Raw genomic sequence first — 56,937 nt, forward strand, 5'->3', positions numbered from 1 at the left:
GGGCCGGGCGAGGGCGACCTGCGCGACGTGATCTACGGCGGCGCCGGGAACGACCGGATCGACGGCGGCTACGGCAACGACCAGCTTCACGGCGGGACCGGGGCCGACACGATCGACGGCGGCTTCGGCGCCGATACGGTGATCGGCAACGAGGGCGCGGACGTTCTGACCGGCGGCGCCTTTGGCGACCTGCTGGTGGGCGGCGACGGCTTCGACTTCCTCAACGGCGGCTTCGGCTCGGACAGGCTCGTCGGGGGCGCAGGCCCCGACCGCTTCTATCACCTCGGGGTGGCGGGCCACGGCAACGACTGGATCCAGGACTATTCGGGCGCGGAGGGCGACCGCCTGGTCTGGGGCGGCGGGCAGGCCGGGGCGGCGCGGTTCCAGGTGAACTATGCGGCGACGCCGGGGGCCGGGGCTGCCAGCACGCAGGAGGCCTTCGTCATCGACAAGGCGACGGGGCAGGTCCTATGGGCGCTGGTCGACGGCGCGGAAGAAGATCACATCAGGCTGCAGATCGGCGAGACCGTCTTCGACATCGCCTGAGCCGCCGCCCGGATTTTCGGGCCGAAAGGCGAAACTCCGCGGGGCCTGCTGCGTATCTTACCCAGAGGTTAACCCCGCGGAGGAGACAGCAAGATGGCGCATCTTGGAACGAGCTATTCGTCCTACACGACATTCCTGAACCAGGCCGACGGCTACTGGGCGGTCGATTTGGCGGCCCTGAACAGCTCCGGCGTGACCGGCAACGCGATCCTGGCCACCAATACCGAGAACGACGGCACGCGCTATCTGAACGTGTCGATCTTCGCCGAGGGGCTGACCCCCGACCAGACCCATGCCCAGCACGTGCATGGCCTCTTCGACGATAACGGCGATCCGGTCGATTCCGTGACGCCCGGCCTGGCGCAGGACAGCGACGGCGACGGCATCGTCGAGGTGCTGGAAGGCGTGCCGAGCTACGGCGACGTGCTGCTGCCGCTGGTCAGCCCCGAGGGCGGCGAGATGCCGATGACCGATTTCAACGGCCAGCTCTCCTTCATCCAGTCCTACGACCTAGGCGACGATTCGAACTTCTTCAGCCCGGTGACCGGCGCCGATTACACCGGCGATGACATCCTGCCGCTGGCGCTGCGCGAGATCGTGCTGCACGGCATGGAGGTGCCCGGCAACATCGGCATCGACGGGCCCGGCATAGACGAGGTCGACGGCAACCAGGAGGGCTATGTCGGCATCCTGCCCGCCGCCGCGGGCGAGATCGAGCAGATCGACCGTGCCCAGGCCCTCGACATGCTCGAGGACCAGATCGCCGGGGCCAGCGACAGCTTCGTCTTCGGCGCGGGCGACGATACCTTCGACGCGGGGGCCGGCAACGACACCCTGCGCGGCGGCGCCGGCAATGACACCCTCTCGGGCGGCGGCGACGGCGACCGGCTGTTCGGCGACAATGGCAACGACGTCTTGTCTGGCGGGGAGGGCAACGACCTCGTCGTCGGCGGCGCCGGCGACGACCGCCTCATGGGCGATGCCGGGGCCGACCAGCTGATCGGCCAGTCCGGCAACGACCAGCTCTCGGGCGGGGCGCTGGCCGACATGCTGCTGGGCGGCGATGGCGACGACTTCCTCAACGGCGGCTTCGGCTTCGACCGGATGACCGGCGGCGACGGGGCGGACCGCTTCTTCCACGCCGGCGTGGCCGGGCACGGCACCGACTGGGTGCAGGACTTCGACGACGAAGACGCGGACCTGCTGGTCTGGGGCGGCGGCACGGCCACCCAGGACCGCTTCCAGGTGAACTACGCCCAGACTGAGGGCGCGGGCGACGATACCGCCGAGGCCTTCGTCATTGACAGCAGCAGCGGGCAGATCCTTTGGGCTCTGGTCGACGGCGCGGACGAGGCGATCCGGGTGCAGGCCGGCGGCCAGGTCTTCGAGATCGCCTGACGGGTTCCGGCTCCGGGGTTGGGCCCAGGTTCCCGCAGGGCCGGACATGAGACCCCCGCCGGTTTTCCGGCGGGGGTCTTTTTTCGGGCCGGCCTTGCCCTCAGCGGCGGCCGCAGAGACGCGGGTGCACCCAGTCCCAGCCGTCGTTGAAGGCGCCTCCGCGGGCGAAGTTGGCGTTGCGGTCGCTGCTGTCCCAGAGCCAGCCGATCCGCCCGTAGGAGACCCAGCCCTCGGGGCAGGTATCGCCCCGGGTGACGGTAAACTGCACTGCCTGCCGTTCCTGCTCGAGCAGGCGCTCGAGGCGCGAGACCCGGTCGCGCAGCGCGGCGAGTTCCTGCCCGGCATCGGGCCCCAGTTGCAGCGCCCGCTCCAGCGCGCTGCCCGCCTGGCGGGCACAGTCGTCCGCGCTGGCGCAGCGCGAGGCCTGCGCCGTGGCCGAGACGGCCGGAAGTGCCGCGATGACGGCCGTCAGGATCAGTTTACGCATCGTTTCCTCCCAAGGGGGCATACTGCCCTACGACAGGCCAACGCGTCCCGAGGCTGCGCGGGTTCCCGCTGCCGAGGGGTCCCCGTTCCGGTGTTTTCACCAAAACGCGATCCTCGCGCGGATGATACCGCTTTTCGGAAACGATCCTTTCACAGTCCCGCCTCATTCGGCTTTTAGCGCCTTGGTAAATTCGTCCCTTCCCGCACAGGGCTGCCCGCATGACAGTCGACATCACCAGACCCACCGACAACGATACCCTGAGCGCCCAGGAGCTGGCGCTCTACAATCTGCTGATGGACTACCGCGCCAAGCTCGGCCTTGCAGCGATCCCGCTGTCGCAGGGGCTGACCGTCACCGCTGGCCGCCATGCCGTCGATACCTACGAGAACATCTGGCAGACCGGCGTGACACTGCCCAAGGAGGCCACGCTGCACAGCTGGTCGGACGGCTACTACTACGAGGACAACCGCAACCCTGAGGTGATGTGGGACGCGCCGCAGCGGCTGAACACCTCCTATACCGATACCGGCTACGAGATCTCGGCCGCGGGCTTCACCTCCCTCGCCGCGGCGCTGGAGGGCTGGAAGGGCTCGCCCGGCCATAACGCGGTGATCGCCAACCTGAACGAATGGTCCGGCTACGACTGGTCCGCGATCGGCGTGGGGATCGAGTACAACAACACCGGCGGCCCCTACGGCGGGCGCATCTTCCATGTCTGGTTCGGCGATGCGCCCGATCCGGGCGGCGCGCCGAAGATCCGCGGCACCGCCGCGGCGGAGGTCTTCGACGGTACGGCCTGGGGCGACGACATCTGCGGCGGGGCCGGCAATGACGTGCTGCGCGGCTTCGGCGGCACCGACATCCTGCGCGGCGGCGACGGTGCCGACACGATCTCGGGCGGGGACGGCAACGACGTGATCTATGGCGGCGCCACGGTGGCCGACCTGCGGGACGTGATCTACGGCGGCGACGGGGACGACCGGATCGACGGCGGCTACGGCAACGACCTGCTCTACGGCGGGGCCGGCGCCGATGTCATCGCCGGCGGCTTCGGCGCCGACACGGTGGTAGGGAACGAGGGCGCCGACGTGCTGACCGGCGGCGCCCTCGGCGACATGCTGGTGGGCGGCGACGGCTTCGATTTCCTGAACGGCGGCTTCGGCTCGGACAGGCTGAACGGCGGCGCAGGGCCGGACCGCTTCTTCCACCTCGGCGTCTTTGATCACGGCAGCGACTGGGTGCAGGACTATTCCAGCGCCGAAGGGGACCGCCTCGTCTGGGGCCGGGGAGAGGCCGCCGGTGCGGCGCGCTTCCAGGTGAACTACGCCGATACCCCCCGCGCCGGCGCGGCCGGGGTCTCGGAAGCCTTCGTCATCGACAAGGCGACGGGGCAGATCCTCTGGGCGCTGGTCGACGGCGCGGACGAGACGATCCGGGTGCAGGTTGGCACAGACGTCTTCGAGATCGCCTGAGGAGGCGGGACCCGCCGGGCTCAGATCCCCTTGGCCAGTGCGTCGAAGGCGCGCAGCTCGGCGATCAGCGCGCCTAGGCGGTCCACCTCGATCATGTTCGGCCCGTCCGAGGGGGCGTTGTCCGGATCCTGGTGCGTCTCGATGAAGAGGCCGGCCACGCCGACGGCGCAGGCCGCCCGCGCCAGGACCGGCGCGAACTCGCGCTGCCCGCCAGAGCTGCTGCCCTGCCCGCCGGGGATCTGCACCGAATGGGTGGCATCGAAGATCACCGGCCGCCCGGTGCGGGCCATGATCGGCAGCCCGCGGAAATCGGTCACCAGCGCGTTGTAGCCGAAGGAGGTGCCGCGCTCGCAGAGCAGGATCCGCTCGTTGCCTGTCGAGGCGATCTTGTCCGCCACATTGCCCATGTCCCAGGGCGCGAGGAACTGCCCCTTCTTGACGTTGATCGCGGCACCGGTGCGGCCGGCGGCCAGCAGCAGGTCGGTCTGGCGGCAGAGGAAGGCGGGGATCTGCAGCACTTCGCAGACCTCGGCGGCCGGGGCGCAATGGGCGGGCTCGTGCACGTCCGTCAGCACCGGCACGCCGAACTCGTCGCGGATCCGGCCCAGGATCTCGAGGCCCTTCTCCATGCCCAGCCCGCGCTCGGTCCCGATCGAGGAGCGGTTGGCCTTGTCGTAGCTGGCCTTGAAGATCCAGCGCGTGCCGGTAGGGGCGCAGGCCTCGGCGATGCGGGTCGCCATCATCCGCGCGTGATCGAGGCTCTCGAGCTGGCAGGGCCCGGTGATCAGGGCGAAGGGGGCGTCGCCGCCGAACTCGATATCGCCGATGGTGACGGGTGCGGTCTGGGTCATGCCTGTTCCTTCAGCGCGGCTTCGATACGGGGGATGTCCTGCGGGTTGTTCAGCTCCCAGAAGACGCGGCCCTGCGCCTCGACCGGGGTGCAGCGGATCGTCTGCCCGTTCTCGAGGAAGCGCAGCTGCTCGAGACCCTCTGCCGTCTCGAGCGGGCCCGGCTCCCAGCCGCCGTAGGCGGCAAGCGCCGCGGGGCGGTAGGCATAGACGCCGACATGGTGAAAGACCGGCAGCGGATCGGGCAGGCGGCCGGGATCGAGATAGGGCACGACTTCCTTGGAAAAGTAGAGCGCGTCTCGGTTGCGGTCCAGCACGGCGGTGGTGCCGCCGACGCGGCCGGCCTGCCGGTCCTCCACGAACATCGCGTAGCTCTTCGCGTCGCAGCGCAGCACCGGGGTGGCCATCCCCACGCCCGGATCCGCCGCCATCTCGGCGATCAGCGCTTCGACGAACCAGGGCGGGGTGAGGGGGGCGTCGCCCTGCAGGTTGACCACCACATCGGCCTCGATCCCGGCGCTGACCATGGCCTCGGCTACCCGCTCGGTGCCGTTCCGGCAGGCCTGCGAGGTCATCACCACCTCGGCGCCGAAGCCCTCTGCCGCCTGCCGGATCCGGTCATCGTCGGTGGCGACGAGGATCTTGGCTACGCCCGGCACCGCCTGCGCCGCCTCCCAGCTGAGGCGGATCAGGCTCTTGCGGCTGCCGTCCGGCAGGGTCAGCTCGGCCAGCGGCTTGCCCGGATAGCGGGTCGAGGCGTGGCGGGCGGGGATCACGATGACGCTGCGCATGGCGGCTCTCCTTAGGACGGTCAGGCAACGCCGGCGCGCAGCAGGTCGTGGATATGCAGAAGGCCCAGAGGACGCCGGTCCTCGCCCACCACCAGAAGCGCCGCGATCTTGCGCGCGTTCAGTAGCGCCAGCGCCTCGGCGGCCAGCATCTCGGGCGGCACGGTGACGGGATCGCGGGTGGCGATCTGCCCGGCGCGGCGGTCCATCAGGTCGGCCATGTTGCGGCGCAGGTCGCCGTCGGTGACGATGCCCGAAAGCCGCCCCTCGGCGTCCAGCACCGCCGCGACGCCGAAGCCCTTGGAGGTCATCTCGATCAGCGTCTCGCTCATCGGGGTCTCCTCGGAGACCAGAGGCAGCGCCGCGCCCGCATGCATGAAGCGGTCGGCCCGCGCCATCTGCGCGCCCAGCTTGCCGCCCGGATGCAGGACGCGGAAATTCTCGGTCCGGAAACCGCGCGCCTCCATCAGTGCCACCGCCAGCGCATCGCCGAGCGCCAGCATCATCGTGGTGGTGGTGGTCGGCGCGAGGCCGATGACGCAGGCCTCCGGCGCCTCGGGCAGCAGGAGCAGCCGGTCGGCCGCCGTGGCCAGGGTGCTGCGCGGCCGCCCCGAGATCGCGACAAGCGGGATCGAGAAACGGCGCGAATAGGCGAGGATATCGCCCAGCTCCGCCGTCTCGCCGGAATTGGACAGCAGCAGGCACAGATCGGTGCCGCCGATCATCCCCAGATCGCCGTGGCTCGCCTCGGACGGATGCACGAAGAGCGCCGGCGTGCCGGTCGAGGCCAGGGTGGCGGCGATCTTGCGCGCGACATGGCCGGACTTGCCGATGCCCGAGACGATGACCCGCCCGCCGGCACGGGTCACGCCCAGCACCTGCAGGACGGTGGCGTCGAAGCCCTCGGGCGGCGATGCGGCCAGGGCCGAGAGGGCCTGCGCCTCGATCCCCAGAACGCGGCGCGCCGAGGCCAGGGCCGCGGCACGAAGCACGGTCTCGTCCTGGGCGCCGGGCCCAGCCTGGTCGGAACCTGTCTGGTCGGAACCTGTCTGGGGGGTAGGCTGGGTCAGGGCCGGTTCTCCTGGCGGGTGCGGGCGCTTCTAGCGCAAGCCTCCCCGCCGCACCAGATCGCCGCGACAGATCGCCCCGCGCGAGAGGGGGGCGGTGCCCGCTGTTGCCGCACCGCGGCAAGAGCACTACACAAGAGGCAATGCCAGTTTGAGGACATCTGTAATGAAGATCGCTGTTGCCGGTATCGGCTATGTCGGCCTGTCCAACGCCGTACTGCTGTCGCAGAACCACGAGGTGGTGGCGATGGATCTCTCTGCCGAGCGGGTCGATCTCGTGAATGCCCGGAAAAGTCCGATCGGCGATCCCGAAATCGAGGAATACCTCGCCACGCGGGAGCTGAACCTGCGCGCCACCACCGATGCCGCGGAGGCCTTCACCGGCGCCGATTACGTCATCGTCTCGACGCCGACGAACTACGATCCGGTCAACAACTACTTCGACACCTCCTCGGTCGAGGCGGTGGCCGCCGAGGCGGCGCGCTACGCCCCCGATGCGACGGTGGTGGTCAAGTCGACGGTGCCGGTGGGCTTCGTCGCCGATCTGCGCACGCGCAGCGGCCGCGACAACGTGATCTTCAGCCCCGAGTTCCTGCGCGAGGGGCGCGCGCTCTACGACAACCTGCACCCCTCGCGCATCGTGGTGGGCGAGCGGAGCGAGAGGGCCCGCATCTTCGCCGATCTGCTGCTCGAGGGGGCGATCGAGACGGAGGTGCAGGTCCTCTTCACCGATCCGACCGAGGCCGAAGCGGTCAAGCTGTTCTCGAACACCTACCTCGCGATGCGAGTTGCCTATTTCAACGAGCTCGACAGCTACGCCATGAGCCTGGGGCTGAACACGCAGCAGATCATCGAAGGGGTCGGCCTCGATCCGCGGATCGGGGCGCATTACTCCAACCCCTCCTTCGGCTACGGCGGCTACTGCCTGCCCAAGGACACCAAGCAGCTGCTGGCGAACTACCAGATGGTGCCGCAGAACCTGATCCGCGCCATCGTTGATGCCAACCGCACGCGCAAGGATTTCATCGCCGAGCGGATCATCGAGATGAAGCCCGAGCGGGTGGGCATCTTCCGCCTGACGATGAAGGCGGGCTCGGACAACTGGCGGCAAAGCTCGATCCAGGGGATCATGAAGCGGCTCAAGGCCAAGGGCATCGAGGTGCTGGTCTACGAGCCGGCCCTGCCCGAGGATACCTTCTTCGGCTCCGAGGTGCTGCGCGACCTCGAGGACTTCAAGGCCCGCGCCTCGGTCATCGTCGCCAACCGCCGCGCGCCGGAGCTGGACGATGTCGCGGAGAAGATCTTCACCCGCGACCTCTTCGGCAACGACTGACGCGACGGGGAGAGGCGGCCTAGCGCCGCCTCTTCTCGACCCAGGCCAGAAAGGCGCGGTCCGGGGCGCCCAGGCGCGGGCGCCCGGTCTCGGCCCACCAGGCCTTCCATTCCGCCTCGAGCGCATAGACATCCGCCCCTGGCGCCAGGGCGCGCGCCGCCTCCAGCGTCTCGGGCGAAAGATGCGGCGCCTCGGGCGGGACCTTTGCGCGGCGCGGGGCGACGCGCAGCAGATCGCCCCCCAGCTCCTCGATGCGGTAGTCGGGCAGCTGGTCGGCCTCGATGATGGTGCGCAGCATGGCCCGGAACACCCGCCGGGGCGAGGTCGAGCCGGCCTTCTTCTGCAGCACCTCAAGCGAGATGCGCCATTCGGGCTGGCGGCCGCAGTGCTTGCGCGCCAGCTCGTAGATCCGCCGCTCGAGCGGGCGGCGCAGCCGGAAGTAGTCGCGGCTGAGGGTCAGCACGGATTTCGACAGCACCGCCCGGAACAGCCAGTCCGAGAGGGTGACCGAGACCGAGATCATCCGCCCGCCGCGGCTGCGACGCACGATCTCCCAGCTTTCGATCAGGCCGAAGCCGCTGGTGGTCTCGGTCTCGCCGGTGGCGATGTTGGTGGTGATGCGGGTGCCGGCCAGCCGCTCGAAGCTTTCGCGCAGGCGGCGGTAGGCATCGCCGCTGGTCTCGCGGTTGGTGGCGATCAGCAGGTCGTGCACCTTCAGGCGCAGCGTGCGCGCCACCTCGCGCCCCGCGTTCAGCGCCGCCATCAGCTGGCTGACGCAGAAGATCAGGATGTCCTTGTCGTGGATCGTCGCCCGCCCCTTGACCGAAGGGGTGACCTCGACCTCGGCATCGTTGTGGCGGTAGCGCAGGACCTGGCGGTCGGGCCGGGTCGAGAGCGAGAAGATCGGATGCTCCATCGACGCCAGATCGTCCTTCGGCATCGCGTCGAAGACGTCGCATAGAAACAGATCACCCACGGGGTGACGCTGTGGAAGACCCAAGTCGCCCATCGCCTGCCGATCCTCATGCGCCGAGTCGTTGCCCGGCCAACTGCTCGCGTGCGGGTGCGATCCCGCAACGTGGTTTCATTGACGCCAGCCTAGGAAACCCAGCCCCTCCCGTCCAGCAGGAGATCGGGGGTTCGGAATCGCGTCCTCGGGGGTTCGGAGTCGGAGAAACGTGGTATCGGAATCGCAAGGTCTCGGCAAAATCCTCGCAAGCCCTTGGGTCTGAACGTTTATCCCGGAAAGCCTGGGCGCCGTAACTATGAACTAACTGATTATAACGATGGATTTTCTGCTTCACCCTCGAACCGGACGCCTCGAACCTCTGCCAAGCCGGCTAAAAAGGGCTTTGAAAGAGCGGTTTCCAAGGCGGACGGGGACCGCATGATCGTCATCAACAGTCATGTTCTATATTTCATCGCATGTGTATTCCTATGTTGAACAAAGGGTCTGAATCTGCGCATGATGCTGGCATGATCTCCACCGCCCCGGCACCGGACCTCTCCGGCACAGAAGACCTCGACAGGCTCGGGACGCGCTGCGCCCAAAGCGCCATGACCCTGACCCGGGAGGCGGAGGCCACCCCGCCGCGGCAGCTGCGCGATTTCGGTATCCCCGAGATCACCGCCCGGCTGATCCCCATGGCCCCCGGCCACCTGCGCCGGGTGCTGCGCGAGACGCCCGGCCTGCCGCAGGGCCGCAACGAGGGCGGCGCCCGCTGGTTCACCCTCGAGGAAGTGGACGAGATCCGCGCCCATCTGGAGCGCAGCGGCACCCCCGGCCGCTACCGGCCCTGGCGCCCGGTGGGGGCGGCACCGAAGATCATCGCACTGGTCAATCCCGCCCGCGGCAGCGGCCGCACCACCCTGGCGCTGCACCTGGCCATGGCCGCCGCGCTCGACGGCTACCGCGTGCGCGCCATCGACCTCGATCCCGGCGCCGGCCTGACCGCGGCGCTCGGCGATCCCGGCCCGGCCGGGGAGGGCGCGCAGGACACCGCCCTCGCGCTGTTCGCGCGGCAGGCGGCCCTGCATCTGCGCGGGCAGAACCAGGCCCGGCTCGACCGCGGTGATGCGCCGGTGCCGATGGACGCGGTGCTGGGCGCGGCGCTGGAGACCGCGCCCGCGGCGCTGGCCCGGCCGACGCATTGGCCGGGGATCGCCCTGGTCCCGGCGCGGCCCGAGCTGGCGCTGGCCGATCTGCACATCCCGCAGTGGCGCACGCAGATCCGCGGCTGGCGCCCTTGGGAGGCGCTCTCGCGCGAGCTGGCCCGCCCGCCGCAGGACGGCGAGGCGGCGCCCGATCTGGTGATCCTCGACACGCCGCCCTCGCTCGGTCCGCTGGCGCTGGCGGCAGCGGCGGCGGCGGATGTCCTGCTGGTCCCGCTCGAGGGCGATGCCGCCGGGACCGCCCGCGCGGGGCAAGCCTTCGGCATGCTGCACAGCGCCTTCGCCGCCATCGAGGAGGAGGAGGCCGCCGCCGCCCGCGCGCTCGGCACGCAGCGGGTCAGCTTCGCCTGGGACGCGCTGCGCGCGGTGATCACGCGCTACGACCCCATTGCCCAGGGCCGCGCGGCGGGGGCGATCCAGGCCGGGCTGGGCCCCGCCCTCGCCGCCGCCCGGATCGAGGCGGCGCCGATCCTGGCGCAGGAAAGCGCGGTCTACGAGGCGGTGCCCCGGCCCGGCCGGCGCGGCGGCGACAGGCAGGGGCTGGCCCGGGCCCGCGCCAGCTTCGATGCCGCCTATGCCGAGATCCGCGACCTGCTGCAGGAGGGGTGGCGGCGCGGCGCCGAGGCGCGCTGAGGGCGCCGGCGTGAACCTTTCGTATACCATGATCGCCTAAGCCGGGGGGGCATGCCCCCAGCCCGGAGATCGCCCTTGCCCCGCCGCGCCCTCATCACCGGGATCACCGGACAGGACGGATCCTACCTTGCCGAGCTTCTGCTGGAAAAGGGCTACGAGGTGCATGGCATCAAGCGCCGCGCCTCGTCGTTCAACACCACGCGCATCGATCACCTCTACAGCGATCCGCATGAGGGCGCGCCCTGCGATCCGCGGCTGGTGCTGCATTACGGCGATCTGACCGACGCCTCTTCGCTGGTGCGCATCCTCGCCGAGGTGCGCCCGGATGAGATCTACAACCTCGCCGCCCAGTCCCATGTCGCCGTCAGCTTCGAGGCGCCGGAATATACCGCCGAGGTCGGCGCCCTTGGCCCGCTGCGCCTGCTCGAGGCGATCCGCTTCCTCGGGCTGGAGAAGACCGCGCGCTTCTACCAGGCCTCCACCTCGGAGCTTTACGGCGCCGTGGCCGAGACCCCGCAGAGCGAGACGACGCCCTTCCGCCCGCGCAGCCCCTATGCCATCGCCAAGCTGCATGCCTACTGGACCTGCGCCACCTACCGCGAGGCCTATGGTCTCTTTGCCTGCAACGGGATCCTCTTCAACCACGAGAGCCCGCGCCGGGGCGAGACCTTCGCCACGCGCAAGATCACCCGCGGCCTCGCCCGCGTCGCCCTGGGGCTGGAGCCCTGCCTCTGGCTCGGCAATCTCGAGGCCCGGCGCGACTGGGGCCATGCGCGGGACTACGTGCGCGCGCAATGGCTGATGCTGCAGCAGGACCGCCCCGCCGATTACGTCATCGCCACCGGCGTGCAGCATTCCCTGCGAGAGTTCCTGTGCTGGGCCGCCGAGGAGCTGGGCTTTTCGCTGCGCTTCGAGGGGGAGGGCCCGGCAGAGCTGGCCCGCGTCGCCGCCCTGACCCCCGGCGCCCCGCCCGATATCGCCGCCCGCCTCGCGCCAGGGGATGTCGTGATGCGGATCGATTCGCGCTACTGCCGCCCCGCCGAGGTCGAGACATTGCTGGGCGATGCCGCGCGCGCCCGGGCCGAGCTGGGCTGGCGGCCCGAGGTCACCGCCCGCCAGCTCTGCGCCGAGATGGTGGAGGCCGATCTCGCCCTCGCGCGAGAGGAAGCGCGGACGAGGGCCCCGGCGCCGCGGCTGCGGGCGCGGGCGGCGGGCTGAGCCATGCGGCTGTTCCTCGCCGGGCATCTCGGCATGGTCGGCGCCGCCCTGCTGCGGCAGCTGCAGCAGCGGCCGGACCTCACGCTGCTGCTGCGCGACCGCGCCGCGCTCGACCTGACCGACCGGGGGGCGGTGCGCGCCTTCTTCGCCGAGGCGCGGCCCGAGGCGGTGATCCTGGCCGCTGCCAGGGTCGGCGGCATCGGCGCCAATGCCGCCGCCCCGGCCGATTTCCTGGCCCAGAACCTCGCCATCGCGCTCAATGTGATCGAGGCGGCGCATGAGGCGGGGGTGCAGCGCCTGCTGAACCTCGGCTCCTCCTGCATCTACCCGCGGCAGGCGGCGCAGCCGATCGCCGAGGAGGCGCTGCTGACCGGCCCGCTCGAGCCGACGAACGAGGGCTATGCCATCGCCAAGATCGCCGCGCTCAGGCTCTGCGACGCCCATGCCCGGCAGCACGGGCGCGACTACCGATCCGTCATGCCCTGCAACCTCTACGGGTCCGGCGACGATTTCGATTCCGAGACCGCCCATGTGCTGCCGGCGCTGATCGCGCGGGTGCAGGCGGCGAAGGAGGCGGGCGCGGCAAGCCTCTCGCTCTGGGGCACGGGCACGCCCCGGCGCGAGTTCCTACATGTCGACGATCTGGCCGAGGCGGCGCTTCTGGCGATGGAGCTGCCGCATCCCGCCTGGCGCGCGGCGCTGGGGCCGGATCTCAATCACCTCAACATCGGCAGCGGCAGCGACATCGCGATCCGCGATCTTGCCGCGCTGGTGGCGGAGGTGACGGGCTACGAAGGCGCGATCACCCTCGATCCCTCCCGCCCCGACGGCACACCGCGCAAGCTGATGGATGTCTCGCGTCTTGCCGCGCTCGGCTGGCGCCCGCGGATCGGGCTGCGCGCAGGGATCGCCCGGACCCATGCCTGGTACATGGCGCAGCGCGAGAGCGCGCCCGATCTGGCCTGACGCCGCCCGGCCCTGTAGCAAGGGGGCCAGGTAGGCGGAGAAAGACGATGCGCGTATTGGTCACCGGCGGCGCCGGCTACATCGGCAGCCACACCCTGGTCGAGCTTCTGGGGCAGGGTCACGACGCGCTGGTGGTCGACGATTTCTCGAACGGCTCGTCCGTCGCGCTGGAGCGGGTGCGCGGCCTCACGAATGGCGGGTTGGAGGTTGAGCAGGCCGATATTCGCGATGCGCCGCGGATGGAGGCTATCCTGCGCGCGGCCCGGCCCGAGGCGGTGATCCATTTCGCCGGCCTCAAGGCGGTGGGCGAAAGCGCGACCCGCCCGGTCGACTACTACGAGGTCAACGTCGCTGGTACGCTGTCGCTCTTGCGCGCGATGGAAGCCGCGGGGACGCAGCGGATCATCTTTTCCTCCTCCGCTACGGTCTACGGAGAGCCGGAATTCCTGCCCTATACCGAGGATCACCCGCTGCGCCCGATGTCGGTCTATGGCCAGACCAAACTCATGGCCGAGCAGGTGCTGACCGCCTGGGCCGCCGCGCGCGAGGGGGCCAGCGTCATGCTGCTGCGCTACTTCAATCCCGTCGGCGCCCATGCCTCGGGCCGGATCGGAGAGGACCCGCAAGGGCTGCCGAACAACCTGATGCCCTACCTCGCGCAGGTCGCCACCGGGCGGCAGGAGCGCCTGCGCATCTTCGGCGACGACTACCCCACGCCCGACGGCACCGGGGTGCGCGACTACATCCATGTGACCGACCTCGCGCGCGCCCATGTCGCGGCCCTGACCCGGGCGGCAGGGGTGACGGGCTGCGAGACCTACAACATCGGCACGGGCCGGGGCTATTCGGTCTACGAGATGCTTGCTGCCTTCTCGCGCGCGGCGGGACGCGATCTGCCCTATCAGGTGCTGCCGCGCCGGCCCGGCGACATCGCCGAGATGCGGGCCGACTGCTCCCTAGCCGCCGAGCGCCTTGGCTGGCGCGCCGAGCATGGTATCGACGCCATGGCCCGCAGCCTCTGGGCCTGGCAATCGGCAAACCCGCGGGGCTACGCGGGCTGAGTGCAGGCGGGGGGCGAGGCCCCGGATGCCCCTTGAGCAGCCCCTTCGGGGCATCCTTTTGGAGCGCCCCTTCGGGCCTCTTCTAGACACGCCCCTTCTGGGACGCCCCTTCGGGGCGATGGCCAAGCCGTCCCGCAGCCCCTAGGATCGCGGCGCTGCAGCAAGGGGCGGGCCGATGGAATTCCTTTCTCTGCGTGCCCTCGCCCTGGGGGCGCTGCTGCCGGCGGCGCTGCTCTGCGTGCTGGCCGGCGCGACGGCGCGGTTCTGGCCCGACGGCGCCCTCGTCGGCACCTTCGGGCGGATGCTCGACAGCCTCGCGCCGCAGCTCTTCGTTCTGTCGCTGCTGCTCTGCGCCGCGCTCGCCCTCCTGGGGCTGCCGCGGCTGGCGCTGGGGCTGGCGCTACTCTCGGCGCTGGGGCAGGGGGCCCTGCTCATGGACCAGCGGGGCCGGGCGCGGCCCCTGGCCGAGGCGGAGACGCAGGCCCCTTTCACCGCGATCTGGTTCAATCTATACGAGCAGAACGCCACCCCGCCAGAGCGCCTCGCCGAAGCAATCCTGCAGAGCGGCGTCGATCTCGTCGCCCTGGGGGAGGCCGATCCGATCCGCCCGGTGCTGCCGCTGCTGGAAACAGTCTATCCCTACCGGATCGGCTGCGAGGGGCGGCGTTGCGGTGTGCTGCTGCTCTCGCGCCATCCCTTCGCGCCGGGCACGCAGGAACTGGCGAATATCTCGCGCCGCGAGCGGCTGGTCCGGGCGCGGGTGGAGCCCGAGGGGCGCGCTCCGCTCGAGGTGCTGGTCGAGCACATGGCGAAGCCCTGGTTCTACGGCTTCGTCGAGGACGACCGCTGGTACCTGCTGGACCGGCTTGCGTTGATCCGGCAGACCTCGGGGCCCGAGGCGCCGGTGCTGGTCATGGGCGATTTCAACGCCGCCCCCTGGAGCCGCCCCATCGCGATGCTGCTGCGCGAGGCCGGTCTCGCGCCGCCCCGGCGCCCGGTGCCAACCTGGCCCGCCGCCGCCGGCCCGCTCGGCGTGCCGATCGACCAGGTGCTGGTGGGCGGCCACGCGCGGCTGACGGCACTTGCCCCCTGGGGCGGCGATCTCGGCTCGAACCACCGCGGGATCAGGGCCTTGGTGATTTGGCCCGAGGTGGGCTGAGCGGCGGAAGAAGGTCCGGGGTCAGTGCAGCAGCGGCGCCTCCAGCCGCAGGTCATCTAGCAGCCCCAGCACGAGCCGCAGGTCGGCGCCGCGGCCCGGATGCAGCCCACGCAGCAGATTAGCCAGACCCTCCGCTTCCTCCCGCTCCAGCCCCCGCGCCGAGGCCTCTTGCAGGGCAAAGCCCGCAAGCTGCTCCGGCGTCAGCGGCTGCAGACGCGCAATGCGCAGACGCGAGAGAAGCGGCGCCGGGATGCCGCGCGTATCGTTGGCGGTAAAAAGCCAGTTCACCCGGCTCATGTCGAAACGGATGCCGAAATAAGGGCAGGTCCAGAGTGCGGCTGAGGCCGGATCCAGCAGGCCGAGGAGGACGGCATGCGCGCTGGTCCTGTGGCCGGCTGTGCTTTCGACGGCTGCGGCCTTCTCCAGCTCGTCGACGAGGATCAGCGGGTTGGCCATGCCGCTGGTGATGACCGTCTCCACCGGCAGGCCGGGCATGCCGCTGCGCCAGCCGCGGCTGAGACCGGCTATCTGGAAGGCTTCGCCTGCAGCGCCGAGATCGGCAATGGCCAGCGGCAGGCCGGCATGATGCGCAAGGCTGCGGGCGAGGTGGCTTTTGCCGAGGCCGGGCGGACCGACAAGCAGCGTCGGGCGGATCAGGCGGCCGGTACCTACCCCAGTCGACGCCCGCAGGTCGTGCCAAAGCGGTACGGTGGCGGCGCTCATCCAGGGCAGGTCCTCGGCCAGCGCGGCGCCGATTTCGTCGGCGCCGTGCACGCTCTCCGGGCCGGCAAGGCGCGCGCCCTGCAGAATACCGGCGAGGCGGGCGCGCTGCCTGTCGTCCAGATGCGCGAGACCGCTGGCGCGCTGACGTGCTTCATGCAGCCTCTGCGCCCGGCGCTTTAGCCGGCCCGCGGCCGCATCTCGCCAGGGGCCGCTGTCGGACCCCAAGTGATCGGACCCGCGCAGCAGGGCGAGGTGGTGGGCGAGCCGCGCCTCGATGCTCTCGGCACTGCTCGGCCAGGTGCTGATGGCCGGCAGGATGGAAATGGTTCTGGGCATGATGATCCTCCTGGTGAGGGGGGCACTCAAAGAGAGACGGCGTGGCGGTTCGGGGCGGCGAGGCGGATGGCGGCCTCGAGAGCCGTCGAAGCCTCGGCGGCCTTTTGTATCTCGCGCAGGCCGATCCAGAGGAGGTCCTCGTCCTCCGGTAGGCGCCAGGCGGCGGCAGAGGCCTCGATCCCGTCCGCCGGATGGGTGACGGCGAGATGGGCGAGGGCGACCTGCCGGTCGAGAGGCGGCAGGCGGTGGACCTCGGCTGTATGCCGCAGGTCGCGGGGCAGGGCGCGGAGGCCGGAGGTCAGCAGGACAAGGCGGTGCCGGCCGGGCTCAGTCAGGGACGCTGTCAGCGCCACCGTGTCCTGCGCCTTGCCGGTAAGGCGCAGCAGGCGCAGCGGCGCCTCGGGCCGCGCGGCGTCGGAGGGCAAGGGAGGGCCGGCGGCATAGGCCCAAGTCAGGGCCCAGGCGGTGGCCTCCTGCATCTCGCTCTCTGCCAGGATCGCGGTGGCGCACCTGGGCTGCAGCAGCAAATCGATGCCGTGCTGGTCGATCGCCAGCCGCGCGAGGCGCAGGATCGCCTGGAGCCGGGCGGTGCTCAGCCCTTCCGGCAGGTCCGCAGGCGGCGGGGCGCGCCGCTCCGGCGGCACCTCGAGGATGGAGCTGCCCTCGATATGGATGCGGCCGATCTCGGCGATTTCATGCGCCCAGACCTCCTGCGGCGCGCCGGGCACGGGGCTGCCGTCCTCGTCCGCCCAGGCAAGGCTGGTGGTGCTGCCGCCGGGCCCCGTTTCGGGGTTCAGCGGCCGGGCGGCGGCAAGGGCCAGCTGCGCGAAGGCACGGGCAAACGCGCCGCCCCGGGCCACCAGCCGCGGGCCGGGATGGCGGGGCAGGGGCGGCAGCACCGGAGCCTCCGCCGCGCCACTGTCCAGGGCATGGCGTGCGCGCGCGAGGGCAGCCGCGGCAAGCGGCTGCCAATGGGGGGCGGAAAGGACGCTCATCACGAGTCCCTCCCGGTTTCCGCCACCGGCGCATGGTCGGCGGCCTCATCATCCAGAACGCCATCCGCCAGATCGTCCAGCAGCCCGAGGATCCGCGGCTCGGCTTCGGCGCGGTAGATTTCGCTCACCACGCGGATGACTCCCTCCAGTTCCGCGCGCGGCACGATGTGCTGCGGGATCTCCGTCTTCAGCCGGGCATGCAGCGCCTGCTCGCGATTGTAGGCCTCGCGGCCCGTCGGCATCGGCACCACCGCCAGCAGCTCCGCCCGGCCCTGCCCCCCGATCCCGAGCTGGTAGGTCATCCGCGACCAGGGATCGCGGCTGTAGCCCAGCTTCACCACCCGCCCGAGGCCGGGCAGGTCGAGGCGCATCAGGTAGAGCGCACTGGGCGCCGCCGGCCAGTCCTCGCCGCAGGTGCCGCAGGAGAAGCGTCCGGTCTGCATGTTGGCGCGGGCAATGCGCTGCTCGGCGCCGCAACCATCCTCATGGGCATAGAGGCGGTAGTGCGAGGTGCCGCGCGGGTCGGGGCCGAGAAGGCGCCAGCCGCGCTGCTCGGCCTCGGCCGCGTCGCGGGCCTCCATGCAAATGCGGCAGAGCGCGTCGGTCTCGCTCCGCGCCATGCGCTCCACGAAGGCGAACTGCCGCCGGACCTCGTGGCCGCAGGGGGCGCGGTAATGGGCGTAGTGCCGATGATCGGGGCAGCGGCGCAGGAAGGTCAGCCCGGCGGCCTGAGCCGTCTTGCGCCAGCGCGCCTCCATGCAGGGCCGGCAGTGAGGCTGCGCGCTGGTCAGGACCCACAGGCGCATCGGCGTCAGCCCGCGGCAGGTCCGGCATTCGAGCTCGAGCCAGCTGCGGTCGCGGATGCGGCGGGCGATGCGGAAGCCCTTTGCATGGGCCAGTTCTGCCCAGTGAGGGCGGATGGGGGCATCGAAGCCGGGTTCGACGGAGGGGGCGGGGGTGCAGTGATCCATCATGGTGGACACTCCTGTACAGTCAGTCGCGCAGGGAGAGCCGGGCGCCACAAGGGCGCTCGGGTCCAGGGCGAGGGGAAGATGCAGGGCAAGAGGCGGCCGGCCCGCTGGCGAAGCAGCGGGAGGCGCCTCACCCTGGCGGGCGAGGGGTCTGTCGAGCGAAAGCCGGGAAGAGGGTCAGCCCGGCGCGGGCGCCTCGGCGTAAGAGGCGGCGCGCTCTGCCATGGCCTCGTCCACCAGCCTGTGGGTCAGGGCCAGCGTCCGGTCGATCAGCGCCGCGGCCCGCAGCTCGGAGGGCGAGGTGCCCGCCACCTGGAACGGCCAGAGTTGCAGGATGCCGCTGTCCAGAAGCGCCCGGACCTCATGCGGATCGCTGGCGAAGAAGACCTTCTGGGCGAGGCCGGCAAGCCCCTGCACTGCATGGTCGAGAGGATCGCGAGGCGGGTGGTCCTGCACCTGCATTGCCAGGGCGATGCAGGCTTCGTGCCCGGCCTCGGCCTCGTCGAAGAACACCGCAAAGGCGGGATCGCCGAAACACGCCTGCGGCAGCGCGGCCTCGTCCTCGAGCGTTGCCTCGAAGGTATCGAGCAGCTTCTGCATGTCCCGCTGAACGGGGCTGAGGGTGTCGTGCAGGATGGGGGGATGGTTCGCCCGAGAGGGCGTGGTAGGGGTCGTCGCAGCCATGGTGATCTCCAATCTAGATTGCCGCGGTCAGGACGGGATCGAGAGCCGTCACTCTTGATCTCGTCCGTCTACTATGTCACATCGTAATCTTGATATCAACATATAAAGATGACGATGGTTCATGGCGCCACCTAAAAAAGATACGGTTGCGGTTGGACTGCGGCTTGAGCAGTCCATGCTTGATCAGATCGACCAGCTTCGTCGGCAGGATGCCAACCCGCCTACGCGGCCTGAAATGATCCGAAGAATTATTTCGGACTGGATCGAGAAATCAGATGGCTTGCCGCCAAAATAATTAATAACCATTAATTGAAATACCAAAAATATTTGCCGATCTTCAGGATGCAATGAATTGCCTATGGTGGAGCCGATCCAAGTCTGTAGGGCTCTACCCCACCAAAATAGGCTGCATCACGTCTCGGCCTGACCGAACGCCTTTTAGGGGTTAGGGTTATGCGACGTCTGATCCGGGTGAGGGCGAGACGCAGAGGCGCTGCGCTCCACGCCGGAATGGCCGCGATGCTTTTTGACGATCTTTTCAGCGCGGCGCAGTTCGATCTCGACTTCCTGCTTTTCCAGAAGAGCATTTAGGTCCGCCATCATGCTCTGACTGTCCCCCTCCTCATCGGAGGTCTGCAGAACCGCCGAGCAGCGTTTCACCAAGTCTCGCAAGAAATCCTTGTGATCTTTCGCAACCTGCTGGGAAAGCATAACAAGGCCATCTGCCTTCTGCCGCTCCCTGTGATCGCGCGCTTTCTGGCGGTTCTTTTCTTCGCGCTGCTCGGCCTCCTCAAGAGCACGCCGCGCCACCTCTTCCCGGTATTTTCTGAGTGTCATGAGCCGTCTCCTTTCGTCGGTGAATCACTAATAGGGCCGAACCCGGAAAATCCCTAATCGGCCTGAAGTCACCTCCTCGTGATGTGGCCCTCGTCCTATACTCTCGGGTTTTACGTCTCTTTTCTCGTGTCTCTGCTTGAACGTATCCTCTCTCTGCAAAATGGGTGCTTTGGTTTTTCACGACCTTGAGCGACTCTCCCCTCATCAAGACTCCCGCAGCCGTCTGTACAAGATTGGTGACGGGTAACCCAAGGAGGCGGCGATGAATGACGGTTGCGAGGATAAGGAAGAGCGGATCATATGGCAGGTCCGCACGACGAAGACCGATCAGCGGATGATCAAATCGGCCGCCGCGGAGGCTAAAATGGCAATTGGGCCCTTCTTGGCCGAGGCCGTCAGGAAGACGCAAATCGTCCGTCGGTCGGATTGGGAGGCCGGCCTCGGTAAGCTTATCGAGGCGATGGCGCTGCTGGAAGGCATTTCGCAGCGCGTGGCAGGCATGCCCGATCCGCTCGACAGGATCGAGACAGTAGCGGCGCTCTTGTCGGTCGAGCGGCGCCTGCACCGGATCGCGACCCCCTGGCTTGCCGATGACGCGGAAGGCGACGGCGCATGAGGGTCAGCTGGTCGCCTCATGGCCGCTCCAGGGATGCCGGCGCGGCGTCGTGGCTTATCCACTACTTGGAGAGAGCCATGGTGCTGAAGCCAGGGTCCAAGCGCCAGGTCATGCTGCGGCGCGATCCGGTGCCGGAGGTGCTTTTCGGGGATGCACCGCTCCTGCGGCGCGTGATCAATGCGGTGCCGTTCAAGCGCCGCTACAGCGCAATGACGTTGTCCTTCCACAGGGCCGATATCGATGTCCGGCGCTTTAACGCCGGCGATCCCGCTGCCAGGGCCGCGGTGGATCTGGCCTGTCGGCTGGTGCTGGAGGTGGCGTTTGCCGGGCTGCCTGTCACGATGCGACCACCCGTCTATTGCACGACCCACACCCATACTGGGCGGCTGGAGGTGAATATTGCCTTCGGCGGCATGACCTTCACGCCGAAGGGGATGTGCAGCTTCAATCCTGACCCTCCGCGTAGCGGCAGCCGCAAGCTCTGGGCAGCGGTGCAGAATGTGCTGAACCAGCGGTTCGGCTGGGCCGATCCGGGAAACCCGCGCCGGAGACAAAGGATCAAGCTTCCCGACTACGTCCTGAAGCGCGAAGCAGAGGAGCGGCGCACAAAGAGTGGGGCTGCTCCGGACTGGCGCAGGGACTACGTCACGCAGCTCGAGCAAGAGCTGGGCGACATCGACCCCCAATCGCGGGCCGAGGTCCTGATCGCGATGGAGGGGATGGCCTCGAGGACCGGCGTCGAGGTGCTGTCGCACCGCTCGGACAGCATCACGGTTTGCGATCAGGAAAAGCCCTCCAAGCGTGTGCGTCTGCGCGGCTTCCTGATGCGCGCCGATTTCGTACCCAAGCCGGACATTGGGACGCAGCATGCCAAGCGGCAGGAGGTTCTGTCACGCGCACCGGCCCAGCTGCGCGCCGCCCTCGAAGCCCGCCGCAAGGATGCCCGCAAGCGCTATGGGCTGCCGGAGGTCCATGGCGCCGATGTCTTGCGCCCGGTCGAGGCTCTGCTCGACCCGCAGACGCCCGCGCGATCCCTCATCCCGACGGCGCATCCGGATTACCCACACTCACCAGACGATGGAGACCACCATGACCACGCGCATCACCCCCCTAGAGCGCCAGCTCCTGGACCAGGTTCGGACCCTCGGCCGCGAGATGCAGGAGCGGGACGTGCGGCAGAGGGAAGAGATCGCAGCCTTGCAGCAGCAGCTGGACGACTTGCAGTCCTCTGTCGCGACCTTGATCGTAGCGCTCGACGCGGTCTGAGTGCGCTCGACCGGCGGAGGCGCGATCGCTTGGGGCGCGGTTTCGACGGCCTTCGCCGCAGGCTGTCTTGTATCTGGATGGCGCGATCCGTGCCGGCCGGTCTCCATGTGCGGCTCGATACCATCCGTCTTTCACTGGAGCAGACAAATGACCGATTCGACCGATCCTACCCCGTCGCCGGTTTTGCCGGTAAACATCCTGCTCAGCGATATACGCTCCCGGCTGATCCGGCTGGAGGACGCGATCACGGCTTTCGCTTCGAGCATCGAGAAGGATCGGGAACTTTCGGATCCGACGGAGACGCTGCAGCAGATCGCGGAGCAGATGGAACGGGCGGCGCGGACTCTCGCGGCCTGCGCGGAAGACTTCGGCGAGGCGGCACCGAGCCGGGCTACCTTGTCGCAGCTGGAGGAACGGAGCCTGAGGCAGGAGCAGGCTTTGCAGCGCCTGACCGCGATGACGGAGCAGATGATGCAGGCGCTTCTCCTCCCGCTCCCCGAACAAGAGGGGCGCTGATCGCTCGGGTTCTGGCGGTGGTGCGGGCCGACCCTGGCTTGGGTGTCCTGCAATGGCGGCTGGCAGAGGATGGGGCGGCAATCCTGCTCGAGGATCCGCATCAGGATCTGGCGCTGCGGGTCGACGGGGAGGCGGTCTCGTGCCTCAGGTCCTCTGACCGCGATGAAGGGAAAGGCCTTGTTGCCGCCTTGCAGGCCGGGCTGGGATACGAGGTCGAGGAAGACTGGCTCGAGGCGCCGTCGCCCTTCGATTGATCGCCACTCTCTTCGCAGAGCCAGGTCGGAATGGCATGCGGGATGCCCGATGGTCCCAAGGGTCAGGAGTACGCGTGCTCTTCGCACTGCCACCTCGGGTGTTTCCGCCTCTACCTTACCGTAAGGAACATAATTTCATATTACATAATCTATATTACACGTTATTGCGACGCGGCGGGGTGAACTCTATACCTCGGAATGGCAGGCTGGTTTTTCAGCCCCTCTCGGCGTGCATCTCAGGGCCAAAGTTGGGGTACTGACGCAAGTAGCGGGTCAGCGTCAGCCCGTGGAAACGGTCGATGACCGCCCCGGCATGATGAAAAGAGCGCCGAGCGGATCGAGGTGGTCGGGGCGCGGGTGACCGGGCTCGATATCACGACATGGGCGAGAGCGGCGGCGCGCAGACCCGGCACGAGGCCTGCGGCGGGGCCGGCGAGCAGGTGAGCAGCACCATGGCGTTACGCGATCTGATCTGGGCTTTCGACCCACCCCCGCCCGCCGCGGTGCTGGAGGCGGCGGAGAACCTCAGCTACCGCGATTTCCTGATCGTCACACAGGGGCTCGATCATCCCGACCCCTTCCCGGACAACTGGATCTACATCCACTCGCTCAAGGTGAAGGTTGGCCGGATCCAGAACTTCCGCGCCCGGTCGCCCGAGATGCTGCCCGACGAGGGCACCGCCTCGATCGGGATGGAATACTTCTGCCAGGAGGGCGACGGCCTCTGGGCGATGCCGGCCGCGCGCAACACCCTGGGCCAGGATCACGACGTCTGGACGGTCAATGTCGAGCGCGCCTATCACGAGGAATTCCAGCGAGCCGAGGGCTCTGAGGCCGAAGGGACCGCGCCGGTCGCAGTATGTCCCTTCGTCGCCCGGAGTCGGGGTAGCCGGGGCGCGTGACGTTGGCTTCCCCCCAAGAATTTTTGCAACACCCGCAAGGGTGCCTATATTCAAGGAGTATGGGTGATCATCCACCGCCCGAGGATGCGATGAACGTCAAGGTGAACACATACCCGCAGCTGCGCCAGCTGTGCTGGAACCGCCCCGACGATACGGTCGTGGACGGTGAAACTGCGCTTGCACTCTATGAGCGCAACTGGCGTTTCGTCGATCGTGATGCACTCATACCGCGCGAGCAGAAGCTTCTGGATCGCCTTGTCGCGGAGTATGGCAACGGGTACCTGCTGACCGTCTGAAGACCGAGCCGCAGGATGCAGAGGTGTTCCAGCGTAAACATCATAACGACATTCTCGGTGTTCTCCGGTGCCTCGATGGCGATCTGCTTCAAGATGCCGAATGCTATTTCGGCGGTGGCACGGCGATCGTCCTAAAGCTTGGCGAATACCGTGAGAGCGTGGATATCTACTTCCTCTGCGCTTCTCAGGAGGGGTATCGCAAGCTCCGCCAGGCTCTTTGGGGCAGCTCCGATCTTACCGGTCTTCTGCTGCCGTCGGCTGGAATAAAGACATTGCGCGATGTCAGGACCGATCAATACGGCATCCGCACTCTGATCGGCGGGACGGATGTCGCCATCAAGTTCGAGATCGTCCGTGAGGCTCGAATCCAACTTGCCGGTGACATGGACGACCGCTTCGGCGTCCATGTTCTGACGCGGGACTGCCTGTATGCAGAGAAACTGCTCGCGAATGCCGATCGCTGGGCAGACAAGGCCGTTCTGAGCCGCGACATTCTCGATTTGTCGATGATGATCTTGCGTTGGGGACCAATCCCTGACGGAGCCTGGGACATCGCCGAAGGGGCCTACGGCGACACCGCCCGCAAAGCCTACGACAAAGCGATCGCCCGTATCCGCAATCCCGAGTGGCTGAGGAGGTGTATGGCCGGCATGGATATGCAGCCTGATCTGGAGGGCGAGGTACTGGCCCTTCACGGTGGCCCCCTAGACAAGGAGTCCTAGTGACCTCGTGAGGCGCGTCATTGCAGGCGTGGCTGAGGTCGCCTCTCCTCCACCGTGACCGCGCCGGCCGGGAAACCGGCGGCAGGAAAATGATCAAGGCATGGCGCAGGCACCAGCCGTCCTGGCGCCGGGACCACGACGCGCAGAGGGGGCGGCAGGGGGCACGGCGGGCGGGATCGTCGGCACCGGCCTTTCACGGCTGCCGCGCCGACAGGCCCGGACCCCCGCCCTCAGGGCCGGAAGGAGAAGCTCCTGCCGACCGAGAGGCTGACGTTGTTCTCGGTGGCCGTGCCCTCGCCGTCCTCGTCGCGGTAGCGGTAGCGGTAGCCCAGGTCGAGCGACCAGTCCCGCGTCAGGCTGTAGCCCAGGCTGGCGCCGAGGCTGGCGTTGCGGGTGGTCTCGTCGGTCCCGGTATTCTCCTGGTTGGCATAGCGCGCATCGAGCGAGAGCGCGGCCAGCGCCGTGAGCGGCCGCTCGTAGCGGGCCGAGAAGACCGTGCGCACCTCTTCGCCGTCGTCGGTGCTGCTGACCGAGCGGTTGCCCGAGAGCGAGAGCGCGGCATCGGCGAACTCGCGGCTGAGCGAGAGATCCCCGGTCAGCGCCAGCTCCCCTTCGGTGTCGCGCGTCGCACCCAGCGAGAAGGAGAGCCCGCCGCGCGGCAGGTCGAGATCGCGCCCGGCGCTGACACCGATGCGGTCGCCGTCCTCGGTATCCTCGTAGAACAGAGAGCCGCGGTAATCGCCCAAGGGACGGTCGTAGCTGAGGCCGGTCTCGATGCGCCGGGTCTGGCGCAGCTCTTCGCCGTCCTCGTCGATACGCTTGTAGCCAAAGCCCAGCCGGGCATCGAGCACGCGGCTCAGTGCCAGGCGCAGGTCGACATCGGCATCGAGGCGCTGCGTGTCGTTCAGATCGGGATCGGTGGTGTCCTCGTAGCTCACATCCTCGACCGAAAGGGCGAAGTCGGTGCCGAAGGGCCCCTCCTGCCCCAGCGACAGATCGGCCCCTGCGCGCAGCGAGCGCCGCGTGCCCTGCCCCTCGAGATCGCCGAAATCCTCGGGCAGATCGAGATTGCCCTCCTCGTCGACGAAATCGTCGAGCCCGCGCAGGAACTCGATGTCTTCCGAGGCGTAGCGCGCGTCCAACCCGAAGGCGGAATTTGCGCCGCGCCGGTCATAGCCGAGGCGCAGCGTCGGGTCGGAGAACTCGGCCTCGTCCGTGTCGCCGGGGCCCTCCACGAGGCGGTAGGCGGTATTCGCCCGAAGATCGAGGCTCTGCAGCCGCGTCGTGCTGGAGAAGATGGCCGAAAGCGCGGTATCGGCCCTGAGGGTATCGCCCTCGGGATCCGTGTCGAGATCGGCGTTGTCGCTGTAGGACAGGCTCTGCGACAGGCCGAAGGTCAGCAGCCGCCCGCCCTCCTGCGCGAGAAGGGGCATCGCCCCGCCGAGAAGGGCAAGGCCGCCGGCGGCCAGGATCAGGCTGCGGCGAAGGGCTGGGATGCGCGGCTGCACCGGCTTACTCGAACAGGCGGCGTTCGGGGATCACGAAGACATCGCCATCGAGGACGCTGGCGGTGCCGTTCGGGCTGCGCCCGTCGAGGATCGCCTGATAGTCGATGGCGTAGATCGTCTCGACCCCGTTCACGACCCGGCGCAGCTGGATCCGGCGCGTCGCGGCGAAGGGCGTGAAGCCGCCGACCTCGGAGAAGAGTTGCAGCAGGCTGGTGCCCGGCTCGACCTCGAGACGGCCGGGGCTGCCGACCTCACCGAGGGCGTAGACGTCGTAGAGCAGCGGCTCGACCGGCTCGACCGGCTCCAGCTCGGCCTGCGGCGCGACCTGCTGGAGCGAGACGTAGACGCTGGGCCGGGCGGCGAAGCTGGGGGCGAGCTGCGCGGTCAGCGCCTCCTGCACGCCCTCGACGGTGCGGCCCGCCGCGGTGACGGAGCCGGCCAGCGGCACGGTGATCCGCCCGTCGGGCGAGACCAGGACCGCGCGGTTCAGCGTCTCGTCCTCGAGGACTTCGATGCGCAGCGTGTCGCCGGGCTGGATGCGGTAGCCCTGGGCCTGGGCCGCGGCGGCGCCGGTCAGCAGCGCCAGCGCGAGCAGCAGCCGGCCGAGGGCCGCGTGGAAATTGAAACAAAGACGGGACATAACGGGCACCTTCCTGACGATCCGGCCTGATGATCCGGCGAGGATCCGGCCGCTTGCCGGTTTCCTACCTTAGATTGCGAAGCTTGACTGCCCCCCGCGAGGCCTGCGTGACCGCAGGTCGCGTTTCCGGGCGGGAACGTGCCGGGGCTGCAACAGGGCGGCCCCGGCAAAAATCGGCTTTGGGTTGCAGACCCGGGCCGCTCTTCCCGGTCCAGTACCGCTGCGACAGCGGTCCTTCCCGGGCGCTCGGCCCTGGGTGCGGCCTGGGCGGGGCCGGGCCTAGTCCGATCCGGGCGCGGCGCTGTCCCCCGCCTCGCCGGCTCCGGTTTCGCCGCCGGTTTGGTCCCCGGTTTCGGCGGCACCCTCGGTCCCGGTCCCGGCCTCGCCGAGACCATCGAGCGTCTCGCGGGCGATCTGGAACTGCGGCAGCGGGCTATCCCCGGCCATCTCGAGCGCGGCCTCCAGCGCCTCGCGCGCCTCGGCCTCCTGCCCCGCGGCGGCATAGGCCATCCCGAGGTGGTAGCGCACCAGAGGATCGCGGGGCAGGCCCCGGGCGGCGGGCTCGAGCTGGGTGACGGCCTCCTCGATATTGCCGCGGCGGTACTCGATCCAGCCGTAGGTGTCCTGGAAGGCCGGCTGGTCGCGGCCGCGCAGCCGGCGGGCGATGGTCGCCGCCCGCTCCAGCGCCTGCGGATCCTCGATATGGGTGCCGATCAGGCTGGCCAGGTTGTTGGCCACCACCAGGTTGCCGCTGTCCTCGGCATAGAGCGCCTCGTAGATCTCGAGCGACCCCTCGATATCGCCCGCGGCCTCGAGGCGGCCGGCCTCGAGCGCGCGCAGCTGGCGCGACTCCGGCGCCGCCTCGAGGGCCCGGGCCAGCACCGCGGCGGCCTCCTGCCCCTGACCCTGCGCCTCCAGCAGGCCGAAGAGCCGCGTCACTGCCCCCTCCTGGCCCGGCGCTTCCTCGAGCACGCGGCGCAGCTCGGCCTCGGCCGCCCCGGGATCCTCGGTGGCGATGTAGAGATTGGCGCTGAGGATGCGCATCTCGGCATCCTCGGGGCGCGCCTCGAGCGCGGTATCGACCGCGGCGCGCGCGCCCTCGGCATCGCCGGCGCGGAACCGCGCCAGGGCCAGCATCGCCGCCGCCCGGCCATCCGCATCCGCGCCCGCGCCGATCTGCGCCTCGAGCGCGGCGACGGTGGCCTCGGCGCCGCGCTGGCCAAGGCTGCGGGCAGTGCGCAGCTCCTCCGCGAGGTCCTGCGCCTCGGGGCTGCTTAGCGTCTCGAGCGTCTCGATCATCCGGCCGAGGGCGGCCCAGTCCTGCCGCTGCAGCGCGCGCTGCGCCGAGAGCTGCAGAAGCGGCAGGTTCCCGGGCGAGACGCGGCGCGCGTCCTCGAGCACCGAATCGGCGGCCTGCAGCCGGTCCTGCTGCTGCAGGAAGGTGGCATAGCGCAGCGATTCCTCGGGCGCATTGCCCGAGACCTCGACCGCGAGGGCGAGCCGCTCGCCCGCCAGCTCGAGGCTGCCGTCGCGCTCGTGCGCCTCGGCCATCAGGGTCATGATCTCGGGATCGCGCGGGCTCTGGCCCAGGGCGCTGCGCAGGTCGCTGATCGCATCGCCGGGGCGGTCCTCCTCGATCGCCCAGTTCGCGCGCAGCTTGAGCGCCTCGGTATTGCTGGGATCCTCCTCGAGGACCTCCTCGACCTGCGCCCGCGCGCCGACCGCATTGCCGGTGGCGATCAGCATGCGCGCCAGGGTGACCTGGGCGCGGCGGCGCTGGTCCGAGGGCTGGCCGCCCTCGACGATGTCCTGCATCTCCGAGATCGCCTCCGCGCGCGCGCCACCGGAGAAGTCGATGCCGGCCCGGAGCGAGCGGTAGAGCGCGGCGCGGGTCGCGGCCTCGGGGCCCTCGAGTGCCTGGTTGGCCTCGATCAGCGCGCTCAGCTCGGCGCGGGCGGCCTCGCTGCCGCGGGCCTGCTCGAGGAACTGCACCAGCGTCACATGCCCCTCGACCGGCGCATCGGCGGGTCCGGCCAGCTCGCGCAGCAGCGCCTCGGCCTGCTCCAGGTCGCCGCGGTCCATGTACCAGGCGATCAGCAGCTTGCGCACCTGCTCGTTGTCGGGGAACCGCTCGGCCATGGTCTCGATCTCGGCCTCGGCCTCCTCCTCGCGCTCGGCGCCGACCAGCAGGCGGAAGCGCAGCAGCTGCAGCTCGAGCTGGGCGGGATCGGCCTCGATCGCGCGGGCCAGCTCGGGCAGGGCCGCCTGCGGGTCGGGGCCGTTCATCAGGGCGTCGATGATGATGCGGCGGGCCACGGCATTCTCGGGCTGCACCTCGAGCACGGCGCGCGCCTCCTCGGCGGCCTCTTCGCGGGCGGCGTCGTCCTGCGCCATGCTCGCCTCGCGGTAGGCCAGGGCGGCGGCGATGGCGCGGCTGCGCGGCAGGTCGGCATCGATCGCGATCGCCGCCTCGCCGTGGCGGCGGACCTCGTCCCAGTCGGCGGTCGGCACCGCCATTTCGGCCAGCGTCAGCCGGGTCTCGAGATCGTCGGGATACTGCTCGACCAGGCGCAGGTACTGCGAATAGGCCTCCTGCAGGTTGCCGCGCTCGCGCATCGTATCGGCGTAGAGACGCCGCGCGTCGCGGTGGAAGCCGTCGTTGTCGAAGACGTTGCGCAGCTCGACCAGGGCGCGGTCGACGTCGCCCTCCTCCATCAGCGCCAGGGCGGACTGGTAGTATTCCTCGGCCCGTTCCTCGGAGCTCTTGCAGCCGCTGATCAGGAGAACCGCGACGAGAGCGGCGGCGAGGGGAAGACGGGTCATGGCGGGATCCGGATCACTGGGGGCCTGGGAACGGGCGGCCGGGAACGCTAACGCCGCCCTTTCATCACGGCGGGCCGGGTCACCGCAAGCGCGCGGGGGACACAGGACCGCGACAGGAGGCGTGGAAACGCTGTGTTCCCGCTTTGCGCGATCCGCCAAGGGGCCACCCCGGGGCCCCTCTGGGCCGCCCATTGGCCCCGCGAGACCCCTGCGAGAGGGCGTCTTACGCCGCATTGCAGCACGATGCTGTGAAATCGGGCACAGAGGCCGGCGCGAAAGCCCCGAAACTGCTCATCATCGGCTTTTCGGAGGCGCCGAGCTGCGGTAAGAGGAAGCCGGTTTGCGTTGCCCTGTCGGTTCGGGCGCTGTTGCCCCCAAGGCGTCATATCGGGGCCTTGCTGCGATGCGACAGGCTCATGCCTTGGAAACGACGACAGGTCTGCTGGAAGTTGAACATCTACACCGATCATTTCGGCCTCACGGAACGGCCCTTCACGCTGGTGCCCGACCCGGACTTCCTGTTCTGGTCGGAGCATCACCTGCGCGCCTTCGCGATGCTGGAATACGGGCTGATGACGCGGGCGCCGATCACGCTGATCACCGGCGAGGTGGGGGCCGGCAAGACCACGCTGCTGCATCATGTCCTGCGCTCGCTTGAGGAGGACGTGACCGTCGGGCTGGTCTCGAACGCCCATGGCGACCGCGGCGAGCTTCTGCGCTGGGTGCTGCTGGCGCTTGACCAGCCGCCGGCGCAGGGCGCCACCTACGTCGAGCTCTTCGGCCAGCTGCAGAGCTTCCTGATCGAGGAATATGCCGAGGGGCGGCGGGTGCTGATCGTCTTCGACGAGGCGCAGAACCTCAGCCGCGAGAGCCTCGAAGAGCTGCGGATGTTCACCAACATCAACTCCGGCAAGGACGAGCTGCTGCAGCTGGTGCTGGTCGGCCAGCCCGAGCTGCGCGAGATCATCGGCCGCGCCGATCTGAGCCAGTTCGCGCAGCGCGTCGCCTCCAGCTTCCACCTCGGCCCGATGTCTCCCGAGATGGTGCGCGCCTATATCGACCGCCGGCTCGAGGTGGCGGGCGCCGGCTACCGCATCTTCGACGACGAGGCGGCGGCGCTGATCCACGAGGCGACGGGCGGCGTGCCGCGCCTCGTCAACCAATTGTGCGACCTGTCGCTGGTCTATGCCTTCTCGGCCGAGCGCGAGGATGTCGACGGCGCGCTGGTCCGGCAGGTGCTGGACGACGGCGTGTTCTTCGCGGGGCGCACCGCCAGCAAGGCGCCGGTCCTGGTGCTGTCCCGCGACCAGAAGAAATCGGACTGAGTTCATGGATATCAAGTTCTACCTGCAGCTGTTCCTGCGCCGCCTTCCCTGGTTCCTGCTGTTCCTCTTCATGGGAACGGCCGCGGGGGTGACCCTGGCCGCGGTGCTGCCGCCCAGCTACACCGCCCGTTCGACCCTGATCGTCGAGAGCGAGCAGATCCCCTCGGACCTGGCGGAATCCACCGTCACCACCGAGGCCACCGAGGCGCTGCAGATCATCCAGCAGCGCATCCTGGCGCGCGACGAGCTGATCGACCTGTCTAACCGTCTGGGCGTCTACCAGGCGGGGCCCGGGGCTGACCGCAGCCAGATGACCGCCGACGAGATCGTGCGCGACCTGCGCCAGCGGATCGACATCGATACCGGGGGCGGGCGGAATTCGGCCACGATCGTCACCGTCAGCTTCAGCGCGCCCTCCGCGCGGCTCTCCTCGGAGGTGGTCAACGAACTGGTGACCATGATCCTGCAGGAGAACGTGGCCCTGCGCACCAGCACCACCGGCCAGACGCTGGAGTTCTTCTCCGGCGAGGTCGAGCGGCTCGACGAGGAGCTGTCGCAGCGCGGCGCCGAGATCCTCGCCTTCCAGGAAGAGAACCTGAACGCCCTTCCCGACAGCCTCAACTTCCGGCGCAGCCAGCAATCGGCGGCGCAGGAGCGGCTGGTCCAGCTCGAGCGGGACGAGGCCACCCTGCGCGATCGGCGCCAGCGGCTGGTCGAGCTTTACGAGGATACCGGCCGCGTCGCCCCTGCCGATCCCTCGCAGATGTCCGCCGAGGAGCGGCAGCTGCAGGGCCTGCGCGACGAGATGGCCGCGGCGCTGGCCGTGCTCTCGCCGCAGCACCCGCGCATCCGGCAGATGGAGTCGCGGATCGCCGCGCTCGAGGCGCGGGTCTCCTCGGCCGATGAGGGCACGCAGACGGAGGAGGCGGTCGATCCGGGCCTGAGCGCCTATCAGGTGCAGCTCGCGGATATCGACGGCCAGCTCGAGTTCATCGACGAGCAGAAGGACCAGATCAGCGCCACGCTCGAGGCGCTGCGCGCCTCGATCGAGCAGACGCCGGCCAATGCGATCCGGCTGCAGACGCTCCAGCGCAGCTACGACGCGGTGCAGGCGCGCTACAACCAGGCGGTGCAGAACCGCGCCCGGGCCGAGACCGGCGATACCATCGAGGCGCTCTCGAAGGGGCAGCGCATCTCGGTGGTCGAGCCGGCGACGCCCCCGGCCGCCCCCGAGAGCCCGGACCGGCCGCTGATCGCGGCGGCCGGCGTCGGCGGCGGCCTGGCCCTGGGGATCGGCGTGATCGTCCTGATCGAGCTTCTGAACGGGGCGATCCGGCGGCCGGCGGATCTGACCGCCCGGCTCGGCATCGCGCCCTTCGGCACGTTGCCCTATATCCGCACCGCGCAGGAGGCCCGGCGCCGCCGCGCGATCATCTTCGGTGCCTTCCTGGTGGTGCTGGCCTTGCCCGGCCTGCTGTGGTGGGTTCATAGCACTATCGCGCCGCTCGACCTGATGCTCGGGCGCGTGATCGATCGCCTGACCTGATCGGCGGCAAGGAGCCCCTAGAATGGAAAAGATCCAGTCCGCCATCGCCAAGGCCCGCGCCAGCCGCGACGCGGCCACCCCGCGTGAGACCGCCAAGCCGCTGGACAAGGCGCCTTACCTGCCCGGCGGCGATCCCGAGCCCTCCGGTGCCGCGACCGCGGCGCATGAGGGGCTCTGGACCGCCCTGCCCGAGTACCGGCCGAAGCCGGCGGTTCTCGAGGCGAACCGCGTCACCGCCTACAAGGGCGGCCACGGGGCGGCGGAATTCGACGTCATGCGCACCCGCCTGCTGCAGCAGTTCGCCGCCAATGGCTGGCGCCGGGTGGCGATCACCTCGCCGGGGCCGGGCTGCGGCAAGAGCACGCTTGCCGCGAACCTTGGCTTCAGCCTGGCGCGCCAGGGCGAGCAGCGCACGCTGATCGCCGATCTCGACCTGCGCCGCCCGGCGCTGGGGCGCATCCTCGGGCTCGAGGCGCGGCACAGCTTCGCCCGGGTGCTGCAGGGCGAGGCCGCCTTCGAGGACAACGCCCTGCGCTACGGCGAGAACCTGATCCTCGCCAGCAACGTGGAAGCCGCCCGCAACCCGGCCGAGCTGATGCAGAGCAGCGGCGCGCGCCGCCGGATCGACGAGATCGAGGCCCGCTACCAGCCGACGGTCATGCTCTTCGACCTGCCGCCCCTCCTGGCGAACGACGATGCCATGGCCTTCGCCAGCGCGGTCGATTGCGTGATCCTCGTGGCCGCCGCCGAGTCGACCTCGATCAAGGAGATCGACACCTGCGAGCGCGATCTCGCGGCGCAGACCAATGTGCTGGGCGTGGTGCTGAACAAGTGCCGCTACCTCGAGAAATCCGACAAGTACTACGGCTACAGCTGATCGGCCCGCGGCGCGGGGCCGCCTAGCGGCCCCGGCCGGACCGGAAGCCCGCGGCTTGGGACAGCATCCAGCCCATCCGCAGGAGCCTCAGCCGCAGTAGGATCCAGGCCCCGGCCCGGCGTTCGGCCGAAGAGGCCAGCCTCGGCGAGGTCAGCACCCTTGGCAGATGCACCAGCGCGCTGAGCGGCATCGCCAGCCCGCGCAGCGCCCAGCTCAGCCGCTGCCCCGGTGCGGTGCCGTGGAAGATGTAGCCCTCGTGGGCGATGCGGCGCCATTTCTTGCGCAGCGCCGGCCAGTCGCTGCGCGTCGGATGCGCGACCTCCAGCTCGGGACGATAGGCAATCGGGTAGCCGGCGCGCCCGGCGCGGCGGCACCAGTCGATATCCTCGGCCAGGGTGCCGTCGAAGGGGCCGACCGCCTCGAAGACACTGCGGGTGGTCAAGAGGTTGGCGGTCACCGAGAAGCCCTTGCGCTCGACGTAGTCCTGCTGCGGAAAGCCGAAGACCGTCTCGAAGGCCTCGGCGCCGCTGCGCGGGGCGGGCGTCTCGTCGAAGAGCGTGACCTGCCCGCCAAGGATCCCCTCCACCCCGCCGATCGCCAGCGCGGTGCGCAGCCAGTCCGCCGCGGGCACGCAATCGGCATCGAGAAAGAACAGCCAGGGCGCGGTGCTTTCGGCGACGCCGCGGTTGCGCGCCGGGGCGGCGCCCTTGCTGGGCTCGGTCACGAAGCGGGCGAAGGGATAGGCCGCGATCAGCGGCGCGAGATCCTGGGTGGAGCCGTTGTCGACCACCAGCACCTCGACCGGCTGACCCTCGACCTGCGGCGCCAGCGCCCCCAGGCAGCGGTCCAGCCGCTCGGTGTCGTTGTAATGGGGGATCACCACGGCCGCCTGCGGCGGTGCCGTCTGGGTGCTGGAAGGAAGATCGGAGGGCATGATCGTCACCCGGATGGGACAGGGGCGCGGCGGGCGGGGTTCGCGGCACAGAGCCCTGCCCGGCCCGGAAATGCAAGGCCCCCGAGGTGCGGGGGCGGGATGCGCGCGGGGGCGAAACGGGTTATCCCTGCCGCCGCGAGACCGAAGGAGAGGGCACGATGCAGGACCATGTCGAAGACCGCCCCAAGGCCCGGCCGGCCGAATGAGCCTTCCCGAGCTCCTCGCCTTCGCCGCGGCCTGCCTGCTCTACGCGCTTGTGGCGGCGGCGGCTGTGCTGGCGCTCTGGGCGGCGCTGCGCGGGGCCCGTGCCGCCCTGCGCGCCGCGCCGGCGGTGCTTTCGACCGCCTTCTTCCTGGCGCTGACGCATTATCCCTTTCCCGCCCCCGGGCAGCTGGACTGCAGCCAGGGCGGGATGCCGCCGCGTCTGGTGCCTCTGGTCCGGCTCGGGCAGGAGATCGCCGCGCTCTGGCGCGCCGGGGCGCCGCCGGCGGCCTGGCTGGGCGATCTCGACGTCTTCCCGGCGCTGATGAACCTGCTGCTCTGCGCGCTGATCGGCCTTGCGCTGGCGCCGCTGATCGCCCGGGCGCGCGGCGCCGCCCTTTTCGGGCTGGGGCTGACGCTGGCGGTCGAGATCTCGCAGCTGACCGGGGTCTTCGGGCTTTACGACTGCGCCTACCGGCAGTTCGACGTCGACGACATCATCCTCAACCTGCTGGGGGTGGTGCTGGGTCATGCCGCCGGCCGGGCCTGGCTGCGCCGGCGCGGCTGACCCGGGCGCATCGCGGGTTCAGAGCTGGCATGCAAGGCCCTAGCGCGGCTCTCGGCGGAGGGCCACTCAGCGCCGGCGCGGATGCGGCGAACTCTGGCTGACCGCCTTGAAAACGGCACGGAGCCGTCATTGAAGCGCCCGCCGGGGGGCGTGCTATGGCAGCCGCACAGATGTGCCGTCCCGCCCGGAGGTCCTGCCGATCATGCCGAAGACCGATCCCTACCGCGTCGCCATGGCCCGCCTGCGTCCGCCCCTCGGGGCCGCGCTGAGCTTCAGCGCCCTCGTCAACCTGCTGATGCTGACCGGCTCGATCTACATGCTGCAGGTCTACGACAGGGTGCTGACCAGCGGCTCGGTCCCGACGCTGCTCGGGCTCTTTGCCATCGTGGTCGTGCTCTATGCCTTTCTGTGCCTTTACGACGTGCTGCGCCGGCGGCTGCTGTCGCGCGCGGCGCTGCACCTCGACGGCGCGCTCGGCGGCGCCGCTTTCGACCAGTTCCTGGCCTCGGGCCTGCCCGAGAGCGCCGGCAAGGCGCAGCCGCTGCAGGATCTCAAGACCCTGCGCGGCACCATCGGCAGCCCCGCCCTGGTGGCGCTGATCGACCTGCCCTTCGTGCCGCTGTTCCTGGGCGTGCTGTTCATGCTGCACCCCTGGCTCGGCTGGCTGACGCTGGCCGGGGCCGGCGTGACGGGGGCGATCGCGCTGATCAACCGCCTCGTCACCGGCCCCTCGATCGCCGAGAGCGGCGATCTCGAGGCCGAGGAGCGCGCCTTCACCGAAGGCAGCCGGCGGGCGGCCGAGACCATTACGGCGATGGGCATGACGGGGGTGGTCGACCGGGTCTGGCTGCGGATGCATTCGGCCAGCCTGGCCGCGGCGCAACGCGGCGCCGAAGCCTCCGAGACGCTGGCCGCGATGAGCCGCTCGGTGCGGATGCTGCTGCAATCGGCGATCCTGACGCTGGGCGCCTACCTGGTGCTGCAGGGCCAGATCTCGGGCGGGATGATCATCGCCGCCTCGATCCTTTCGGGCCGGGCGCTGGCGCCGGTGGACCAGGTGATCGGGCAATGGCGCAGCCTCGACCGGGCGCTGCAGGCGCATCGCCGGCTGCGCCGCCTCTTCGCCACGCTGCCCGCCGCGCCCGAGCCTGTCGCCCTGCCCGATCCGACCGGCGAGATCACCGTGACCGGCGTGACGAAATTCGCCCCCGGCAGCCGCGGCCCCGACCGGCCGCGCCTGCTGGAGGGCATCGATGTCACCCTGCATCCCGGTGACGGTCTGGGAGTGATCGGCAAGTCCGGCAGCGGCAAGTCCACCCTCGCGCGGGTGCTGGCCGGCGCCTGGCAGGCCGATACCGGCGAGGTGCGGATCGACGGCGCCACGCTGTCGCAATGGGACCCGGCGCGGATCGGCCGCGAGATCGGCTACCTGTCGCAGAGCGTCGAGATCCTGCCCGGCACGATCCGCGACACCATCGCCCGCCTGCAGGAGGATGCCACCGACGAGGCGGTGATCGCCGCGGCCCGCCTGGCCGGCATCCACGAGATGATCCTGCAGCTGCCGCAGGGCTATGCCACGCAGATCGGCGGCGCGGCGGGCATGCCGCTCTCGGGCGGGCAGCTCCAGCGCCTGGGCCTGGCCCGCGCGCTTTACGGCATGCCGCGCCTGGTGATCCTGGACGAGCCCAATTCCAACCTCGACGCCGAGGGCGAAGAGGCGCTGACGCGGGCGATCCGGGCTCTGCGCGCGGCGGGATCGGTGGTGATCGCCATCGCTCATCGCCCCAGCGCGCTGGCCGCGCTCAACAAGCTGCTGCTGCTCGAGGCGGGCCGCGTGGCGCAAATCGGCGACAAGGACGAGGTGCTGGCAGCCAGCGGCGCCGTGCGGCCGAGCGTCACCCGCACCCGCCCCGTGCCGCTGCGCCTGCCGCTCGAGCGGCGCGTCGGCGCCACCGCCCCGGCCGCGAACCAGGTGGCAAACCACCCCGGGGGGCTTGTCGTCACCGCCCGATCGCGGCAGGACCGCCCCGCCGCCTCGCGGCGCTAGGGCCACCGCCTGCACCTTGCGATGCCGCGGCGCAGCGCTAGTCTGGCCGCGGCAGCACAGGCAGGGTGACGGAGACAGGCATGCAGGCGAACGAGAGCGGGCGGGACCACCCCGCCGCACAGAAGGCCGCACCGGGTGTCGCGCCGGCGGAGCCCGAGCTGACCGTGATCGTGGTCAGCTACAACACCCGGGCGCTGACCCTGGCCTGCCTCGAGACGCTCTATGCCAGGACCCATACCACGCGGTTCCGCTGCGTCCTGCTCGACAATGCCTCGAGCGACGGCTCGGCCGAGGCGGTGGCAGAGCGCTTTCCCCAGGTCGAGTTGATCGCCTCTGAGGACAACCTCGGCTTCGCCAAGGCCAACAACGTCGTCGCCGCGCAGGCGCAGACCGAATGGCTGCTGCTGCTCAACCCCGATACCGAGGTGCACGAGGGCGCGATCGACGCGCTTCTGGCCTTTTCGAAGGAGAACCCGCAGGCCGGGATCACCGGCGGGCGCACGGTCTTTCCCGACGGCTCGCTGAACAAGCTCTCCTGCCTCGACCGGATCACCCCCTGGTCGGCCTTCTGCGTGGCCACCGGGCTGGCCTCGGTCTTTCGCAACACGACGCTGTTCAACCCCGAGTATATCGGCGGCTGGGACCGCGACACGGTGCGCGAGGTCGATATCGTGGTGGGCTGCTTTCTGATGATCCGCCGCAGCCTCTGGGAGGAGCTGGGTGGCTTCAACCTCAAGTACTTCATGTATGCAGAAGAGGCCGATCTCTGCCTGCGCGCGGGCAAGCTGGGCTACCGCCCGATGATCACGCCCGAGGCGCAGATCATGCACCTCGTCGGCGCCTCCTCGAAGCGGACCGACAAGATGAAGCGAGTCGCCAAGGGGCGCGCGACGCTGATCCGTGATCACTGGCCCTCGGCGCTGGTGCCGCTGGGACTGGGGCTGATGTGGCTCTGGTGTGCGCTGCGCCTGGGCGCGGCGCGCCTCATGGCACTGGGTGCACCCCGGCGGCACGGCGAGACCTACGAGAAATGGTCCGGTATCTGGTCTGCCAGGGCTGACTGGCTGGCGGGCTATCAGGCCTGAGGCAGCCCTTCGCGATCAGGCGAGGCGCCGGTCCGGCGGGCGGCGCAGCAGCCGTCCCTTGACCTCCATCGCGGGCTTTTCGACGAGGTGCCAGGAGAGGACGGCCAGGATCAGGGTCGGCGGCAGGGAGTAAAGCAGGTTCTGCAGCGGCGTCTGGTCGCCAAAGGCCCAGACGGCCCAGCCCTGAAGCGGGAAGGCATAGATGTACATGCCGTAGGAGTAATCTCCCAGCCTGTTGTAGGCGCGGATCGCGCCACCCGGAACATAGCCGAGCCAGAAGGTGATGTAGGTGATCGCCAAGCTGAGGGCGGGAAGATAGAGGATGCTGCCCGCGGCCAGCCAGGCAAGGCCCGCGGTCAGCGCTACGCCCCAGAGCGACAGCGGGATCCGGTCCCGCCAGATGTAGAAGGCCACGCCGATCGCGAAGGGCATGGCCAGCCGCGGCAGGCGGCCGAAGGGCTGGGGTAGGCTGAGATTGCCCAGCGTGAGGACCAGCCACCCCAGCACATAGAGAGACAGGGCCAAGGCCGCAGCGCGCGGGCCGCGCCAGGCCCCCATGAGACCGGCGAAAAAGACGCCGGCATAGCAGGCAACCTCGTGGCGGAGGGTCCAGATGGACCCCACGACCGCCGGGTAGGGCTGCGTCTCGAAGACGCCGGGCAGCGTGTATTGCAGCGGCACCAGCGCCATGTCCCGCAGCACGAAGAGATAGGGATCGGGCAGGCCCAGGTAGGTGGCGACCGGCAGGGTCGTGACCAGGGGGCCAAGGACGAAGGCAACCAGAAGAAGATTGACCAGAAGCCCCGGAAGCAGCCGCAGGAGACGCGCCAGAACGAAGCTCGTCCGGCTGGAGGACCGGTTGAAGCTCGCGGTGATAAGATAGCCCGAGATCGCGAAGAAGATGAAGACCGCCACGCTGCCCAGGGTCAGCCCCAGCCAGTCGGCCAGCGGCTCCGGCGCGCCCTCTCCGAGGGCGATGGGCACCGCATGGGAGACCATGACCGCCGTCGCCGCGACCATTCGGATCAGGTTGAGGTTGTTGTCGCGTCCGGTCGCGACATGCCCAAGAACCATCATCTTTGTCAGTCCGCGCCGGGAAAAGGGGAAGTCGACCGACTGTAGCGGCCAAGGCTTCCGGCGACCAGCGCCGTCCTTGTTGTAGTAGGCAAATCCCTTTAAGATGTGAGGTGGTAATCTCGTGCCTAGGCTGATCCCGATCGGGAACGGACGACACAGTCAGGAGGCGCGTTTTGGCGTCCATAGATCAGATGCAGCCAGGCCTCCGTCGTGCCGGAGTGGTCGAGAGCCCGGCTCGCGGGGCTCTTTTGCTGTTCCTGCTGACGATCATTATGCCGATCTCGATGGAGCTGGGCGGCCTGCGCCTTTCGCCGACGCGGCTTTTCCTGCTCGTGTCGATCATTCCCTTCGCTGCGCAGATCGTCTCGGGCCGGGTGGGCCGTTTCACCTGGACCGACAAGTTTTTCCTGCTGCATGGCATCTGGATCTTCCTCGCGCTGATCATGGTGCATGGCACCTCGCGGATCCCCTTCGCCGGCATCACGGCCGTCGAACTCGTGGGAGGCTATTTCGTAGGGCGGGTCATGATCCGCAACGCGCAAGACTACCGGTATGTGCTCGGTTTCATGCTGATCGCCATCATCTGTCTCCTGCCTGTCGCCATCTACGAGAACTTCACCGGCACGCTGGTTATCCCGGATTTGCTGCGGCCGATCTTCGATACGCCTTCGAGGGGCGACAGCGCCTATGGTCGTATGGGGCTGGAGCGGGTCTACGTCGTGTTCGATCACCCGATCCTCTGGGGGCTGTTCTGCTCTCTGACGCTGTCGAACTTCGTGATGGCGGTGCGCAAGAACCCGGTTCTCATCGTCGTGGCGATCGGGTTCTCGCTCTACACCACGATGCTGGCCTTGTCCTCGGCGCCGCTTCTGGCCTGTGCGCTACAGCTCGGCATGCTGAGCTGGGGCTGGATCATGCGCGGACGCTGGAGGTTGCTGCTGATCCTCATGGTGGTCGGCTACGTCACGGTGGATCTTCTCTCGAACCGGACGCCGGTGACGATCATCATCGAGAGCCTGACCTTCAACCCCATGAGCGGCTGGGTCAGGATCGCGATCTTCGATGCGGGCTGGGCGGCCGTGCGCGGCAGCCCGTTCTTCGGCATCGGCTTCAACGACTGGCCGCGGCCGGGATGGGTCACCTCCTCGGTCGACAACTTCTGGCTTCTGACCTCCATGCGCTACGGCATGGTCGGTGTCGGCTTCCTGATCGCGGCATTCGTCTTTCACCTCTGGACGCTGGGCCAGGCGAAGATCGCCGATCCGGAGGTCCAGGCCCTGCGGGTGGGCCATGCCGCCGCCCTGGCGGGGACCGCCTTCACCATGGTCACGGTGCATATCTGGGGCAATGTCTCGATCTTCGTCATGTTCTACCTGGGGGCCGGTTCCTGGATGTATGCCTACGACCAGAGCGGCCCGCAGCAGGGGCCGGAGCCCGATGGCACGGCCCCGCCGGCGGGCGGCTCGCCCTACAGCCGGTTCGCGCCGCAAAGGCAGCGGGGGCCTGCGGCCGGCGCGCGGTCCGTCATGCGACGTCGCGATGAGGGAGGCCGGGCATGACATTTGCATCCCTGCCCCGCGTCAGCGTCATCATACCCTGCCACGACCGCGAAGAGACGGTGCGCGAGGCGGTGCAGAGCGTCCTGGATCAGGATTTTTCCGAACTCGAGGTGATCGCCGTCGACGACCGCTCGGCCGACCGCACGCTCGAGGTGCTGCGCGGCATCGAGGACCCGCGGCTGAAGATCCTCTCCAACACGGGCCCGCAGGGCGCCTCCGGGGCACGAAATTGCGGCGTCGCCCTAGCCCGTGCGCCCTGGATCGCCTTTCAGGACAGCGACGATATCTGGCTGCCCGGCAAGCTCAGCCGGCAGATGGCGCGCCTCGAGGACAGCGATTTCGTTGCCGCCTACTGCGGCATGCAGGTCAAGGACGACGCCCGCCCCGAGACGCCGGTGCAGAAGCGCTATCCCGATCCTGCCCTTTCTCCGCTCGAGGGCGACATTCTGCCCAGCCTGACCCGGCAGAGCTATATCTCGACCCAGATGCTGGTCGTGCGCCGCGACGTCTTCGACGCGGTCGGCGGCTTCGACGAGGCCCTGCCGGCCCTCGTGGACTGGGAGCTGATGCTGCGCGTGGCACAGGCCGGCCCCGTTGCCTTCGTCGACGAAGATCTGGTGGTGCAGCGCATGTCGGGCAATTCCATCACCCGTTCGAGCCGCAGGCGCCTGGAGGCACAGGCCCATGTGCTGGCCAAGCACCGCGATCTCCTGGCGGGCTACCCGGGTGTCCTGGCGCATCATCATCACCGCCTTGCCGGCGCGCATCGCGCCTTCGGCGAGTTCGCGCCGGCGGCGCGTCATGCCGCGGCTGCCCTGCGTGAAAGGCCGGCCAATCCGCGCTACGTGCTCAACGCTCTTTACCTGCGTAGCCGGGCCCTGTTCGGCTGAGCCCCCTTAGTCCACGAGGGTCTGCAATGTCCTTTCGTCATGCTCTTGCTCTTGTTCTGCTCGGGGGCCTCCTGCCCGGCGTGGCATTGGCGCGCGATCTTCTGGTCGCGCCACCCGATGCGTCACCCGCCGCCGCACCCGACGGCAGTGCCGTTGCCCCCTGGCCCTCGGTCGGAGAGGCGCTGAACCAGGCGCAGGGCGGCGATCGCATCCTGCTGATGAACGGCGAGTACGGAGCCCTGGGGATCGGGGGCGCCGATTTCGACACCGCGGTCACGATCATGCCCCGCAGCGAGAACGGGGCCCATGTCACCCAGGTCTCCGTTGCAAACAGCCACAACCTCGTGATCCGCGGCCTGAATGTCTGGCCGCTCGAGGAGGGCCGGCGCCGGCGTCTAGTTACGACCCAGTCGAACGCCTCGCAGATCCGCTTCGAGGATCTGGACATCCGCGGGGCGCCGAACGCGCCCGAGGCCTATCTGGACTGGACGCGCGAGGACTGGACGCGAAACTGGAACGCGCAGGCCGTCAGGCTGGAAGGTCCGGACAATGCGGTCGTCGGCAGCCGGATCACCGGCATCAGCTTCGGCATCACCACGCTCGGGCCGCGTGCCGAGGTTCGCGGCAATACAATCACCGGCTTCGGCGGCGATGCAATGCGCGGCCTGGGCGACGGATCCGTCTTCGCGCAGAACCTGGCGCGAGATTGCGTGAAGGTCAGCGACAACCACGACGACGGCTTCCAGTCCTGGGCCCCGAAGGATGCGCCGTCAGGCACCCCGGTCACCGGCATCGTGCTGGAGGCGAACACCATCTTCGAATGGACCGGCCCCGAGGATCACCCGCTGCGCTGCGTGCTGCAGGGGATCGGCCTCTTCGACGGGCCCTACCGGGACTTCACCATCCGCAACAACCTGATCGTGGTCAGCGCCTGGCATGGGATCACGGCCCAAAATGCCGAGGGCGTCGAGATCGTCAACAACACCGTTCTCTTCCCGGGCGGACTGTCCCACGAAAGGCCCTGGATCAGGGTCAATCCCGCAGAGGGTGCCGGAAATCGCGTTCTGAACAACCTCGCCATGGCCTACCGCGATATTCCCGGAGCGCAACGCAGCAACGGCGTGGTGGTCGATACCCTGCGGGAGTTCCGTGACCCGCTGGGCGGCGACTACCGGCTGCGCGAAGGCAGCGCGTTCATCGGCGCGGCAGACCCCGACGCCGCCCCCGAGACCGACATCGAGGGCACGGCAAGGCCGCAGGCTGCGGCACCGGATCTGGGCGCCTACCAGAGCCGCTGACATCGTATCGAGAGTGCGGCAGGATCGACCCCGGCTGCAGGATTTTAAGAGAGCGCCATGATAAAGAGCATGAACAAGCTACGAAAACTTCGCTTGGTCCTGGTCGGGATCAAGCGGAGCTACCTGCGCCGGGTCTGGAAGATGGACATCGACCCGACTGTCGAGATGTCTCTCTCGGCCCATTTCGACAAGACACATCCGCAGGGGATCCACGTCGGGCGCTACAGCTATGTCGCCTTCGACGCGCGCATCCTGGCGCACGACATGACACGCAACGTCAAGCCGCATACCCATATCGGGGAAAACTGCTTCATCGGCGGGCGCTCTCTCGTTCTGCCGGGCATCCGGATCGGCAACCAATGCATCGTCGGCGCTGGCTCGGTCGTGACCAAGTCGGTGCCGGACAACAGCATCGTCGCGGGCAATCCTGCGCGTGTCATCAGGAGCAACGTTCGGCTGCTGACCTACGGGCGGATCGATCCGGCCTGGGCCGCGGAGCAGGCCGGGCAGGACGACGGTGCCACGGGATCTGCCAAGGAAAGGGACATGGCCGCGGAGGCATGAAGGACCTCTGACGGCAGCGCGCGCAGGCTTCAGACCTGCTTCGCACCTCCAGCCTAAGTTTCTGCCGGTCACCCAGGCTATGCAGAGAGTATGCCGATGCCGCAGGATCCCTTCCGCAATCACGCCACCAGCCTTCACGGCCCCGCCTCGAGCCTCGAGATCGTCGTGCCCGACGACGACACCGATCTGCCTCGCATCCCCCGGGCGCTTTGTGTCGGGGAATCGGGCTGGGTTTCGGTCGTGACCGCCAGCGGTGAGACGGGGGATGTCTTCATCGCCGCCGGCGTGCCATTTCCCCTCAGAGTCCGACGAGTCCGCGCGAGCGGTACGACCGCGACCGGACTTCGCGGCCTGCTGTAACCTGTCCCCGGACGGATCGGCGACTTCGATACGGGCGGCAGGATGGTCGCCCAAGGAAAGGAGCCATGATGTCATATCCGTCCTCCCCGCTTTCCCAAGGCCACCCGGCGGCACGAGATGTCCCGCCCCGCGGGTCCCGGGCCTTGCTGCAAAGGATAGTCGTCATGCTGATCTCACTCATGCTGGGTCAGGGCGCTTTGGCGCAGACCGCAGGGGCGCCTGCGCCCGCACCGGGCGGCACGATTGGCTCCGGCGGAGTGGTGGATCCCGACACCGCGACCGGATCCCTGGCCTTTCCGCAGGACAACGCCCTGGCCGGTGTCGAAACCGCGCTGGTTCTGCGCCAGCCTGCGCAGGACGGGTGGTTCCGCATGTGGGATGGCGACGGTGCGCTGTTCGCGGTGGTGCGCATCCCGCCCGAATCCAGCTATCGCAATGAAGAGTATCGCATCGTGGATGGTATCGCGAAGCCGGGGCAGGAAAGCTTCCTGCGCTTCTACGGCGGCGCAATGGGCCTTAGCGATAAGCGCCGCCGCTTCCGCGGCCAGCTCGCGACATCCGGCATCCAGCCCGAAAGCGCGCCCTTGACCGAGGATGCCGCGCTGGTGGTCTTTCGCCGCGAGGGGCGCCGCGCCTATGTCGATTGGTATTCCCTGCAGGACGGGGCGCGCCACGCAGGCGAGGGCGACGGCACCATCTACCAGTCTCAGCCGGTTCCGTCCGATCCGACCGGCTACGAGATCTACGTAGGGGCCGATACGGCCGAGGCCGGAACCGGCACCGCCTGGCCCGGCGAGGTCGCAATGGTGGGCTATGTAGACGGGGCGATCCCCGAAGAGGACTGGCGGGCCATTGCGCTCGGCACCGATCCGGCGGCGGTGCTGCCGGTTGAGACGCTGCGCTGGTTCCGCGCCTTCGACGGCACTGAGGCAAGCCTCGCCGCGCCCGACTGGGCGACGGCGGACAGGACCCTGCCGATGAGCCCCTGGGGCGGGGCCGGACTGCGGCCGGGCAGCGACTTTCTCCGGCAGGACAGGGACCGCTGGCTGCTGCCGGATATTCTGGATGACGGCATGGTCTTCGGCCTGGCGCCGGGCGAGACGGCGCGGTCGGTACGCTTTTCGGGCACCGCGAAAGGACGCAGCGGCACGGTTGAGGTGCGGGTCTTCGATCAGGCGACCGGGGAGGTGGTCCTAGACTGGACCGCGCTGGGGCCTGTCGGCGACGGCTGGTCCGGCAGCGTCACGGTGCCGAAATCCTCGGGTGGCTGGGTCGCGGCGCAGGTCCGCACCACCGACGATCCCGAGGATGTCGTGGACATGCGCAGCCGTTGGGGCGTGGGGTACAAGATCATGCAGCTGGGCCAGTCGCAGACCTCGATCTACCTCGAATCCTCCGCTCTTGGCCTTGCACCGGTCAGTCGCGGCACGGCCTCCTACGTGACGACAGATGTTCCGACCGGGAATGCGCCGCAGATGCAGGTCGAGATGCTGGGGGCCTGGCCGCGCGACGGGTTGGGCGCCTTCCTCGACCAGCTGCGGGTCTTCGATCCGGCGACCCCGATCATGGTGATCGATGCCGCGATCAACGGCACCGGGCCGGACCAGCTGATGGATGACGGCGACAGCGGGCGGGACTGGGCGATCCTGCAGGAGAAGCTGGATCACGTGGGCAATGACGTCTCTGTCGTGGTGATGAACTGGGCGACGCAGGGATGGCGCGACAGCCAGAACGATGCGGCAGAAACGCTCGAGGCGCTGATCCACGGGACCGGCGGCTATGCCGCCCAGAGCGACCATTCCCTCGATGCGGCCCTGCGGCCCGGATACGGCTTTGCGCTTTCCCCGGCTTCTCGGCAGTCTACAGGAGGACATGAGGCGGTGCGGATGGAGCAGATCGCCTATGCCCATACCGATCCCGTCGTAACGGTCGGCCCGCCGGTCGCCGATTTCCACATCGGCGGCGACGGCACGCATCAAAGCAGCAGCTATGACGGAAACGGCCAGAACCCGAACCGCATCTTCGGCCAGCGGCAGGCCATTGCCGTCGCAGGGGCGCTGTCCCTGCCCGGGGTGCCGCAGCACCCTCATTTCACCGGGGCCGCGCGTGACGAAGAGACCCTCACGGTTTCCGTCGCCCTGCCGAATGGTGGCCACCTCACCGCGCCCGGCCCCCTGCGCAACTGGGAGGTGAGCGAGGGGACAGGCTGGAGCTCTACCGGCTTCACGGCCGCGATATCGGGTAATGCCGTGGCCCTGACGAAGGACGAGGGCGCCTGGCCGCCGGGAGTCAGGGTGCGCTATCTGGCCAATGGTGAGCAGCGCAGGGATCCGACCGATGCGAGCCAGGAGGCCGCGGTCATCGCCGGAATGCTCTATGAAAGCTGGGACGGCGATGTGCTGGGGCTCGGAATGCCCGTGATGGGCCAGGTGCAGGACGGGCAGTGGATGCCCGAGTTTACGGCGACGGCGCCCTAGGGGCGCCGCGTCCCGGTGTCTTTACCTCTGCTCCGGCGTTGCAGGCTGGCCGCCGCGCCGCCCAAGGCCAGAGCGGCGGCCAGTAACGGCAGGCTGGCGGGCAGCGGCACCGAGGCGACGGACACGACCGACCGGGTCCAGGTCCCGGGCCCCTCGGCGAGGTAGAAGTGCCCGTCCAGCGAACCCTCGGCGAATTCGTCGCTGCCCCATGTCGCCATCCGCAGCTCGGTCGTGCCCCAATCCTCGAAGATGTCCCAGTCGGCAACCATGCCGTCGGCGTCGAAGCCCAGGATGAAGGAGACGTAGCTGGTGGGCATGCGGTATCGCACGGCATTGCTGGCCGCGTTCGTCGCCGGCACGGATTGCGACAGCAGCAGATCGCCGCCCGCCTTGATCTGCACGGCGCTGCCATTGGCCACGATCTGGCGGTCGTTCAGCCCTCCCGGCAGGGTGTCGAGGTCGACCTGAAGAAAGAAGTTCCCCTGCCGCTCGATGGTGCTGCTGTAGACCGTCTCGTCGGTGACGAAGTCCTTCATCGGGCCGGGGTTGTATTCGAACCTGACCGTGGCCGCGGTGGCGGAGGTTGCGGTGAGAGCAAGTAGCGCGATTGCAAAAGCTTGTAGCATCTTGGTCTTGACCCCGTGCAGGTATTCTACTTCTGGCGCGTCTGGATCCAAGGCTTCTGTCTTGACGCTCAAAATATGCAGGTGGCTAATCAATGTGTTGTGGCAAAGCACGTTGTGCCTTTTTAAGGGTTAATTGACCGGCCATGCATTTGCCAAGTAGAAAGACGACGACCATGAGCTTGAAATCCCGGGTCCGCAGGGCCGTGTCGCTACAGGCGTGGAGGTCCACCAGGTCTGACGTGTCGCACGCCGGTCCGCCACCGGATGTGGGCAAGTTCCACCACGTCCATCTCATCGATACTGCGACCGCGTCCGACAACGTTGGCGACGAGATCATCGGCGACGAAGCACGCCGCCACATCGACAGCCTCTTTCCCATGGCATACCTGTCCAGTTCCGCAGGTCACGACGGTCTGGGCGCGTCAAGCCGGCAGCTTGTGCGCAGTGCGACCCTCGCCCTGCTGATCGGGACCAATGCCCTGTCTCCGCGTCGGCAGATGGGCGGCACCTTCATCTGGCACGTGGCGCCACAAGACGTCGATCTGCTGGCGGGCAAGGTCGTCCTGTTCGGAGTCGGGGCAAACCGCGATTTCGATCAAGTCGATCCGGAACAGCGCGATCTGCTGCAGAAATTGCTTTCCCGTGATCACCTGCATTCCGTTCGGGACGAAACAGGGCTGAAACTGCTCAAGGCGGTGGGGCGCGAGGGCATCAACACCAGCTGCCCGACCCTGTGGCGCTATGCGTCGGCGCCCCCCGAGGTGCCGCAGACCTCTTCCGACACCGTGGTGTTCACCCTGACGGCGCACAAGCCTGACCCGATTGACGCCCGCTTCATCGAAATCCTTCGGGCACGCTACAAGCGGCTGCGGTTCTGGCCGCAGCAGCCGCGCGATATGACCTATCTCGAAAGTCTGGGTCCGACCGAGGGGATCGAGATCATCGGCCCTTCGCTGCATGCCTACGATGCCGCGCTCGCGGAGACGCGCTGTGACGTCATCGGTACCAGGCTGCATGGCTGCATTCGCGGCCTCTCGCACGGTCGCCGGATTCTCGTGATCGCGATCGACAACAGGGCGCGCGACATCGGCGCGGAGACGGGTCTGCCGGTGGTGACCCGAGCCGACGTGCCCAGGGACCTGGAGTCGCGTATCGACACCGGTTTCGCCACGGGCCTTTCCGTCGATCCTGAGCCGATCCAGAGGTTTCTGTCCCAGTTCAGATCCAGCTGACGGAGGGGAGCTAAGCCAGTCCTGTCGCGGTGAGGATGCGGTCGCGGGTATGACCATGGGTGAAGCGGGCCTGGACTCTCTCCAGCCCCGCCTCTCCCATGGTCCGGGCGCGTTCGGGATCGCCGAGGAGCGCGCGGATCGCCTCCGCCATCGCGCCCACATCCCCTTCGTCGACAAGCAGGCCGGTTTCGCCATGGATCACAGCCTCTGGAATGCCGCTGTGACGGGTGGCCACGACCGGCAGCGCAGAGGCCATGGCCTCGAGGATCGCGACGGGAAGCCCTTCGGTATCGCCGTTCTTGGCGATCACGGAATGCTGCATGAACAGGCTGGCTTCCCCGATCACCTTGCTTACCGCCGTGCTCGGCTGCGCCCCGTGGAAGGTGATGCGGTCCGCCACCCCCAGCTCATGGGCGAGCGCCTGGCAGGACTCGAGAAGCGGGCCGTCCCCGATCATGTCCAGCCATGCCTCCGGATGGGCGGCAGCGGCACGCGCGAAGGCCGCGATGCTATGTTGCGGGCCTTTCTTCTCGACGAAGCGACCCACGGTGACAATTTTGCCGGTATGCCGGCGCGTTCGGGAGAAGCTGCCCGGATCGATGCCGCAGGGGCTGACCGTGATCTTGTCTGCCGGGCATCCCAGGTCGGCGACCCTCTGTGCAAGGTATTGCGATGGCGCGAGAATGCCTGCGGCCTGCTCGAATAGCCGGTCATAGGCCTGCCGCCAGATCGGATCCTGTGCCAGGGTGGTGGCATCGAAGCCATGGGCATGGGCGTAGAGCGGGACCCCGGCCCGGTCAGCCGCATCCATGAAACGGACGCCCTCGGTCAGATACTCGGTCAACAGGGCCTGGGCGCCATGCTCTCGCAGAAAGCCTGCTGCCTCGGCGCTGCGCCGCGCCGGCAGAGAGACCGGCGAGACCCCGGTGAATTTGCGGCGAAGCATTCTGCCTAACCGGCGCGTCCGCGCTTCGAGGCTGCCGCGCGGTGGCGGCAGAAGGCCGGTCAGGGCCTGGCACCCCATATCCGACAGGTCCTCCCGGGCGCGCGAGAGCAGGATGGTGCGGCCTGGGGCAACGTGGCGGACGTGGTCGCGGATGAAGGTGATGGAGGGACCGGTGAAGCTTTCGGCAGCGATGGCGAGGGTCATGGGCCTACCTCTTTTGGAGACGCTGGAGGCGTGTCTTGATGAAGCCGATCGAGCGCTGGTGGAATTCACGCTGCCTCGAATCCACAAGCAGTATGAGGACGCAGCCCAGCCCGTAGAGCAGGATCGACAGCCCGCCGCCGAGCACGATGCGCCACAGCGCCTCGATCTCGTTGCTGGCGCTGGTCGGATCGCCGAGGGCCCGGGCGATCATCGCCGCCACGAGGCTGACAAGGGCGGGACCGGCCGCGATATGCAGGATGGACCTGGTGGAGACGGGGCTGCCCTTGGTCGCGTAAAGCAGGCAGGGCAGAACCGAGACAAGGCTGGCTACGGCGAAACCCGTTGCCACACCGATCGCGCCGTAGGGCAGGCCGATCAGGAAGGCCACCAGAGAGATCGGCAACCGGATGAAGCCCCATTGCGCCATGCGCCGGGTCTGGCCACGGGTGATGTAGATCCAGCCCGTCGGATTGGCGACGGTCGCGCCATACATCGCGAAGAGCAGGATGAAGAAGATCTGTGCGGACTTGGCCCAATCGGGGCCGTAGACCAGCATGATGAGAGCGTCCGAGGTCGCCACCATCACGGTGACAAGACCGTAGGAGATGAAGAAGACCGCACTCATCGCCTCGAGCAGGCGCGCGCGCCAACGCTCTGGCTGGTCCTGCAGGCGCGACAGGGCCGGGATCACCGCGATGGTGATCGGCCCTGAGACCAGCGAGATCGGCAGCATCAGAAGCTGGTAGGCCCGAGTGTAGAAGCCCAGTTCTCCGGGCCCCCAACGCCAGCCGATCAGCGCGTTGTCGAGGTTTCGGTTGAACCAGTTCGCAAAGGTGAAGAGGGTGAGGTTGGCGCCGAAGCCTACTGCCGCACGCGCGCCGCCCCAATCGGTGACCCGACTGGGCCGCCAGTCTGTCATGATCCAGGCCAGGACCGTGATCGTCATGTACTGCGCCCAGAGTCCTGCGACCAGCGCCCAGTAGCCGATATCGGTGCTCAGCCCCAAGCCCACCGCCACGACCAGCGAGGCCGCCTGTCCCGCCACCAGGTTTCCGCGCGAGGCGCGAAAGCGCATTCGCCGGTCTAGCAGCGCCTTGTGCTGCGCCGACAGCGCGACCAGCGGGATCGTCGCCGACAGAGCCAGAACGATGCCCAGCACCCGCGGGTCTCCATAGAACCAGGCCGCCGCCGGCGCCGCGGCCCAGGCGACCAGCATGATCACAACGCCAAGACCGAGGTTGATGAAGAACAGCGCACTGACGAGGTTCTGGTCGATTGTTTTGCGCTGGACCGTCGCGGTGGTCAGGCCGAGCTCGGTGAAGATGTTGACGAAGCCCGTGACCACCGCGGCCATCGCGATAAGGCCGAAATCCTCTGGCGCCAGAAGCCGCGCCATGATCCCGGCCTGCGTGATCTGGATGAAGGTCACGGCCAGTTTGGCAATAATGCCGATAATGCCGCCGCGGGCGGTGCGGCCGCCGAGCCCCCCCTCGAGATGGCTGGTATCGAGCGCACGCAGGTTGCGCGCGGCGCGGTCGGTCCGGGCAGGCGGGTCTGACATCATGATGTGGAATTAAACTCGTATCGTCCCCGCCCCAGATCGTACCTCGGGCAAGGGTCGCGAAAAGTCAAACGTGCAGTAGACCCCCCTCTTGCCGCGGCTAGCGGCCGTTCAGAGCCCTGTCGATCTGTGCGGCCAGGGCATCGGCATGGGCAAGGACGTAGCTCGCGGTCAGGTGGTGCGTGTCGCGGTAGACCAGCAGGCCCTGATCCACCGCCGGACAGGTGGTGGCGGTGCAGTACAAGTCGCTCAGATCGGCATAGGTGACGAGCGGCATGGAGAGCGCGCCTCCGGGATCCGCCTCGTTCAGGACCGTATCGCGATCGCGATCGCAGTCCTGCGGGGCCTCGGCCCGATCCACGCATTCGACCACGTCGTAGCCAAACCAGGGATTGTCGCGCAGGGCGAGGATCGGGATGCCCTGCACGGTGAGGTCGTCCCAGATCGCCGGGTACTGCTCGGGGATGATCTCGTCCGGGCCGCGCCCCCGGGTCGCAATGGTGATGACCAGGTCCGGGTCGATCTCGATGATGCGCCGGGCGGCCGCGGCGTTCCATCTGTCGCAGATCCGGGGGTACAGGAGGGTCGGATCCGCAAGAGCGTCATCCGTGAAGGTGCAGCCGCTCTTGGTCATGTTTATGATCCGAAGATCCATCTGCCCGGCAAGGCTTTGCAGGGCAGGCAGCCATTGCAACGAGTGCGATCCGCCCACCAGAGCCACCTCGGTCCGGCCAGTCTCCTTCCCGTAGATGCATTCCAGCACAGTGTCCTGGGTCAGTCCCTGGTGGCAGCCGTCGCCGTAAGCCACCGGAATGTCCTGGCGCGCGATGATCGGGTCGGGCAGAGGCCCGGCGGCTTGGGGCACCGGTCCCGGCGCGGCGCGAAACGCCGCGAGGGCCTGGCGCGCCGTGGCCTCCTGCCTGTCCAGGACGGCCCGCCATTGCGCCACCGCAGCGACTGCCGGCGTCATCAGAAGAGCACTGGCGAGAAGAGCCACGATGGGCCGGGGCGCCAGCAGCTTCCAGCGTCGGAACGGCGTTTCGAAAAGGCGCACCGAGACGAAGGCCAGAACTCCGGCCAGGGCGATGATGCCAAGCCCCGCCACGAGACCGACCTCGAAGGATCCGGTCTGCATCCGCCAGTAGATCAGCAGGGGCCAGTGCCAGAGGTAGAAGGCGAAGCTGATATCGGCCAGCGCCAGGAGCGGCTTGATCCGGAGCGGCGCGATATCAGCGCCGGCGCGCGCGGTCACGATCAGCCCCGCCGTGGCCAGGACGGGGACCAGTGCCGCGTAGCCGGGGAACAGCTTCGAGACCGGCATCACGGCGGCGAAGCCGACCAGAGCCACCAGGCACAGGTACCCGAGGATGCGCAGGACCGTCCTGTTGGCCGTGGGAATGCGGTCGATGTTCAGGGCCAGAAGCGCCCCGATCATGTATTCCCAGCCCCTGGCGAAGCTGTCGAAATAGGCCCATGGCTGGTTTCGGTCGGTTATGACGATGCTGTATGCGAGCGAACAGACCAGGATTGCCAGAAGCGCCAGGGTCCAGGCCTTTCGCTGCGGATACCCCATGGTGCGCGCCAGGCGCGCGATGGCCCATAAGACCAGGGGCAGGACCAGATAGTACTGCACCTGCAGCGACAGCGCCCACATCTGCTGGAATGGCGAGACCGAAAGCCCCTGCCGCAGGTAGTCGGTGCCGGTCCAGGCCAGCCACCAGTTCTCGATGAAGAGAGTCGAGGCGGCGGCATTGTAGATGGTCTCGCGCCAGAGCATCGAGGGAGCGAAAACCATGCCGGCAAGGATCGTGCCCGTGATCACCAGCATGGCACAGGGCACGATGCGCCGCGCGGTGGAGGCGTAGTATCGCAGCACGTCGCGCAGCTGCGGCGTCTCCAGCTTCGCGAAGGAGGTGGTCAGGAAGAAGGCTGCGATCACGAAGAAGGCGTCGACGCCGCCCGAGAGCGGTTGAACCAGATGTGGTAGACGGCGACCAGGAGTGCGGTGACGCTGCGCAGCGCCTGGATCTCGAGGATGTATCCGGAAGCTCTGGTGCTGGCGGGCCCCCTGCGCAGGGCGGGATGACCGGCCATGGCTGCTCCTTCCGGGTATCTTGAAGTCTTTGATCCTAGGATCTCACCTTTCTGCTACTACAACTAGAGAGATAATTTCAACAATCATTAGCTGAATGGCGCCTCAGGCGCGCCGGCTTGCCCTGGCAAGGCGCTCCTTGGTCTCGAGTCCGAGCACCCCTGCCGCGAGGCGATGGGCTTTCGATCCGGCATGGCCTCTGAACCCTTCCCGTCGCGCGGCCGCGAGCGCGCGGCGGCCGACGGCGTCATGGCCGCCGGTAAAGGCCTTGCGGGCCACATGATACAGGCCGCGGCTCATCAACGGGGCATAGACTTCGAAGGAGGTGCCGCGCGATCTCTTCAGCAACCCCTCGAGGACCTGAAGGCGGCTCTCGACGGTGCGCAGCGACGGATCGCGGGTGATCGCCGCGGGGTTGACCTTGCAGTAGATCGCGGCGCCCTCCTCGTTCTTGTAGATCTCGGGCCGCTCGAACATCGCCCGCAGGGTGATGTCCATGTCCTGCGTCCGCGCGAGGCTTTCGTCCCAGCCGCCGATCGCATTCGCCAAGGAGGTGCGCCACAGCACGGCGATGGGGTTGATGAAGTCATCCTTCAGCCATCCCTCGAACAGCGCCTCGGGCGTGATCCGGCCGCTGTGGCGAGGGCGCGGAACGCGGCTTCCATCCTCGTATTCGAAGTGGATGTTCGAAACCACCATGTCGGCAGACTGCTGCGTGGCGACCCGCATCGCCCCGCTCAGCATGTCGCCTTCGAAGTAGTCGTCGGCATCCATGAAGACGACGTAGTCGGCGCCGCTCTCCGTGGCCATGCGCAGTCCGAGGTTGCGGGCATGGGGGGCGCCGCGGTTCGGGCCGGTGACCAGGCGGATGCGATCCTCGAAGGCACGCGCCGCGGCGACCGAGCCATCGGTCGAACCGTCATCCACGACGATCACCTCCTTGGCAGGCCAGCTCTGCTCGAGCGCCGAGGCGATGGTCCGGCCGATCCAGGCTTCTGAATTGTAGCAGGGGATGATGATGGTGACGTGAGCGGGGGTGGCCATAACGTTCCTGAGTCCGGGAGCGGGCCGGCACGGAGGCCGAGCAAGGGGCGGCATATGCCTTTTCTGCGGCAGCCGTATGCCCAGAGGATTACGGGGCCGGCCAGGCAATCTCAAGAAGAAGCAGCAATTCGCCGATGCTCTTACGGATCGGGAAGATTTTCGACGTTAGAACCTCTACTTCGCGGAAAGTGCGGAGTTTTCGAAACTTGGCAAAAGCCATGCACAACGCCCCGGGCGCGCCACAAAGGCGCCCTTACAGTGCCGACCGAAGAGGGTTGATTGTAAGCGAAATCGAAAGCGATCGCGTCCACCGGGGGCGGTGATCTTACAGGAAGGATGCTAATGACCGCTGCCGCTGGAGCCAGTATCACCGTTCATGACAGCGCGGAACTTTCCGAGGCCCTGAAGGTACTTTCCGCCGGCACCGGCGGGACGATCCGTGTCGCCAACGCGGGAGAGGCCTACAACCTGGTGAGCTACAGGGGCGGCCAGGCGGGGGACGGCATCCGGATCGTGGCCGAGGATCCCGGCAACCCCCCGGTCTTCGAGCAGGTCAAGCTCGTGCAGTCGCAGAATATCTCCTTCGAGAACCTGCTCTTCGACAGCAGCGAGGTCGAGGTCAACGGGAAGGTTCTTGAGGTCCTCAAGAGCTCCGGAATCAGCTTCAGCGGCAACCGCTTCGTCAGCGGCACAGACGAATTCTATACCGGGCGCACCAATGCCAGCAGCGATTTCGTCGGCCAGGGCCTGGGCTATGTCCGCGACAGCTCGGGCATCGTCTTCGACGACAACGAGGTGTCGAACTTCCACCAGGGTCTCGCGGTCATCGACAGCACCGGCCTGTCGATCTCCGGCAACAGCTTCAGCAAGATGAGCGGCGACGGCCTGCGGCTGTCGGGTATCCAGGACACGCTCATCGAGGCCAACCTGTTCGAGAACTTCTACGGCTCGACCCATAGTGCCAACCACGACGACATGATCCAGGTCTGGTCGGCGCCCTACAACACGCTGAACACCGAGAACCTGACCATCCGCGGCAACCTGTTCAACAGCTCCGGCGGGGCGGCGACGCAGACCATCTTCATCAAGAACGAGATGATGAAGGACACGGGCACGGCCTACAAGAACATCACGATCGAAGATAACACGATCTACAACGGCCATGTGCACGGGGTGACGGTCTACGACACCGACGGCGTGCAGGTGCATGACAATACCCTGCTGTGGGATTCCGATGCCGGTATGCGCCAAAGCGCCGACAGCGACGCGAAATCCTCGGCGCCCCGGATCCAGCTCTACGATGTCGCCAATGCCAGCGTCAGCGGCAATATTGCCGACCAGATCCTCGCCGAAGGGGTGAGGCTGGGCGACAATGCCGTGATCAGCTACTCTGCTTCCAGCGGAGACCGCTATGTCGGCAGCAACTTCGTCAATGCTCTGGCATCCGGCCAACTCGACCTGCGCGACCTGACACTGCTCTCCGACAGCGGCCTGATTGGATACGGATCGAGCGTGACGCAGCCGGGCAGCAAGGGCGAGCTGACGGCCGTGATGCGCGCGACGACCAGCGGCTCCGAAGTCACCTATACCAGCCTGTCCCATGATGCCGACGGGCTGCTCGCGTCGGGGCAGGCCCGGTGCGAGTGGATCTTCGAGGATGGCGTGGTCCTGCGCGGCTCCGAGGTCACCCGTACCTTTGCGAAGGCAGGGGAATACGACGTCACCCTCGTCGTCATGACGAACGAGGGCAGCCGCAGCATCACGCGAAAGACCCATGTCGAGCCGAATATCCTTCTGGACATCGACTTCGACGGCGGCGTCGTGGATGACAGCATCTACGCCTCCAAGCTGGATACGCAGGGTGCGCACACTGCTGTCGATGGGGTGACCGGCGAAGGCTTTCACCTCGACGGCGACACCAAGGTGAAGGTGGACCGCTTCAACGACCAGCTGCAGTCGATGGAGACCTTCACCATCGACCTTTCGCTCAAGCGCGACGAGGGCGGCGAGGCGGGCACCTTCCTGCACATGTACAAGTCTCTCGGTGCCAGCATCACCGCGGACGGCGCACTGAAGTTCACCATGACCCCGGAGGGCAAGCACTACAGCGTCAGCACCCGGGACGGGCTGGTTTCGGACAGCGACTGGCACCGGATCACCGTCAGCTACGACGGCACCGAGGGCGGCGAGGGGTTGAAGCTCTATGTCGACGGCCGGCTCGAGGCCGAGCTGGAGGCCAGCGGCGTGCTCGACGGCAACAGCAAGCAGCACCTGGTGATCGGCAACTCCTGGAATGACAGCCTGCAGGGCACGGTCGACGACCTGACGATCCGGCGCGAGGCCAATGGCGTTCCCGATGACAGTGCAAACGACACCGACATCGGCCTGCCTCCCCTCGAGCACGGAGAAGGAACCCATGTTGATGGGCCCCTGCCCCGGCCCGAGCCCGAGCCTGAGGCGCCGGATCCGGATGCCGATGCCATGCTGTTGGCCCTCGGCTTCGACGACGGGATCCTCGATGCGAGTCCCTATGAGTCCAAGATGAAGGTGCAGGGTGAGGCCGCTTTGATCGAAGGCCTGGCCGGCGAGGGCCTGCACCTCGACGGCGAGACCAAAGTGAAGGCCGACCGCTTCAACGACCAGCTGCAGTCGATGGAAACCTTCATCATCGACCTCTCGCTCAAGCGCGACGAGGGCGGCGAGGCGGGCACCTTCCTGCACATGCACAAGTCGCTGCGCGCGCAGATCACCGAGGACGGCGCGCTGAAGTTCACCATGACCCCCGAAGACAGGCACTACAGCGTCAGCACCCGGGACGGGCTGGTTTCGGACAGCGACTGGCACCGGATCACCGTCAGCTATGATGGGCGCGAGGGCGGCGAGGGGCTGAAGCTCTATGTCGACGGCCGGCTCGAGGCCGAGCTGGAGGCCAGCGGCGTGCTCGACGGGAACAACGAGCAGCACCTGGTGATCGGCAATTCCTGGAATGACAGCCTGCAGGGCACGGTCGATGAGCTGAAGATCAGCGGTACTCCTCCCGGTGCCGAGGCGGATGAGGAGCAGGCCGACCAACCGCAAAGCGACGATCCGTCCCTCCTGCTCGACATCGATTTCGATGACGGCGTGGCGGACAGCAGCCTCTATGCGTCGGCTCTGGTGCCCGACATGGTCGGAGCAGGGGCCGAGG

The 56,937-nt window shown here is 68.3% G+C and carries 50 protein-coding genes (1 of these 50 running past the window's edge); 29 read left to right on the forward strand and 21 right to left on the reverse strand.

Annotated features, from left to right (window positions below; translation table 11 throughout):
* A partial coding sequence (locus DFP88_RS17365; RefSeq protein WP_281268197.1) for a calcium-binding protein occupies positions 1–546 on the forward strand: 546 nt, incomplete at its 5' end.
* A gap of 93 nt (positions 547–639) precedes the next feature.
* Positions 640–1,944, forward strand: coding sequence for a calcium-binding protein (locus DFP88_RS13725; RefSeq protein ID WP_110815284.1), 1,305 nt, complete (start codon positions 640–642; stop codon positions 1,942–1,944).
* Positions 1,945–2,044: 100 nt separating this feature from the next.
* Here the strand turns inward: DFP88_RS13725 and DFP88_RS13730 are convergent, their stop codons facing one another.
* Complete coding sequence (locus DFP88_RS13730; protein ID WP_110815285.1) at positions 2,045–2,431, reverse strand: hypothetical protein; 387 nt, start codon at positions 2,429–2,431, stop codon at positions 2,045–2,047.
* A gap of 218 nt (positions 2,432–2,649) precedes the next feature.
* On the opposite strand from DFP88_RS13730, the gene DFP88_RS13735 reads away from it, so the two are divergent.
* On the forward strand, positions 2,650–3,903 hold the full coding sequence (locus DFP88_RS13735) for a hypothetical protein (protein WP_110815286.1): 1,254 nt from the start codon (positions 2,650–2,652) through the stop codon (positions 3,901–3,903).
* A gap of 20 nt (positions 3,904–3,923) precedes the next feature.
* Here DFP88_RS13735 and kdsA read toward each other — a convergent pair whose 3' ends face one another.
* The 3 genes from kdsA to DFP88_RS13750 are packed head-to-tail and all read right to left on the reverse strand — an operon-like array spanning position 3,924 to position 6,531.
* Complete coding sequence (gene kdsA, locus DFP88_RS13740) at positions 3,924–4,754, reverse strand: 3-deoxy-8-phosphooctulonate synthase (protein WP_110815287.1); 831 nt, start codon at positions 4,752–4,754, stop codon at positions 3,924–3,926.
* A complete protein-coding gene (locus DFP88_RS13745) occupies positions 4,751–5,542 on the reverse strand; it encodes a 3-deoxy-manno-octulosonate cytidylyltransferase (protein WP_110815288.1) in 792 nt (263 codons plus the stop codon). Before DFP88_RS13745 ends, kdsA begins: the two co-directional genes overlap by 4 nt.
* A 20-nt stretch (positions 5,543–5,562) precedes the next feature.
* Positions 5,563–6,531, reverse strand: coding sequence for a KpsF/GutQ family sugar-phosphate isomerase (locus DFP88_RS13750; RefSeq protein ID WP_110815289.1), 969 nt, complete (start codon positions 6,529–6,531; stop codon positions 5,563–5,565).
* Between the two features lie 241 nt (positions 6,532–6,772).
* Here DFP88_RS13750 and DFP88_RS13755 point away from each other — a divergent pair, with 241 nt between their 5' ends.
* A complete protein-coding gene (locus DFP88_RS13755; protein ID WP_110815290.1) occupies positions 6,773–7,939 on the forward strand; it encodes a nucleotide sugar dehydrogenase in 1,167 nt (388 codons plus the stop codon).
* 19 nt (positions 7,940–7,958) lie between these two features.
* Here the strand turns inward: DFP88_RS13755 and DFP88_RS13760 are convergent, their stop codons facing one another.
* Positions 7,959–8,948: a replication initiator protein A gene (locus DFP88_RS13760; protein WP_110815291.1), complete on the reverse strand. Its 990-nt coding sequence runs from the start codon at positions 8,946–8,948 to the stop codon at positions 7,959–7,961.
* 548 nt (positions 8,949–9,496) lie between these two features.
* Here DFP88_RS13760 and DFP88_RS13765 point away from each other — a divergent pair.
* The 5 genes from DFP88_RS13765 (at position 9,497) to DFP88_RS13785 (ending at position 15,148) form a co-directional block, all read left to right on the forward strand.
* Positions 9,497–10,744, forward strand: a complete 1,248-nt coding sequence (locus tag DFP88_RS13765) for an AAA family ATPase (protein WP_181418648.1) — start codon at positions 9,497–9,499, stop codon at positions 10,742–10,744.
* A gap of 75 nt (positions 10,745–10,819) precedes the next feature.
* Positions 10,820–11,962: a GDP-mannose 4,6-dehydratase gene (gene gmd, locus DFP88_RS13770; protein WP_220032343.1), complete on the forward strand. Its 1,143-nt coding sequence runs from the start codon at positions 10,820–10,822 to the stop codon at positions 11,960–11,962.
* Positions 11,963–11,965: 3 nt separating this feature from the next.
* Positions 11,966–12,928, forward strand: coding sequence for a GDP-L-fucose synthase family protein (locus DFP88_RS13775; protein ID WP_110815294.1), 963 nt, complete (start codon positions 11,966–11,968; stop codon positions 12,926–12,928).
* Positions 12,929–12,975: 47 nt separating this feature from the next.
* Entirely contained in the window at positions 12,976–13,989 is a 1,014-nt protein-coding gene (galE, locus tag DFP88_RS13780) for a UDP-glucose 4-epimerase GalE (protein ID WP_110815295.1), read from the forward strand.
* 175 nt (positions 13,990–14,164) lie between these two features.
* Positions 14,165–15,148 (forward strand): endonuclease/exonuclease/phosphatase family protein, encoded by a 984-nt coding sequence (locus DFP88_RS13785; RefSeq protein ID WP_110815296.1) that lies wholly within the window; start codon positions 14,165–14,167, stop codon positions 15,146–15,148.
* A gap of 21 nt (positions 15,149–15,169) precedes the next feature.
* Here the strand turns inward: DFP88_RS13785 and DFP88_RS13790 are convergent, their stop codons facing one another.
* The 4 genes from DFP88_RS13790 to DFP88_RS13805 all read right to left on the reverse strand — a co-directional run bounded on the left by DFP88_RS13790 (position 15,170) and on the right by DFP88_RS13805 (position 18,857).
* A complete protein-coding gene (locus DFP88_RS13790; protein WP_110815297.1) occupies positions 15,170–16,207 on the reverse strand; it encodes an AAA family ATPase in 1,038 nt (345 codons plus the stop codon).
* A 26-nt stretch (positions 16,208–16,233) separates the two neighbouring features.
* Positions 16,234–17,202, reverse strand: a complete 969-nt coding sequence (locus tag DFP88_RS13795) for a hypothetical protein (protein WP_110815298.1) — start codon at positions 17,200–17,202, stop codon at positions 16,234–16,236.
* Complete coding sequence (locus DFP88_RS17085; RefSeq protein WP_181418649.1) at positions 17,202–18,176, reverse strand: GIY-YIG nuclease family protein; 975 nt, start codon at positions 18,174–18,176, stop codon at positions 17,202–17,204. Before DFP88_RS17085 ends, DFP88_RS13795 begins: the two co-directional genes overlap by 1 nt.
* Positions 18,177–18,350: 174 nt before the next feature.
* Positions 18,351–18,857: a hypothetical protein gene (locus DFP88_RS13805; protein WP_146227507.1), complete on the reverse strand. Its 507-nt coding sequence runs from the start codon at positions 18,855–18,857 to the stop codon at positions 18,351–18,353.
* A gap of 121 nt (positions 18,858–18,978) precedes the next feature.
* Here DFP88_RS13805 and DFP88_RS13810 point away from each other — a divergent pair, with 121 nt between their 5' ends.
* Positions 18,979–19,152 (forward strand): ribbon-helix-helix domain-containing protein, encoded by a 174-nt coding sequence (locus DFP88_RS13810; protein WP_110815300.1) that lies wholly within the window; start codon positions 18,979–18,981, stop codon positions 19,150–19,152.
* A 143-nt stretch (positions 19,153–19,295) separates the two neighbouring features.
* Here the strand turns inward: DFP88_RS13810 and DFP88_RS13815 are convergent, their stop codons facing one another.
* Complete coding sequence (locus DFP88_RS13815; protein WP_110815301.1) at positions 19,296–19,694, reverse strand: hypothetical protein; 399 nt, start codon at positions 19,692–19,694, stop codon at positions 19,296–19,298.
* A 334-nt stretch (positions 19,695–20,028) separates the two neighbouring features.
* Here DFP88_RS13815 and DFP88_RS13820 point away from each other — a divergent pair, with 334 nt between their 5' ends.
* The 5 genes from DFP88_RS13820 (at position 20,029) to DFP88_RS13850 (ending at position 24,266) form a co-directional block, all read left to right on the forward strand.
* Entirely contained in the window at positions 20,029–20,310 is a 282-nt protein-coding gene (locus tag DFP88_RS13820; RefSeq protein ID WP_146227508.1) for a hypothetical protein, read from the forward strand.
* A gap of 77 nt (positions 20,311–20,387) precedes the next feature.
* Entirely contained in the window at positions 20,388–22,346 is a 1,959-nt protein-coding gene (locus tag DFP88_RS16895) for a hypothetical protein (protein ID WP_146227509.1), read from the forward strand.
* A 380-nt stretch (positions 22,347–22,726) separates the two neighbouring features.
* Entirely contained in the window at positions 22,727–23,248 is a 522-nt protein-coding gene (locus DFP88_RS13840; RefSeq protein WP_181418650.1) for a hypothetical protein, read from the forward strand.
* A gap of 89 nt (positions 23,249–23,337) precedes the next feature.
* Positions 23,338–23,544, forward strand: a complete 207-nt coding sequence (locus DFP88_RS13845) for a hypothetical protein (protein ID WP_181418651.1) — start codon at positions 23,338–23,340, stop codon at positions 23,542–23,544.
* A gap of 23 nt (positions 23,545–23,567) precedes the next feature.
* Positions 23,568–24,266, forward strand: coding sequence for a nucleotidyl transferase AbiEii/AbiGii toxin family protein (locus tag DFP88_RS13850; RefSeq protein ID WP_110815306.1), 699 nt, complete (start codon positions 23,568–23,570; stop codon positions 24,264–24,266).
* 230 nt (positions 24,267–24,496) lie between these two features.
* On the opposite strand, the gene DFP88_RS13855 is transcribed toward DFP88_RS13850, so the two are convergent.
* The 3 genes from DFP88_RS13855 to DFP88_RS13865 all read right to left on the reverse strand — a co-directional run bounded on the left by DFP88_RS13855 (position 24,497) and on the right by DFP88_RS13865 (position 29,237).
* A complete protein-coding gene (locus tag DFP88_RS13855) occupies positions 24,497–25,774 on the reverse strand; it encodes a porin family protein (RefSeq protein WP_110815307.1) in 1,278 nt (425 codons plus the stop codon).
* A gap of 4 nt (positions 25,775–25,778) precedes the next feature.
* Complete coding sequence (locus DFP88_RS13860) at positions 25,779–26,414, reverse strand: polysaccharide biosynthesis/export family protein (protein WP_110815308.1); 636 nt, start codon at positions 26,412–26,414, stop codon at positions 25,779–25,781.
* 279 nt (positions 26,415–26,693) lie between these two features.
* Positions 26,694–29,237, reverse strand: coding sequence for a tetratricopeptide repeat protein (locus DFP88_RS13865; protein WP_181418652.1), 2,544 nt, complete (start codon positions 29,235–29,237; stop codon positions 26,694–26,696).
* A gap of 449 nt (positions 29,238–29,686) precedes the next feature.
* On the opposite strand from DFP88_RS13865, the gene DFP88_RS13870 reads away from it, so the two are divergent.
* The 3 genes from DFP88_RS13870 to DFP88_RS13880 are packed head-to-tail and all read left to right on the forward strand — an operon-like array spanning position 29,687 to position 32,985.
* A complete protein-coding gene (locus tag DFP88_RS13870) occupies positions 29,687–30,562 on the forward strand; it encodes an ExeA family protein (protein WP_245904825.1) in 876 nt (291 codons plus the stop codon).
* 4 nt (positions 30,563–30,566) lie between these two features.
* Entirely contained in the window at positions 30,567–32,108 is a 1,542-nt protein-coding gene (locus DFP88_RS13875) for a lipopolysaccharide biosynthesis protein (RefSeq protein WP_110815311.1), read from the forward strand.
* A 22-nt stretch (positions 32,109–32,130) separates the two neighbouring features.
* Positions 32,131–32,985, forward strand: coding sequence for a CpsD/CapB family tyrosine-protein kinase (locus DFP88_RS13880; RefSeq protein ID WP_110815312.1), 855 nt, complete (start codon positions 32,131–32,133; stop codon positions 32,983–32,985).
* A 22-nt stretch (positions 32,986–33,007) separates the two neighbouring features.
* Here the strand turns inward: DFP88_RS13880 and DFP88_RS13885 are convergent, their stop codons facing one another.
* Complete coding sequence (locus DFP88_RS13885; protein ID WP_110815313.1) at positions 33,008–33,919, reverse strand: glycosyltransferase family 2 protein; 912 nt, start codon at positions 33,917–33,919, stop codon at positions 33,008–33,010.
* Positions 33,920–34,121: 202 nt separating this feature from the next.
* Here DFP88_RS13885 and DFP88_RS13890 point away from each other — a divergent pair, with 202 nt between their 5' ends.
* The 3 genes from DFP88_RS13890 to DFP88_RS13900 all read left to right on the forward strand — a co-directional run bounded on the left by DFP88_RS13890 (position 34,122) and on the right by DFP88_RS13900 (position 37,820).
* A complete protein-coding gene (locus DFP88_RS13890) occupies positions 34,122–34,688 on the forward strand; it encodes a VanZ family protein (RefSeq protein ID WP_110815314.1) in 567 nt (188 codons plus the stop codon).
* Positions 34,689–34,890: 202 nt separating this feature from the next.
* Entirely contained in the window at positions 34,891–36,735 is a 1,845-nt protein-coding gene (locus DFP88_RS13895) for a type I secretion system permease/ATPase (protein ID WP_110815315.1), read from the forward strand.
* Between the two features lie 80 nt (positions 36,736–36,815).
* Positions 36,816–37,820: a glycosyltransferase family 2 protein gene (locus DFP88_RS13900; RefSeq protein ID WP_110815316.1), complete on the forward strand. Its 1,005-nt coding sequence runs from the start codon at positions 36,816–36,818 to the stop codon at positions 37,818–37,820.
* A 15-nt stretch (positions 37,821–37,835) separates the two neighbouring features.
* Here the strand turns inward: DFP88_RS13900 and DFP88_RS13905 are convergent, their stop codons facing one another.
* Entirely contained in the window at positions 37,836–38,897 is a 1,062-nt protein-coding gene (locus tag DFP88_RS13905; RefSeq protein WP_110815317.1) for an acyltransferase family protein, read from the reverse strand.
* 191 nt (positions 38,898–39,088) lie between these two features.
* Here DFP88_RS13905 and DFP88_RS13910 point away from each other — a divergent pair, with 191 nt between their 5' ends.
* The 6 genes from DFP88_RS13910 (at position 39,089) to DFP88_RS13935 (ending at position 46,045) form a co-directional block, all read left to right on the forward strand.
* A complete protein-coding gene (locus DFP88_RS13910; RefSeq protein WP_146227511.1) occupies positions 39,089–40,456 on the forward strand; it encodes an O-antigen ligase family protein in 1,368 nt (455 codons plus the stop codon).
* Complete coding sequence (locus tag DFP88_RS13915; RefSeq protein WP_110815319.1) at positions 40,453–41,346, forward strand: glycosyltransferase family 2 protein; 894 nt, start codon at positions 40,453–40,455, stop codon at positions 41,344–41,346. Before DFP88_RS13910 ends, DFP88_RS13915 begins: the two co-directional genes overlap by 4 nt.
* A gap of 80 nt (positions 41,347–41,426) precedes the next feature.
* A complete protein-coding gene (locus DFP88_RS13920) occupies positions 41,427–42,644 on the forward strand; it encodes a right-handed parallel beta-helix repeat-containing protein (RefSeq protein WP_181418653.1) in 1,218 nt (405 codons plus the stop codon).
* Positions 42,645–42,713: 69 nt separating this feature from the next.
* Entirely contained in the window at positions 42,714–43,208 is a 495-nt protein-coding gene (locus DFP88_RS13925; protein WP_245904826.1) for an acyltransferase, read from the forward strand.
* Between the two features lie 96 nt (positions 43,209–43,304).
* Entirely contained in the window at positions 43,305–43,568 is a 264-nt protein-coding gene (locus DFP88_RS13930) for a spike base protein, RCAP_Rcc01079 family (RefSeq protein WP_110815322.1), read from the forward strand.
* A 164-nt stretch (positions 43,569–43,732) separates the two neighbouring features.
* Positions 43,733–46,045 (forward strand): hypothetical protein, encoded by a 2,313-nt coding sequence (locus DFP88_RS13935; protein WP_110815323.1) that lies wholly within the window; start codon positions 43,733–43,735, stop codon positions 46,043–46,045.
* On the opposite strand, the gene DFP88_RS13940 is transcribed toward DFP88_RS13935, so the two are convergent.
* Entirely contained in the window at positions 46,042–46,671 is a 630-nt protein-coding gene (locus DFP88_RS13940) for a hypothetical protein (protein WP_146227512.1), read from the reverse strand. The genes DFP88_RS13935 and DFP88_RS13940 overlap by 4 nt on opposite strands.
* A gap of 173 nt (positions 46,672–46,844) precedes the next feature.
* On the opposite strand from DFP88_RS13940, the gene DFP88_RS13945 reads away from it, so the two are divergent.
* Positions 46,845–47,903 carry a polysaccharide pyruvyl transferase family protein gene (locus DFP88_RS13945; RefSeq protein ID WP_181418654.1) on the forward strand — a complete coding sequence of 353 codons (1,059 nt, stop codon included), beginning with the start codon at positions 46,845–46,847 and terminating at the stop codon, positions 47,901–47,903.
* A gap of 10 nt (positions 47,904–47,913) precedes the next feature.
* On the opposite strand, the gene DFP88_RS13950 is transcribed toward DFP88_RS13945, so the two are convergent.
* From DFP88_RS13950 to DFP88_RS13965, 5 genes are all read right to left on the reverse strand, one after another.
* Entirely contained in the window at positions 47,914–49,053 is a 1,140-nt protein-coding gene (locus DFP88_RS13950) for a glycosyltransferase (RefSeq protein WP_110815326.1), read from the reverse strand.
* 4 nt (positions 49,054–49,057) lie between these two features.
* A complete protein-coding gene (locus tag DFP88_RS13955; RefSeq protein WP_110815327.1) occupies positions 49,058–50,617 on the reverse strand; it encodes a lipopolysaccharide biosynthesis protein in 1,560 nt (519 codons plus the stop codon).
* Between the two features lie 97 nt (positions 50,618–50,714).
* A complete protein-coding gene (locus DFP88_RS13960) occupies positions 50,715–52,553 on the reverse strand; it encodes an acyltransferase family protein (protein ID WP_181418655.1) in 1,839 nt (612 codons plus the stop codon).
* A complete protein-coding gene (locus DFP88_RS17090) occupies positions 52,550–52,708 on the reverse strand; it encodes a hypothetical protein (RefSeq protein ID WP_181418656.1) in 159 nt (52 codons plus the stop codon). The genes DFP88_RS13960 and DFP88_RS17090 overlap by 4 nt, the downstream gene beginning before the upstream one ends.
* Before the next feature lie 103 nt (positions 52,709–52,811).
* A complete protein-coding gene (locus DFP88_RS13965; protein ID WP_181418657.1) occupies positions 52,812–53,750 on the reverse strand; it encodes a glycosyltransferase in 939 nt (312 codons plus the stop codon).
* Positions 53,751–54,092: 342 nt separating this feature from the next.
* Between DFP88_RS13965 and DFP88_RS13970 the strand changes: the two genes are divergently transcribed.
* Positions 54,093–56,937, forward strand: partial view of a LamG-like jellyroll fold domain-containing protein gene (locus DFP88_RS13970; protein ID WP_181418658.1) — the 5' portion only. 608 nt of this gene lie beyond the right edge of the window; the window shows 2,845 of its 3,453 coding nt (coding positions 1–2,845); it begins with the start codon at positions 54,093–54,095; its stop codon lies off the right edge, out of view.

It is taken from the genome of Pseudoroseicyclus aestuarii (genome assembly GCF_003217255.1).
Taxonomy (GTDB): domain Bacteria; phylum Pseudomonadota; class Alphaproteobacteria; order Rhodobacterales; family Rhodobacteraceae; genus Pseudoroseicyclus; species Pseudoroseicyclus aestuarii.

Bases quoted from the DNA above. Each gene is read 5' to 3' on its own strand.
- DFP88_RS13725 (WP_110815284.1), top strand. From the start codon at position 640: ATGGCGCATCTTGGAACGAGCTATTCGTCCTACACGACATTCCTGAAC.
- DFP88_RS13730 (WP_110815285.1), bottom strand. From the start codon at position 2,431: ATGCGTAAACTGATCCTGACGGCCGTCATCGCGGCACTTCCGGCCGTC.
- DFP88_RS13735 (WP_110815286.1), top strand. From the start codon at position 2,650: ATGACAGTCGACATCACCAGACCCACCGACAACGATACCCTGAGCGCC.
- kdsA (WP_110815287.1), bottom strand. From the start codon at position 4,754: ATGACCCAGACCGCACCCGTCACCATCGGCGATATCGAGTTCGGCGGC.
- DFP88_RS13745 (WP_110815288.1), bottom strand. From the start codon at position 5,542: ATGCGCAGCGTCATCGTGATCCCCGCCCGCCACGCCTCGACCCGCTAT.
- DFP88_RS13755 (WP_110815290.1), top strand. From the start codon at position 6,773: ATGAAGATCGCTGTTGCCGGTATCGGCTATGTCGGCCTGTCCAACGCC.
- DFP88_RS13760 (WP_110815291.1), bottom strand. From the start codon at position 8,948: ATGGGCGACTTGGGTCTTCCACAGCGTCACCCCGTGGGTGATCTGTTT.
- DFP88_RS13765 (WP_181418648.1), top strand. From the start codon at position 9,497: ATGACCCTGACCCGGGAGGCGGAGGCCACCCCGCCGCGGCAGCTGCGC.
- DFP88_RS13775 (WP_110815294.1), top strand. From the start codon at position 11,966: ATGCGGCTGTTCCTCGCCGGGCATCTCGGCATGGTCGGCGCCGCCCTG.
- galE (WP_110815295.1), top strand. From the start codon at position 12,976: ATGCGCGTATTGGTCACCGGCGGCGCCGGCTACATCGGCAGCCACACC.
- DFP88_RS13785 (WP_110815296.1), top strand. From the start codon at position 14,165: ATGGAATTCCTTTCTCTGCGTGCCCTCGCCCTGGGGGCGCTGCTGCCG.
- DFP88_RS13790 (WP_110815297.1), bottom strand. From the start codon at position 16,207: ATGCCCAGAACCATTTCCATCCTGCCGGCCATCAGCACCTGGCCGAGC.
- DFP88_RS13795 (WP_110815298.1), bottom strand. From the start codon at position 17,202: ATGAGCGTCCTTTCCGCCCCCCATTGGCAGCCGCTTGCCGCGGCTGCC.
- DFP88_RS17085 (WP_181418649.1), bottom strand. From the start codon at position 18,176: ATGATGGATCACTGCACCCCCGCCCCCTCCGTCGAACCCGGCTTCGAT.
- DFP88_RS13805 (WP_146227507.1), bottom strand. From the start codon at position 18,857: ATGGCTGCGACGACCCCTACCACGCCCTCTCGGGCGAACCATCCCCCC.
- DFP88_RS13810 (WP_110815300.1), top strand. From the start codon at position 18,979: ATGGCGCCACCTAAAAAAGATACGGTTGCGGTTGGACTGCGGCTTGAG.
- DFP88_RS13815 (WP_110815301.1), bottom strand. From the start codon at position 19,694: ATGACACTCAGAAAATACCGGGAAGAGGTGGCGCGGCGTGCTCTTGAG.
- DFP88_RS13820 (WP_146227508.1), top strand. From the start codon at position 20,029: ATGATCAAATCGGCCGCCGCGGAGGCTAAAATGGCAATTGGGCCCTTC.
- DFP88_RS16895 (WP_146227509.1), top strand. From the start codon at position 20,388: ATGGTGCTGAAGCCAGGGTCCAAGCGCCAGGTCATGCTGCGGCGCGAT.
- DFP88_RS13840 (WP_181418650.1), top strand. From the start codon at position 22,727: ATGGGCGAGAGCGGCGGCGCGCAGACCCGGCACGAGGCCTGCGGCGGG.
- DFP88_RS13845 (WP_181418651.1), top strand. From the start codon at position 23,338: ATGAACGTCAAGGTGAACACATACCCGCAGCTGCGCCAGCTGTGCTGG.
- DFP88_RS13860 (WP_110815308.1), bottom strand. From the start codon at position 26,414: ATGTCCCGTCTTTGTTTCAATTTCCACGCGGCCCTCGGCCGGCTGCTG.
- DFP88_RS13865 (WP_181418652.1), bottom strand. From the start codon at position 29,237: ATGACCCGTCTTCCCCTCGCCGCCGCTCTCGTCGCGGTTCTCCTGATC.
- DFP88_RS13875 (WP_110815311.1), top strand. From the start codon at position 30,567: ATGGATATCAAGTTCTACCTGCAGCTGTTCCTGCGCCGCCTTCCCTGG.
- DFP88_RS13880 (WP_110815312.1), top strand. From the start codon at position 32,131: ATGGAAAAGATCCAGTCCGCCATCGCCAAGGCCCGCGCCAGCCGCGAC.
- DFP88_RS13885 (WP_110815313.1), bottom strand. From the start codon at position 33,919: ATGCCCTCCGATCTTCCTTCCAGCACCCAGACGGCACCGCCGCAGGCG.
- DFP88_RS13890 (WP_110815314.1), top strand. From the start codon at position 34,122: ATGAGCCTTCCCGAGCTCCTCGCCTTCGCCGCGGCCTGCCTGCTCTAC.
- DFP88_RS13895 (WP_110815315.1), top strand. From the start codon at position 34,891: ATGCCGAAGACCGATCCCTACCGCGTCGCCATGGCCCGCCTGCGTCCG.
- DFP88_RS13900 (WP_110815316.1), top strand. From the start codon at position 36,816: ATGCAGGCGAACGAGAGCGGGCGGGACCACCCCGCCGCACAGAAGGCC.
- DFP88_RS13905 (WP_110815317.1), bottom strand. From the start codon at position 38,897: ATGATGGTTCTTGGGCATGTCGCGACCGGACGCGACAACAACCTCAAC.
- DFP88_RS13910 (WP_146227511.1), top strand. From the start codon at position 39,089: ATGCAGCCAGGCCTCCGTCGTGCCGGAGTGGTCGAGAGCCCGGCTCGC.
- DFP88_RS13915 (WP_110815319.1), top strand. From the start codon at position 40,453: ATGACATTTGCATCCCTGCCCCGCGTCAGCGTCATCATACCCTGCCAC.
- DFP88_RS13925 (WP_245904826.1), top strand. From the start codon at position 42,714: ATGAACAAGCTACGAAAACTTCGCTTGGTCCTGGTCGGGATCAAGCGG.
- DFP88_RS13930 (WP_110815322.1), top strand. From the start codon at position 43,305: ATGCCGCAGGATCCCTTCCGCAATCACGCCACCAGCCTTCACGGCCCC.
- DFP88_RS13935 (WP_110815323.1), top strand. From the start codon at position 43,733: ATGCTGATCTCACTCATGCTGGGTCAGGGCGCTTTGGCGCAGACCGCA.
- DFP88_RS13940 (WP_146227512.1), bottom strand. From the start codon at position 46,671: ATGCTACAAGCTTTTGCAATCGCGCTACTTGCTCTCACCGCAACCTCC.
- DFP88_RS13945 (WP_181418654.1), top strand. From the start codon at position 46,845: ATGAGCTTGAAATCCCGGGTCCGCAGGGCCGTGTCGCTACAGGCGTGG.
- DFP88_RS13950 (WP_110815326.1), bottom strand. From the start codon at position 49,053: ATGACCCTCGCCATCGCTGCCGAAAGCTTCACCGGTCCCTCCATCACC.
- DFP88_RS13955 (WP_110815327.1), bottom strand. From the start codon at position 50,617: ATGATGTCAGACCCGCCTGCCCGGACCGACCGCGCCGCGCGCAACCTG.
- DFP88_RS17090 (WP_181418656.1), bottom strand. From the start codon at position 52,708: ATGGCCGGTCATCCCGCCCTGCGCAGGGGGCCCGCCAGCACCAGAGCT.
- DFP88_RS13965 (WP_181418657.1), bottom strand. From the start codon at position 53,750: ATGGCCACCCCCGCTCACGTCACCATCATCATCCCCTGCTACAATTCA.